Raw genomic sequence first — 56,834 nt, 5'->3', positions numbered from 1 at the left:
GCACGTCTCCGTCGGCGCGCTGCTTGGCATCGGCGTCACCACCCGCCGGGCGAAGTGGCATACGGTCATTCCGGTGCTCGCAGCGTGGGTCATCACCCTCCCGGTCTCAGCCTTGATGGCGGCAGCGTTTTTCTACCTCGTCCGCACTTTTTTCACATGATAAACAAAGCCCGCGTCCTCACACTCGCTGCTGTTGCAGCCGCCACCTCTGCCTTCGGTACGCCCACCGGTCTTAACAACATCCCCACGGCTGAAACCATTGACCACCGCACTGTGGCTGTGCAGTTCTTCACCAGCTTCGGTGGTTCGAATCAGTTTGCCACCAGCGGCCCCGGCAAGAGTTCGCAGTGGGCTGGCTTTAAGACCGGCTGGGACTTCAATCCCCTGCATCTCGAGTGGGGACTCGACAGCGTGCTGGGCACCGGCTACTCGGGCCCGTTGCTGTTTCAGACCAAGGCACGCATCCAGCCCTGGCAGGATGGTATGTTCGCTCTCGGTATTGCCGGCGTGGCGCTGACGGACACAAAGCGCTCGGGAGACCCCTTCACCTACGCGATGCTGTATCATGACTTCCACGTCGTGCGCCTGCATGCGGGCTATGGCCTGCAAACGAACGGCAACAGCTACCTCTTCGGCGTGGACCGCACTTGGAAGCTTTTTGACCGCAACCTCAACTTGAACGCTGACCTCGTGCAGTCGCGCAACCAGCACGGTCATATTGCCGCATTGGGGGCCAAGTACTTCCTCTGCAAGCACATCGTGCTGGAGGCTTGGGCGAACTTTCCGGATCGCGACCGCGTGAGCGCCATCGCCAAGATCAACTACGTCTTCACCTTCTAATTTCCCACCCACCAACCTCATGAAATCCATCCTGTCATTCGTCATCGTTGCCCTGCTGAGTTCAGCGGCCCAGGCCGAGATCGGCCTCATCACCTGCGCTGAAGCCAAGGCGCTGATCGAAAATCCAGACGCCTCCAAGCGGCCCATCGTGCTCGACACCCGTGGCGGCTACAAAGACTACTTCCGCGGCCACCTGCCCACGGCGCATCACATCAACTTCGACACGCTGCGCGGCACGAACGAAGCCGTACCCGTTCAGTATCTGCCGGATGATCTCACGCAGGCGCTGCTCATTCGCGCCGGGGCGGACAAAGACCGGCTCCACCTCATCTATGCCACAGGAGATGTGCTGCCGAATGATGAAATCCTCAGCAGCAGCATGGTCGCTTATGTGCTGGAGAAGTTCGGCGTGCAGAACATCAAAGTTGTCGATGGTGGTCTCGCGGAATGGAAGAAGCAGGGCTTTGCGCCGGTGCAGGATTACTTTGGCAATCCCAAAGGAACCCTGCCGAAAAAAGGCATCACCACCATCACGGCCAGCGTCACTGACGTGCAGGCGCATGTGGGCAGGCCGGGCCACATTCTGGTGGATGCGCGGCCGATCAATGAGTTCCGTGGCGAGGATGATGTCTGGCTGCGCAAAGGCCACATCCCCGGTGCCATCAGCTTCCACTGGGCGCGCCTGATGGAGAAGGACAACACGCACAAGTTCAAGCCCTTTGCCGAAGTGAAGGCCGAGCTCGAAAAAGCCGGCATCACCCCCGACAAAAACATCATCGCCTACTGCGGCACCTCACGTGAAGGCAGCCTGCTGCAGTTCTACTTGAAGCATGTGGCGGGTTATCCGAACGTGCGCCTGTACGAAGGTGCGTGGAAGGAATACGTCTGGCTCAATGGCAAATCACTGCCTGCCGAGACGGGGGGTGATCCAGCGGGAACGAAGTAACTTTGGGTCAGGTTGAAAACAGCGCCGTCGCCTGCGGGTGGCGGCGCTGTTTGCTTTAGGGCTTGGCGGCCCGCCGAACCTCGATCTTGATAACCTGCCGCACCCAGCGAGCGTGGCGTTTTTCCTTGGGCAGAATGATGCGCAGGGGGCCGGTGGCGGCATCAAGGGGCTTGCCGTTTTTTTGATCCGCCAGGATCACCGGGCCTTCGTTGGCAAGAGGGTCAAGCTCTGGCAGGGCATAGACGGCCTGATAGCCGTCCGAGGCGATGACGACGATGTACAAAGACAGTGCGGGTCCACGAAGCTGCTCGCCCATGGGCACGCCGGCACTTTTGAGGATCTGATAGAGGGGCACTCCGGTGTACTGCGCTTTTTCGCCCGAATGCTCCACGGCATCGACGGTTTGATGCGGCAGCAGTTCGAGATCGGCAGGCGCGAGCTTGAGTGGTTTTTCCACCTCGCCGGAAACCTCCAGCGTTTGTGCGGTGAGCTGGGTGGCGAAGAAGAGGAGCAGAAGCAGGCGCATGGAGGTGTGGGTTAGAATTTGATCTGCACGTTGGCGAACAGGGTCCGTCCGGCGAGGTAGTAGCCTTCGGTGAGGGCGTAGTTGCGGTCGCAGAGGTTGTTGGCTCCAAAGCTCAACGTGGTCTGGCCCGGGAGGCGGATGGCAACCTTGAGATTGAGCAGCGCATAAGCACCGACGCCCTGACCCGTGGTGAGCGACCAGCGGGAGCTGTTGTATTCGGCGCTTGGAATGATGCTGAGCCATTCGACCGGGCGGATATCGGCCCAGCTGAACAGGGAATGACGTGGCGTATCAATGAGCTTCACATTCGGCTGGCTGATGTTTTTGCGGTCGAGGTAGGTGTAGTTGGTGCCGAACTCGATGGCGCTGCACGGCTTGTAAGTGAAGCCAAGCTCGGTGCCGAGATTGCGTGATTTGCCCACATTTTGCAGCTGGAACACTCCTGGGGTGACGTTGTCCACACGCTGGATGGTGTTATCCACAGTCGTGGCGAAAAGGCTGGCGTGGATGGAAAGTTTTTTGGTGAGATCGCCATCGTAGCCGATGTCGTAATGGATGGCGTGCTCCGGCTGCAGGTTGGCATTGGGGATGGCAGCGCCGAGGCGGTAGGAGTAGCGGTCCTTGATGGTGGGGAAGCGGCTCTTGCGGGCGATGGTGGCATGGAAGGTGCCGTGCTCAGGCAGCTTGTAGAACAGGCCGATCTGAGGATTGAGAGCGGAGAACGTCTTGCCGCCGAGTGCCGCCCCCGTGTTGGTGTCCACGGCTTTGATGACGCTGCGGCGGTCATAGCTGGTGCCGACGGTGGTGCTGAAGCGGCTGGTGAACTGATGCGTGTCTTCGAGCCCGAGGGAATAGGTGGTGTCTTCGAAAGTGTAGAATGAAGCGCCTTGATTGTGCTCATTGTGACGGTCAAACTTGCCGTGCAGCGCGGCCTTCAACGTGTTTTTCGAACTCAGTTTTGTGCCGAGCTCCAGGCTCCCTCCGAGCGTGTAATCATTGTAGTAGCTTTGGAAGCCTGCCGGCGGGTTCTGCGTGTTGTAATTCGCGTTGTTGTAGGCGAAGAGCGAGTTGACGAACTGGTCAAAATAGAGGCGCTCTTTGATGTAGGTGTTCTCGGTGAGCTGGGTGTGGCCGATGAAGTAGATCGTCTGTTTGTCCCACTGCGGCCACTGCCAGAAACGGCGTGGCTGCTGGGCAGCAGGCAGGGTCCCGGCATAGACGGGATTTCCCTTTTCGCCGCGCTGGAAAATGTAGCCGAGGGCGTACTCGTCCGTCTTGTTCGGCATGTAACCGAGCTTGGCGCTGATGCGCCAGTCCTGACGGTAGGCATTCTCACGGTTGCCGCCGTTCTCATTGGGTGTCGGCGTAAAGTCCTTCGACATCGGGTAGCTGTGCTGGGTCAGGAAAGAGCCGCCAAGCTGAAGATACCAGTGTTCGTTGCGGAAGCCGACGTTCAAGGCGGACTGATAGCCGCCCTGCTGCATCCAGCCGCCGAGGAGATCGCCTTCGAAAGACTTCACCGGCTTGCGTGTGACGATGTTGATGGCTCCGCCAAGAGTGTTGGCGCCGTAGGTGGCGGAACTGAAGCCTTTGGAAACGCTGATGCCTGCGACGTCTGCCGTGGTGAAGCGCGCCAGATCGACATAGCCGTCATAGGGAACATAAACAGGAATACCGTCGATGAAGACAGGGGTCTGGCGCAGATCAAAGCCGCGCACATAGACACCGGATTCGTTGCGCGGCCCGTTGCTGTTGGCGACGACGCCGGGGCTGAGGCGTAGCGCGTCAGCAAGATCATTGCGCTCGAATTTGCGGATGCTGCCCGCGCTGATGCGGCTGGCCATCGTGTCCGCGCCTGTTTCCGCATCTGCAGTGATCACCACTTCTCCAAGTTCGAAAGCTTCAGGCTCTGCGGCATGCTGCGTTGAAACGAGGAGTAATGAAAGAATGAGCGGCAGAAGTATGCGCAAAGACATGATAATGTCATAAACATGACATGATAATGCCACAAGCTAAAAAACTCAGGCGCCTGATGAGAACGACTCATGTTTCCGATGAAAACTATTCTCCTATGATGGAGGCTGCAAAATCAGGGTTCCGATGTGGTGTCGTCCGGTCACGAAGTGGGCCTCCTGCTGGTTTGACTGTGCTGCTATTCAGCCGCACTTTGACAGCATCATGTCACGAGCCCAATCTCAGCAGCATCCCGTGGCGGTACGCCGCAAAGCTCTTGGCTGGTCGCAGGATGATCTGTCGCTCCGGGCAGGGGTCCCGCGCAGTTCAGTCAGCGCGATCGAGGCCGGACGGCTGACGCCCTCCGTGACGGCCGCATTGGCCGTGGCCCAGGCGCTCGAATGCAGCGTGGAGGAGCTTTTTGGTCCGGATGACAAGACTGCAGGGGCGGAGTGGTCATGGGCCTGGAAACCACAGACGGATTCGGGCCGTTACTGGGAGGCCGAGGTCGGGGGCCGCAAGTGGCTGTATCCTGTGGAGATGTTGCCAGGCAGCGCGTGGGCGCATGACGGCCTTTGCCGTGAGAAGGTGCTGCATGAGCACAGCGGCTGGGAACCCAGGCAGACGCTTGTATTGGCCGGCTGTGATCCGGCGGCGGGACTGATCGCGGCAGAGTATGCGGCGGCTTCGGGGTTTCGGCTGCTGGCTTTTCCGCGCGGCGGGGGGGCTGCTCTGGAGCTTTTGCAGCAGGGCCTGGTGCATGTGGCGGCGCTGCACCGCTCCACCGTGGAGCAGCCGGACCGCAATGCGCAGACGGTGCGCGAGAAACTCGGAGGAGGCTACCGCCTGCTCCGCAGCGCCGACTGGGAGGAGGGCGTCGCACTGCCGGCGCAGGATCACACGCGGAGCATCGCGGCCTGCGCCCGGCAGGTGCGCCACTGGGCCATGCGTGAGCCGGGATCCGCCGCACGCGAATGCCTGGACGATCTCCTGGGGCGGCCGCACGCCTCAAAGCGCATCCTGCTCAGCCACCAGGCCGTGGTGGAGGCCGTGCGCGGCGGCTGGGCGGAGGCCGGCGTGTGCGTGCGGCTCTGCGCCGAGGATGCCGGGCTGCGCTTTCTGCCCGTGCGCCATGAGTCGCTCGATCTGTGTTTCTCCGCCGCCATGGAGCGCGATCCACGCATTCAGGCGCTCGTTCGGCTGCTACGGAGCAGGGCGCACCGCAGGCTGATTGATGAATTGCCGGGCTATGACGCCAGCCACACCGGCGAAATGATCACTGTTTGACGGCTTCGGGAGCTGCAGCCGTCGGCTTCATCGAGACCAGCCGGGTGGTGACCAGCTGGTGCACCGGCATGGGCTTGCCCTCCACTTTGAGCTGGATCGAGGCGGAGAAGACGGCCAGAGAAATGGTTTTGCGTTCCAGGTCGAAGAAGACGTGGCCGTTGACCTTGGAATTGTCCCCGAAGGTCACGGAGCGCTCGGTGTCGAGATCGCGGCCGGTGCTGTCTTTGTCGGGTTTGGATTTCATGATGCCTTCGAAGGCGATCTGGGCCTGACGACGCCCTTCGCGGTCAACAACGCCGTCGAATTTCGCGTTGAGCTTCACTTGAACCGTGCCGGCCTGGGGAAAGGGCACAAGTTCGTCGGAGATCCACTTGTCACCCGGGCGTACGGGGATTTTGGGCAGGCCCATTTCCAGCGAGCGGCGATAGAGCGCGGCCAGCTGACGGGCGGTGGCGATGGAGTTCAGATCGGGTTCGATGTCTCCAGTGACCATGGAGCCTAGGTTCTTGGCATCGACGAATTCGCCCTTGTCATCATAAACGAGGGTGAAGCCTTTGCCCGCTGTCCCGCCGAGAGTTTGCTGCAGCTGGGGGCTGGAGGAGCCCGGGTTCCTCGAATCAAAGACATAGCTTTTGCCTTCAAAGGACATTTCACCCAGCAGGGCTGCGATGAGCACTTTGGCTTCCGTTCGGCCTTCGGGCGTCTTGCTGACGGCAATGGAAGTCGTTTGATGAAGTCGCATCTTCTGGTCGGTGGTTTTGCCGAGAGCCGTCAGGAAATTGGTCGTGTCGGTGTCTGATTCCTGGAGGTAGGTGACGCCGGGCTCCCAGTGCAGCTTCAGCTCCACCGGAGTATCCTGGGCGGGAGAATAAAGGGGAAGGCAGAGAAGAGATGTGGCCAGAAGCGCAGCGGTGCGGAGCATCGCCCGAGGTAAGCGAAAGACCGGGGGTTTGCAATACGGCTCTCCTCGAAGAGCTGGTGGTTTTTGGTAAGCAGAGGAAATCAATCGAGAAGTTGGCATGCTTTCCGCTTAAATCTATTTTCGCAAAAGATTGGGCCAGGAAATTTCATCTTCCCAAGGTTCTGATCGTTGCAATTCGTGAACCACACTACTAATTGCCGTTAACCATGAAAAAAGTCGAAGCGATCATCAAGCCGTTCAAACTGGAGGATGTCAAAGAAGCCCTTTCCGAAGTCGGAGTCGAAGGCATGACTGTTGTTGAGGTCAAGGGATTTGGCCGCCAAAAGGGCCACACCGAGATCTATCGTGGCAGTGAATACACCGTCGATTTCCTCCCGAAGGTGAAGATTGAGGTCGTTGTTGACGACAGCCGTGCTGACGCAGTGGTTGATGCCATCGTCAAGGCGGCAAACACGGGTAAAATCGGCGACGGCAAGGTTTTCGTCAGCGCTGTGCTTGATGCCATCCGCATTCGTACCGGCGAGCGTGGTGCTGATGCTGTGTCCAGCAGCTAGTCCCCCCAAAAAAAACAGCCAATCATACTTAGAACCCATCTCCGGCTTGCCGTTGGTGGGTTTTTTGTTGCCCTTGGTTCAGGTGGAATTGTGACAGTTTCGTCACATGGGGGTGGTCTGGTTGCCTTGACAGCCCCCATGCTGCTCGCTCTTAATGGCGGGCCCGTCCCACCGACGGGTTCTCCCCATGATTTCATTTCAAAAGATTTTCGGCAAATCGGATGTGTTTTACGATCTGCTTGAGTCCAGCGCCAGTCACGCACGGCAGAGCGTCCAGTCCCTGCACAAGCTGCTTTCAGACCCAACCGCACCTCAAAACCTCGATGCCTTCACCGCTGCACGCCGGGAGGACAAGAAGATCACCCAGCAGATCGACGAGGCGCTGTGCAAAACCTTTGTCACGGAGCTGGAGCGTGAGGACATTGAGGCGCTGGCCAATGCTCTGTACAAGATCCCCAAAACGGTCGAAAAAATCGCGGAGCGCCTGCTGATTTGCACCGAGCGGCTGGCTGGAAAGGATTTTGCCCGCCAGGTCAAACTCATGGACGCCGCCGCCGAGATCATCCTCACGATGGTGGTGGAGCTGCGCAAAAAGCTTCACCTCGAACGGGTGAAGGATTTGAACGAAAAGATTCAGCAGGTCGAAGGGGAGGCTGACAAGCTCATGATCGAATGCCTGCGCGCGCTTTACACGACTGAGAAAGACGCGGTGATGGTGATCATTTTGAAGGATCTGTACGACCTGATGGAAAAGGTGGTGGATCGCTGCCGCGATGCGGGCAACGTCGTCGCCAACATTGTTTTGAAGAACTCCTGACCGCCCGCCGCGCATGACCCTCGTTCTTACCGTGGTGCTGGTGGCGTTGATCTTTGAGTATATCAACGGGTTCCATGATACCGCCAACTCCATCGCGACGGTGGTGTCCACGAAAGTGCTCACGCCACGCATGGCGATCATCCTGGCCGCCGTGACGAATCTGGTGGGTGCCTTGTTCGGTACAGCGGTGGCAAAAACCATCTCCTCGGGGCTGGTGGATTCAGCATTCGTCACCACCCAGACCATCATTTGTGCGCTGCTGGGAGGCATCATCTGGAATTTGATCACCTGGTGGTTTGGCATGCCTTCAAGTTCGAGCCATGCCCTGGTCGGCGGGCTTACCGGGGCGACACTGGCGACAGCCAGTGGCAACTGGTCCGTGCTCATCTGGTCCAAGGCACCTGCAGCCGGGAAGCCATGGTTCGAAGGCGGTGGCCTGCTCTACAAAGTCGTGGTGCCGATGATCAGTTCACCGATCGCCGGGCTGTTGCTCGGGTTCCTGGTGATGTCGTTTCTCTATCTGCTGATCTCGACCTTGAACCATTTGTTTGGGGTTCTCAAACCCCACATGGTCAGCGGCGTTTTTGGCAAGCTGCAGATCTTCAGCGCGGGCTTCATGGGTTTCAGCCATGGCTCCAATGACGCGCAGAAAACAATGGGCATCATCGCCCTTGCCCTGCTGGCCGGAACGAAGTCCGGAGACCTGGCCCAGATACCCGACTGGCTCGGCTTTCTGCGCATCGAATCACTCGGGGAAAAGAGCGATCAGATTCCCGTGTGGATCAAGGTGGCCTGTGCTCTGACCATGGCTGCCGGCACCGCTGCCGGGGGCTGGCGCATCATCAAGACCCTCGGTCACAAGCTGGTGAAACTGCAGCCTGTGCATGGTTTTGCCGCTGAGACAACTGCCGCCACCGTGCTGCTCACAGCCGCGCATTTTGGCATGCCGGTCTCCACCACGCATGCCATCACGACCAGCATCATGGGGGTCGGTACGGCGAAGCGCTTCAATGCCATCAAGTGGAACGTGGTCACGCGGATTGTCTGGGCCTGGGTTCTCACCATTCCGGCCACCGGACTGATGGGGTATCTGCTCTTCAAGCTGTTTGGCACGCCAGTGGCGTGACCTCCTCAAAGGCGGACCTGAGTGCGGCCACCATGCGCTCGATTTCTTCAAGCGTGACACAGAGCGGCGGCATGAGCACCACGGTGTTGCCAATGGGCCGGGTGAGCAGGCCGTGTTTGCGCGCGGCCAGGCAGACCTTGGCGCCCAGGCTCAGATCGGGCGCATCGATGGTCATCGCCGCGATCATTCCGCACTGACGGTAGCCGGGAAGATCTGCCATGAGCGCGCCCAAACGGGCGATCTTGGCGGGGAGTTGATCCAGCACGCCTTCCTCACGGAAGACTTGGAGACTGGCCAGCGCCGCCGCGCAGCCCAGCTGGCTGCCGGCGAAGCTGTGACCGTAGAAGAAGGTGCGGCCTTCGTGGGGCTCGCCCAGGAAGCCGTCAAAGACACGCTCCGTGGTCAACGTCACGGCCAGGGGCAGGTAGCCACCGCTGAGCCCCTTGGCGAGGCACAGAAAATCTGGCACCACGCCTTCATGCTCACAGGCAAACATCTTCCCGGTGCGGCCAAAGCCGGTCATCACTTCGTCGAGGATCAAAAACACGTCCTGCTCGGAGCACCAGACATCCAGCTTTTTGAGCATCCCCTGCGGCCAGAGTCGCATGCCAGCGGCACCTTGGATGAGCGGTTCGATCACCACGGCGGCGATGCGGCACTGTTCGTCACCGGGCAGCGACTCCAGCACTTCAAGTGATGGGACGGTGATGACGCGGTACCCGAAGTCGTTGCCACTGCCCTTGAACAGCGGAATGCCACCCAGGCTCGCGGCGCCCAGGGTGTCGCCATGGTAGGCGCGGTCAAAGGCGATCAGGGTGTCACGCTCCGGCCGGCCGTTCTGCTTCCAGTACTGCAAGGCCATGCGCACGGCGGACTCGATGGCGGTGGAGCCGTTGTCCGTGAAAAAGGCGCGGGTGATTTTGCCGCCGGGCAGCAGATCGACGAGATCCTTGGCGAGCCGGATCGCGGGCTCATGGGTGAAGCCGAGGAAGGAAGTATGAGCCACCTTTCCGAGCTGAGTGATGATGGCGGCATTGATGGCCGGATGCGTGTGGCCATGGGCGTTCGTCCAGATCGAGGCATTGCCGTCGAGATATGAATTGCCAAACTGGTCGCGCAGGGTGCAGCCATGGCCGCTCACCAGCATCAGCGGGGTGTGCTCGGGCGCGCACCACTGGCGCATGGGTGTAAAGGGGTGCCAGAGGTGTTGCTGGTCGAGGCGTGTCAGGTCCGGAAGATGTGGCATGAGGTTTGCGTGCTTTTACATTACATTCCATTCTTCATGAACAGACGTTGTTTAATTTTTTGGTGCATTGAGTAATGAGCGGGAGGGCGGAATCCCACCGCTTTGCCTCGAGCAAGCCATCAGCCTGTGCGGGTCTGGCATTTACTTCTTCATCAGCTTCTTCACCATCTCCGCGACTTCCTTCGCTCCATTGGGCTCATACCCGGACTTCACATACGCCACCTTGCCATCCGGACCGATGACGACGGTGTGGGGGATGCCTTCGACACCAAAGTTCTGGCCGACGCGCTGATTGGCATCCAGGGCGACTTCGAATTTCCAGCCACGGGTTTCGAGGAAGGTTTTCACGGTCTCTTTATCCTCCGCCTGATTGATGCCGATGAATCGCACCTGGTTCGGATCAAAAGCCGCCATTGCATCGATCATCTGTGGCAGTGATTTGATGCAGGGGCCGCACCAGGTGGCCCAGAAGTCGAGCACGATGACTTTGCCCTTCTCCTTGCTCAGATCAAAATCCGCACCGGCGAGCAGCGGCAGCTTGAACGGCTTCGCATCCTGATTGAGCAGCGGTGAGCTTTGCCCGCCGGATTCGGGGAGCACGGGCTCGGGGGCGAACTTCAGCTTCCACTCACGCAGGGCCAGCATGGTGGCGCTCTCCGGTGGCGTGGTGGTGCGGATCACATAGATCTGCGGCAGCGGCACGCGGCAGCTGCCGAGCAGCGGGCTGGTGCCAAACACCGCATCTTCGGCAAATCGATCCACCTTCAAGCCAAGGCGTCCGCCGTTGTTCAGTTGCAGCCAGTGCGTGATGACGGGCGGCACGCCTGCTTTGTCCTGGGCCTCGAAAGCGGCGCTGACGGCGTCTGCTGGTTTGATCAACCACACGGCCGCCTTCACGCGGTCACGCGGCACCTGGATGTTTTCCATGCCGGAGCGGATGGCAAAATGATTGGCCGTGGCCGCCTCGATCACGCCACGCAGCAGATCACCGTTCGCAGCCAGCAGCGCGTGCCGTGGGGGATCCTCTTTGCGAAAGCGCGGCACCGTGAGCGCATTCTCCTTGGCTCGTGCATCCACCAGCGGCACTGCCACGCGCCCGGGCGCGATGCGTGCGCTGAAGGCATTGATCTTCACCGCACGCTCCCCATTCCCCCACAGGCTGAACGGCTCGATGATGATCCCGCTGCCGGAGCGCATTTTCGGTGTGAGCAGAATTTTGCGTGCGGAGACGCCTTTGAAAAAGACTTCGATGGAGTTCTCCGCGATGGCGATGCGCACAGGCATGGATTCGCTGGTGCGCAGGCGGAACTGCCGGTCCATCTGCTCATCGCTGGCTTCGAGGCCGAAGCACACCTCGCTGCCTATGTGGCCAAACAGAAGGTTCGTGCTTGGCGCAGCGGGATTGATGCCATCGCAGAACAAACGCATTCGCAGGGCGGAGAAGCCGTTGTTGACCAGAGTGAAGTTAATCTCATTCACCTGCATGAAGGCCGGATGCCCCCATGAGCCGCCGGTGTTGAAAGCGATCTCCGCCTTGCCATTGCGTTTCACCTGTTCAGCGTTGCCACGCACACGCTGCCAGCCTGGATCTTCGAAACCATCCAGATTCAAGGAGGCGCCTCCAAACTGAATCGCCTGGAGCTTGTCGGCGGGCAGGTGCTTCATCTCAGCCACGTCGGATTCCAGATCCACCCGTTTGGCGTCAATGGCCCGCAGCCTGCCGGGGACCACATCACCATCCTGAAGGTAAAACAACGCTTCACTGCGCATGCCGGCCGGCTGGTCTGCCACCGCACGGGTTATTTCCATCTCGCCGGTGCTGGCCATGGCAACGGCCTTGAGGGCGCCAACCGGCTTCCAGCGTGGCTGGGCCTCGCCGCCGGCAGCGAGCGTTCCGTGCAGCACGTTGTTTTTGATGGAGAGCGTGTCAAGCGTTGCCAGATCGATCTTCTTCTCAGCAGTTTCGAAGCCTTTGAAATCCAGGTGATGCAGCGTGGTGATCTTGAAATTCACCGGTGCCTCAGAAAAAGTGGTTTTGAACGTGGCCGTTTCATTGCGCACCTGCACCAGAGTGCCATTCACCCATTCACCATCCGTAAACCACATCTCCGTGAGCGGCGGTGCGGCTTGGAAAAACGGTGAGGCCTCGGGCGTCATCTCCACGGCAAGCACCTTGTCCCATGGCAGGCTGGCTTCGCTGCCATCCAGCACACGTACCGTCAGGGACGTGGCGTCGGCGCGCACCGCTTTCGCTTTGAGGTAGCGTCCGTCTGTCAGTTCGATGCGTGGCCGCACATGGGGGATGTCCGCAGGAAGTCCGCCATCCCATTCACGGATGCGCAGCGCCTCCAGCGTCAGATCGGGACCTTTGTTGAGAAGCGTCAGGCCGGTGGGGCTGGCTTCTTTAATTTCACCGGCGGCATTCGCCTGCGCCTGTTTCACAGCCTCTGCCCGGACCTGCACCGCGCCTTGCACCACGCCCAGCAGCGCTCCGAAAAGACCGCCGCCACCGGCTCTCGCGGCCGGTTTCTTTTCCTCAGTCTTCGCGTCTTTTGCTGGCTCCGCTGCGTCCACCGGCGGTTTGGTGGTCTGCGCCAGCTTTTTGCCATCGGCACCATAGATGGAGCACAGGCCGGTTTTACGATTCCAGAACAACGTCAGCGTCACGCGCCGCGTCTCGTCGCTGAGCTTTTGCACGCTTTCAAACACGCGGCCTTGCAGCACGACATCATCCGCCCAGGTCTCCACGATCACGCGCTCGTCATCGGATGCTTTGAGTTCGATTTTAAACTCAGGCCTCACCGTCGAACTCAGGGTAAACTGCATCTCCACCTGCTCAGGAGCTTCAAGCGGGAGCGTGGCGCGGTGGTTCCAGCCCACCTGCTGCAAAGCCGCACCGGGCACCATGCGCCAGAGCTTTTCTTTGGCGGGCACGCTGCCCTCCGATCCGGACTCAATCCAGCCGCTGCTGCTTGCCAGGGCGGGCAGTGGCATACCTTCAGCCTTCAGGCGCTGCACACTCACCACCGCTTCACGCAGCACCTGGATGCTGCCAAAGCGCGCGGATTTCACGCTCAAGGTCTTCGCGTCCATCCCGGTCACCGTGCCATACAGGCGGCTGCCGTCCGCGAGACGAATGCTGAAAGCTTCCTCCGTTTTGGCATCCGTCTTGTGCCGGTTCACCCGCTTCAGCACATCCATTCTGACTTTGAAATCTTCGCTGAACATGGGCGTGCGCCAGATCACATGACCGTCTTCGACGCCCACAAAGTGACCGCCGACCCACTCACCGTTCTGCCAGTGCAGCTCGGAAGCACGACTGCTGCTGCTCGCCAGCATCAGCCCGATGATGAAGTGTCTAGCGTTCATAGATCGGCAGGAAGCGGTAGTTCAAAGCCAGCGCCAGCAGCGACATGCCAGTCTCATACGCACCGATGCCAAAACTGCCGTCTGCAGCCTGGCTCTCGCTCAGCGCACGTGCGGTGGCCGTGTTCCATTTCTGCCAGGAGGCGTAGTCCCCCTGAAACAGCGCCTGCGCCATGTAGTAGCGGAAGTACTCCTTGTAGCTGCCTTCGTTGTGTTCCAGACGCTCGGTGATGTGCTTCAGCGTGGCCTTGAACTCCTCGCTGTCCTTGTGCTTTGAAACGGCGGCCACCAGCGTGGCGATCGCGCTGCGGTTCATCGACTCGCCAAATCCGCCAAAACCGCCGGCATAGGCCACGCTACCATCCTTGCCGGTGCTGCGCCTCATGTACTCCAGTGCGGTGTTGATGACTTCATCGGAGACTGCCATGCCGGCGTTGCGTGCGGCGAGCAGTCCCATCAGCACGGCGCCGGTCACCGAAGTGTCCGCGTCAGTTGAGTTCGGCATGTACCGCCATCCGCCCCAGCGGTTTGCCTTCTGTGCGGTGCCGGCACAGCGGATCGCCAGTTCCAGCGCCTGCCCGATCGTGCGCACCGGCTTGCCGCCCTCCCACAGCAGGGACTCGTCCACCGCGCCATAGGCCTCCGAAAGCGAGAGCATCGCAAAGCCGTGATGATACATGCTGTTCGGGAGGTAGCCGCTCGTCGCATCCTGACTGCGAATGATCGCACGCAGCGCCCGGCGGATGTTCGGTGCATAACGGCCAAAGTTCGGATCCTCCCCGCTCGCGAGAAAAGCCATGAGGCAGATGCCGTCGATGCCGGCCCCATCATGGCCGCCCTGCCAGCTTCCCGCATCGCTCTGCTTGGAGGCCAGCCACCCCAGGCCGCGCTCATACACGGTTTCGACTTCCTGCGGGATCGCGCCGCCAAAACGCAGGGCGGGATCCTGGGAAAAGGCATTGGCGGTGATCAGCAGGCAGCAGAGCATGAATGACCAAAATCCGCGCAGGCCGCGTTGGGCATCCGCGCCATAGGCGGCAGTCGGTGCAGTCGTCGTCATGAATGGTTCGTGGTTCGTCATGTGGGTTTCGTCACTGATCTATCATGAGCCCGCCGTTGAAAAGGATCTGGGGGCCGTTGGCCTGCCCCCTCTGCTTCTTGCGCTGTTCGTGATTGTTCTTGATGCCCTCCCAGTATTGCATCGCGTCGGGCAGGTCGCGTTCCTTGCACAGCTTCCACTGCTCCGGAGTGAGGATGGCCTGCATCTCTTTTTCCGCCACGCCCGCCAGCGGTACCAGGGCGTAGTAGTATTGCAAAAACCACTGGGCGGACATGTAGCGTTCGATGTCCGGCAGGTACTCGGCCAGCACCTGCTGGACGGCGCTTTCGAGTCGGGCGCTTTGATTGGATGAGAGCTTGCGGCGGCGGTCCAGTTCGGAGGTGCACATCGCCGCCATGGCCTTCAGCCGGTAGTCCTGCCGCTCATCAGCCACGTGCTTGAGTTTTTTCAGCTGGTCTTCAGTCAGGGTGGTTTGCAGCGCTGTTTTCCACAGTTCCGTGTTTTGCGGCTTGGTATCATTGCGGCTGTAGTTCGCGCGTGCGGTGCCTGCCAGCGTCTGCAGGAGGTTCTTGGGTGTCGCGGTCTGCACGCTCTGGCGCACGAAGTTCTCGGTAAACTGGCGCCAGGACTCCAGGCTCGTCTCCACGGCTCCCTTGGCCGCTGTGGTCAGCCTTGCCACGGCAGGTTCGGAAAGGGACAGCAGGCGTGAGGCTTCCTCGACCTGCGGCATCATCGCCGCCATGGTCTTGCTCCGCTCCGCGACAAACATCTTGTAAAGGTGCTGCGAGATCGCCGCCTCCATGTCCGGCGCCTCGGGGAAGGTGCCGTTCATGTCGGGCATGACGTTGCGCGATGAATTGTTGGTGGGGACGATCAATTCCTTCCAGTGTTTCAACTGCACATCGTCCAGAATGGCGCGCGCCATCTCCTCCTTCACTTTGCCCGCGTTCTGAAACAGCTGGGTGACATTGTAGCTCCAGTACTGCTGCCGGCGCTGGTCCATCAGCGGCTGCATCAGCTCGACCAGCAGTGGTTCAAACTGCGTGCGCTGCTCCTGGGAAAGCGCGAGCATCTTGTCCATTTCCGCCAGGCAGATGCGCGAGATCGCCAGGCTGTTGCGCTCCTCACGCCGCTTGTTTTCGGTCGTCATGCGTGTGCGCTCTTCTTCAGTCAGCAGCTTCTTGATCCCCTCTTTCCAGATGGGCAGCTTGATGGCCTGGAGGTCTTCGTTGATGCCAAAATACAGATTGCCGCGGATGCGTTTGCGCTCCGTGACCGAATAATTCCTTGCCTGCTGCAGCCAGCCCTTGCGCGCCTGTTTCAGCGATTCTTGAATCGCTTCCTTGGACAGCTGCTCAAGCGCCTTTTGCCGCTCCTTGTTCAAATTCAGCGCCATGACGATGCCGTCGATCTCTGCATCCATGGCGATCTCCATCTGCTGCTCCGCCTGTTGCTCGGAAGGCTTGATCATGTCGGCCACCTCGGCTTCCGCCTTGCTGCGTTCCTCCTTGTCGGACTTGTGCCATTGGGCGATCTGTTCTGCAGGCAGCACGCTGGCAGCTGCTGCCTCCCAGGCCTTGTCCCAGGCCTCGCCACGCGGACGATCAAAGCGGATGTAGAAGTAGTTGCGGCCCATCATGGTCTCACGGGCGTCGGGCGGCAGTGTTCGCAGCATGGCGGTGGCCCGTTTTCTTTCCGCATTGCTGAGCCGGTCCAGCAGGCTTTCCGCCGCCTTGCTCAAGGCCGTCGTCTGTGTGTCTGAAAGTTCGAGCTTCTTCTTCATCAGCTCAATTTTGGCCCGCAGATCTTCATTCATCGGTCCGCGTGATTCACGCACCCAGCGTTCAAGATAAGCGGAGATCTCCTTGTCCACCTTCTCTCGGGCCTTCACATCTGCTTCGTGCCACGTGGCATGCCGCGCATCGCCGAGTGTTGTTTTCAAAGCGGCCAGCCACGCGGCGTCTTCCTCCGGTGGCGTCCAGTCTTCGATGGGCTCGTTCGGGCCTGCCACCTCCGGCTTCCACATGCCGATGTGCCGGATCGCCGCCGAGTCAGAGGTGCGTGACAAATAAGTGCGCATCATTATCACAGCAAGCGGCTCCCAGGATTTCACCGTCGCCTCCACGGCTTTCTTGGCCCCCTCCTTCAGCTTGGTTTTTTCCTCCGGCGAAAGTTTGACCTCTCCGTCGATAGTTTTGACCACCTCCTCCATGTGGGCGGTGAGCTGCTTCTGTTTCTCCGGCATGCACGCTTGAACAAAGTCAGCCAGCACCTTCTCGACTGCTTCTGAAAGCGGCTTCTTCAGGTCGGCCCGCGAGGGCGCCTGCGCCTGCGTTCCACCGGAACTGGTGAGAACAACTGCCAGCAGCATCAGCTTGATCATTTCACCCCGCCTCCTGCTTCCAGTTTGTTGAAATACGCATCCAGTCCGGTCTTGAATTCTTCCGGCAGCTCACGTCCCGTCTTGCCAGTCGCCTGGCCCACCGGACGTGCGTTCACATTCGTTTCTGCATCTGAGCCCGGTCCCAGATCCGACAGCGCAGCTTCCGCGCTTTCCGCGCCAGCGCTGCCACCACCCCCGGGATTGCTGCCCCCACCACCGCCGCCTTTGCCCTGACGTTTAGCCTGCAGCAGCAGTTCGATGGCTTCCGTTTCCGCTGCGATCGCCGGCGCTCCCGTGTCAGGCTTGTCGAGAATGCCCGCCGCCTCATCCATCACATGCATCACTGCGTCGAGCAGCTTCAGCTCCTTGCCAAATTTTTCATTGCCTTGAGGCAGATGCAGGATGTCATCAAACGCACCGCGTGTGTTGGCTTGGATGCCAAACTGCTTTGAGGCCAGCACGGCAGACTTTTTGCCATGCTCTCCCTCCTTGAGGGCGGCCTTTGAATTTTCCAGCTCGCGTGTCTCGTCGCGCAGCTTCATTTCATCGCGCAGGGATTTCATCACCTTCAGCACGATCTCCGGCGGCAGGCTGTCGGCGCTGCAGCTGCTGCATGATTTGCACTCGCTCGCCGCCACCATTTCCTCCGCCCAGCGGTCCAGCGTGTCGGCCCAGAACTCAGCCCCGGCCATGCTGTTGCCGCTAAGATTCACCGCCGCTTGATCTCCCAGATAGGTGAGCATTTTCACCACCTGCGTGTCTTTCATCTGCCCGATGATGTTCTTGAAGTGCATGTCCGGCTTGCGGGCAAAGTACGCCTCCAGGTCGCTCTGGATCACGCGCACGGTTTCGCTCTGCGTCTTCTCGTGTTCAGCGATCGCCGCGGCATCCTTCACCGGCTTGCGCTCCAGACCGAAGGCGCTGAGCGTCTTCGTGTTCAAATCCTTCGCCACCACGAGCTGCTGGCGGGACGCCGCCTTGAGCCGCTTCACAAACGTGCTGGCCTCCAGGCTGGCCAGGATCGTTCCCAGCTCATCTGAGACACGTGCAAACTCGGCCAGCAGCAGCTTCTGTTCGTCGAGAGCATCCTGCATTTTCTTTTGTGCCTGGGATGCGGGCGGCTCCTGCGGCTTCTCCTCCGATTTCTCATCCTTCTTCTTGCCCGGTGCCGCAGCCATCTGCGTCGTGGGCAGTTTCATCGTGCTGGGCTTGGGCGGTGAAGGCTTGGCATTGGGGTCCGCCGGCTGCGGTTCGGCCTTGCTCATCGAGCCCTCCTTGTCGCTGATGCTTGGCATGTTGTCCTTCTTCTGCTCTTCCGTGGATGCCTTGCCAGGCTGCGATGCTTTGGGAAGATCGGGCCCGTTCGCAATCTGCGGAGCGCTGGGTTTGCTCTGGCCGGCTTTGCCTTCACCCGGCTTGCCTTCCTTCGAAGGCTGCTGGCTGGAATTCGAAGGCTGCTGGCTGGAATTCGAAGGCGGATTGGCTGCCGTGGACGGGCTCGGTTTGCCGCTCTGCGCATTCGAGCTCTGCTTCAGCAAATCCGCCACGCTGGGCATCCGTTTGGCCGCGATGTCCTGCAATGACTTCAGCATCGTCGCCCAGGATTCCAGCCGCTTCGCATCAAACTCATCATTCCGCGTGGCCTGCTCCACCAGACTGCGTCCGCTCTGGTTCAGCATGCCCAGCCGCGATGCATTGGCATTCTCCGCGCTGGCCTGCTGTGCGATCTTGCGGCGGTTCTCCGGTCGGTCCAGCTCCGCCGGTGTCAGCGCCCGCAGTTCCTTGTTGGTCGCATGCAGCTGCTGCTCGCGCTCATAGCTCTCGCGGGCCGCTTCGAGCCATTTGCCGAACTGCTCCGTCAGCCACAGCGCATGGTCAGACTTGTTCAGCACATGCAGCAGAAAGGCCGTGGAATAGGCCCGTTTCCGCTTCGGCAGGTAATCTTCGGCCCAGGCGCGGATCTCCAGCGTCTGCGGTGCCACACCGTCTCGATCGGCACAAAAGGTGGCCTTGGCTGCCAGTGTCTTCTTCTCGGGCTCGCCTGCCGCCGCGATCTTGTCGCCCTTCGTCTTGTCATCATTCACGCTGCGCCATTCAAGTCCCGTGCGCTGAATGCCAAAGTCATCCTGCACGTCCACATCAAAGACCACCACCTCGGAATCCAGCACCACCTGCTCCTGCGTCTCGCGCCGTGCGGCCAGCCGTGGTGCTTCGTCTTCGATCGCGTTGATCTTCAAAACCAGCGGCTCGCGCGGCGTCAGTCCGTCGCGGTCCTTCCACATCACATGCTTTTCCGCGTCTGCGGTGATGGGATGGAACGGCGTTGTCACCTTCGCTCCTGAAACCTTCTCCGCTTCGCCATCCATTTCCGCCGAGGCAAGCTCCCGCGATGCCGTGGCTTCAAGCGAAGCCTGCGCTCCTTTCAGCACGCTGACCGCACCACCGCGCACTTCCGTCATCGGCTCCGTCTGGTACTTCAAATACTCCGGCAGCCGCGTACGCACAGAAAGTGCGGTCAATTCCGGGCGCGTGCGCGGCAGCACGTTCACCGTCTTGCGCACATCGCCGAGTGACAGTGACAGTGCTGCATCCTCCTTCTGCGGCGGAAATGCCAGAGGATAGGCGCCTGCCTGCAATCCGCTCACCACCGCAGGCTGATCGCTGATCTGCGCCTTGGCAGAGGCAGGGGACCAGAGCGTGTCCTTGTTGAGCTGCACCTTCAGATCAAACGGCTCCGCATACGGCACCACGAGGCGGTTTGGCAGCGCCTCGATCTTCGCGAAAGTAAAGCGCTCCACATCACGCCATGGAGTGGCCCAGCGTGCTAGGGCATTCCACGCGGCATCCGGCACCAGGCTCAGCGCCGCCACGGCGAGCAGCGCCGTCACACCCGCCGCCCAGCCCCATTGGAAATGCTTCGCCTCCGGCACCGCATGCGTGAAGTCCTTGTCCTTCACCGCCTCCGCCGCCTGCTCCATCGCAGCCTGCACGAGGCGTTCGCTGCGTCCTGCGGAACCCGCTTCCACATGCGCCAGCTCCACGATGCCGAGCAGCTGATCTCCCAGTCGGGGAAAGGTCCGCTTCAGCAGCCGTGCCGCGTCCTCCAGACTGCGCTGGCGCCACACCCAGCGGTGCCACTTCAGCGGCAGGCCCAGCCCCAGCACCGCCGCACCGGCAGTCAGCAGACTGGCGCGCAGCCACACCGGCGTCTCCATCACACGATCGAGGGCGAAGACCAGAATGTAGGAAAACACAATCCCGAATGCCGCCGCCAGCAGGCCCTCGGTGAGCTTGACGATCCAGACGCGCTTGCGAAAATCCGCGAGCTTCGATTCGAGGATGACAGGCAGTGCTGTTTTCATAATAGGCGAATGTTATCCTGATGAAACGTCTCTGACGAGCATTTGATTGGGTGTTTAGAACGTCCCGGCGGCCTTTCTTCCGACCCAGAAAAGGCTCATCAGCAGCACCAGCAGCCCCGCCCACGCGGGATGCGACCAGATTTGCAGCCGCCGCTCCTGCACCGCCGGCTCAGGCATCGCGGAGATCGCGGCAAGGATCGCGGCGGGGTTGCTGGCATCGAGCACTTCGCCCTTGGTAAACCGCGAGATCTCACGCATCACATCCAGCCGCGCCGGCTGGCCGCGCTTCTCACGGCTGGTGCCTTGAATGGAAATCTTCGTCTCCAGCGAAGAACCGGCCTCCGCGCAACTCAGCTGCACCACGTGCTCGCCGGGTTCCACCGGACTGAAGACGCCGTTGAACAGACCCCAGGCTTCTTCACCGGCAGGCATGAGGCGCACGCTGCTCACCTTGCCGCTGGGCGCGGCGATCTGCGCGATCACCGCCCCTTCGCGCAGCGGCTCCCCGGTGAGGCTCATGACGTTCGCGTTCAGGGTCAGCACATCCCCGGTGCGCGGGCGGTCAGGCGAGTAAAACAGGCGCATCTTGTCGCCGCTGCTCATGTTGCGCTGGTAGGCCATCCAGCGCACCACCTGGCCCCAGAAGCGGTAGTGGTACTTGTCCTCCACGCCCTTGCGCCAGCGCCAGGCACCATCCGTCCCCATGAACAGAATTTTGCCCGCGCCATAGGTCTTCGTTACGATCAGCGGCACACGGCCAAACTGATTGGACTCGGTGCCATGCGTTGCCAGCACCTCGCTGCCCGCCTTCGCACGCAGGGCAGGGGCATACCATTGAAAGCCTGGCAGATTGCTCCACACCCGGGCGCTGGCCTCATCGCTGTCTTCCAGCTTGGTCAAAAGACTGCGCGTGCCTGCTTCAGTGAGGGCAAACTTGCCCGGTGACGACGAGCCCCAGCCGCGTGGCTGCGCGGCGTCCCAGATCACCGGCAGGAGATCCGCCAGCGGTGTGTCCTGCAGCGTCGCTTGAAAGCCATGGAAGCCCGGCATGAAGACGAGTCCGCCTGCCTGATCACGCACGAGCTTCTGCAGTGAAATGCATTGGGCTGCGCTGAGCTGGCCTTTTGCCAGACCCACATCGCCCAGAAACACGACATCGTATTTCGTCAGCTCTTCATCTTTCGGGAACGCCTTCAAATAACCGCGGCCATCCCCCACTTTGCCCAGCCCCGGATGTAGCAGCAGACAGCTCACGTCCACGCCCGGATCACGCTCCAGCGCATTGCGCAGGTACCGGTACTCCCAGCGCGGGAAGGATTCGATCACCAGCACACGGAGTTGCTCCTTGCGGATCGAAAGCGGCGCCTCCTGCGAGTTGTTTTCAGGATAGCGCTCGCTCGGGATCTTCGGGATCGTCAGCGTCAGCTTCACCTCGCCGGGTTTGTCCGGCTTCCAGCCGATGACGTCCCGATACCGGCTCATGGCGGGCAGCGTCACCTCTTTGGTGATGATCTCGCCGCTGGAGGACTTCATCTCCAGCATCACGACTTCATCACGCGGCAGCGAACTCTCGATGGTGAACGGAATGCGCAGCGGCTTGCCCGCCACCGCAAAAGTCGGCACATCAAAGCTGCTCAGCTCGACATCCGGCAGCCGCGTCTCCGCGCCGGTGGGCACCGCAAATACCGGCACCTCCCGCATGCGCAGCCGCGTGGTGGCCTGGGAAGGCGCGGCCCCGGTGTTCCAGTCACCATCGCTGATCAGCACCACCGCCTTGAGGTTCGGCTGCTTCTCCAGCACACCGGCCAGCGCCGCATGAATGTCCGTCCCTTCTGTTGGGGGAGTCTGTGCGGATGAAAACGGCTCGATCACCACATCCATGCGCTGCTTCAGCGGCTCCCACAGCTTCGCCTCGATCAATGGCTTGGCGATCTCTTCACGCGACTTCGGTTCCGCATTCGGCTGCGCCTTGTCGATCACATCCTTGGTCGTCATGCTGCCCGACACATCGTGCAGCACCGCCAGCGTGGGCTTCGTCTCCGGCTTGAAAGTCTCCAGCCACTCCGGCTGCAGCAGCGTGATCGCAATGCCGATGGCGATGACAAAACGCAGCAGCTCCAGCCACCCCACGACCTTCCGATAACCGCTGCGCTGCCACGCCATGAACGCAAGCCCCCCCATCGCCACAACAAACGCCACACCCACACCGAAAGCGACCGGCGTGGGATTGAAGACGAGCTGTGCAGAGGTGGGCGTCATCGAGCGGGAGAGGGTTGTGGGTCGCGCTTGGCCGGCATGCAAAGCAGGGCCTCGCCCAGGAGCGCGAGCGCCATCACGAACAAGAACGTGCGCCAAATTTCACTGGCCAGGCTCGCATCATTTTCGACCTGGTCTTCGATGACGTGATAATCTAGACCAGCGAAGAGCTCCGCGAGAGCCGCCTTGCCCAAAGCTTCGGGATGATCCTCCCGCAGCGGTCGATTCAGCGCGACGAGCTTGTCACCTTTTTCGACAACACCGGCGCGCAGCGGCTGTTCAGAACTCAGCACCGTCTGGCCCTGACGTTTCCACGCACTCAAGTCTCCGCTGCCTAGAGCAGCAGCACCAGCCTCGCGCTGTTGCGCCTTCCCGAGGCTGCGTGCGCCTTCATTCAGCGCGCGGTGCAGCATGGCAAACATCACCACCCCATCACGCGCCAGACTGGAGGAGCCGGAACCGGGCAGCGTGCCAAGAAACCACGCATTCCCATCTCCGGGAATGTCGGCACGCATGAGCAGCGGCTGATTGCCCGTGAGTCGGGCCAGCGGCGTGCCTTCACCAAGGATCTCGCAGCGGCGGCTCACTTCCACATCACCCACCGGCAGCGCCGTGCCGCTGCGGGTGTTCGCCAGCAGTCCCGCATCATTCCGCCACCATTCGACGCTGGCCGGCTTGCTCTCGCTGCTCCACGCGCCCCAATGCAAACCGCCGAAGGCCTCCGCATTGGCCGACTCAGTGGGCAGAAAAAGAATGCTGCGACCCGAGTTCAGATGATTCATGAGCTGTTTGCCGATCAAGTCATCCGCCTTCGGCAGTGCCGCATGCCAGACAATGAGCGCCACCTCCTCCCAGGCAATCTCCGCCGCACGCGCCGGAGACAGCACCGTGGCGGCATACTTGCGCGTCGGATCAGCCGCAGCTTCCAGCGCCGCCTGCAGCGGTCCCGCCTCGGCTTCATCATCACTGACGATCACCGACTGCAGCACCGCCGGTTCATCAAACACGAAATGGTACACATTGTCAGCCGGCGAGGCATCGGCGGGCAGTTCCACCCGGCCCGCGCCACGTTTCGTCGTTTTGTCGATGGGGATGGCGTGGCCCTGCAGCACCAGCTGCGAGTCCTTCATCTCCACCTTGATCGTGCTGCTCACATCATTGATCACAAACCGCAGCGGCAGCTCCATCGGTTCACGTGAGGCCGCATCTCGCGTCACGCGCAGATCCAGCAGCAGTTCGGCCTTGCCCGCCGTCTCATTGCGCACCACACGTTGCACCGAGACCGCCAGATTTTGCGCCGCCGGCTGCGCATAGCTCAGCAGATGCAGCCGCAGGCCCTTCAGCGTGGCGAAGGCGCTGCGCAGCGCCTGCCAGCGTCCGCTGCCCGCATCCCAGTCGCTCTGCCGCAGATCACTCAGCACCCACACATCCGTTCGCCCCGTTTGATTCGTGGTGATGTAATCCAGCGCGCCCTGCAGCAGCGCGGGCACATCCGCCGTCGTGTCCGTGGCTCCGGTAAGCGGCAGATCGATCAGCGACTCCGGCTTCTCCAGCAACTGCGGCTGCAGGTGCGCGTTCTCGATCAGCACCAGCTTCGAGCGCACACCCACCGTGTCACGTAAAGCCTGCGCCAGCTTCGCGATCCCCGCCGCCCGCTTGCTCGTGCCAGTGGCCAGATTCTGCTGCTCCATGCTCGCCGAGCGGTCCAGCAGCACGATCACCGTGTCCGGTACACCCCCCGTGAGGCCGAGCAATCCGCCCGCCATCGGCCGCGTGATCACAAACAAAATCGCCGCCACCGCCAGCACCCGAAACGCCAGGATCAAAATTTGCCGCAGCCTCGACAGCCCCTTGTTCATCCGCTGCGCCATCTGCAAAAACATCATCGCCGCCCACTTCACCTGCCGCCGCCGATACAGATGAATCAAATGAATGATCACCGGCAGCGCCGCGAGCGGCAGGGCAAAGAGAAGCGCTGGAGCGAGGAAGGTCATAGTCCGCCTTGATCGGTGAAGTCCTTGGCTGCGAGTTCACGGGCCGTTTGAGGTGCTTTCCAGACGCGGTAAACAAGAAAGGCGATCAGCAACAGAAGGCCGCTGTCATACAACCAGCCACGATGGAAAATGTTGTCGGCTAGCTGATCACAGATGATTGTGAATGTCATGGGGATGAATAAGGCAATCAACACCTCGCCAGAATCATCACACAAATGCCTGCGCCTGTGACGAATCCAGACGTACCAAATGAGGCAAAGAAGTGACAAAACAGCTCCTCCGAGCCAGGAAATCTCCTTCAGATGGCTCAATTTCAGGGAATAGGCAGTCTGAAATCTTAACGCCGTCATGACGATCAGCAGAGTAGACGTCACAAATTCTCCGGGCCGCATGAAACTGTAGTGCGGCTGACGTCTGAAGGTGGAAGGCGCTCTGCGTTCGCTCATCACCGTCCCCCCTTCTTCTCAACGCGCGCCAGCAGAAACTTCGCGAGCACATCATCATACTTCTCGTGCAGCTTCACGCGCTGGTAGTCCATCCCAGTGGTTCGTACAAGTTCGTCCATCTCGTGCAGGTACTGCCGCACTGCTTCGCGGTAGTTCCGGGCGATGAGGCTCGGATCAGCCAGAACGGCTTCGCCACCTTCCATGTCGATGAACCGCGCCGGGCGGTCGAAATCGAAGTCGAGCTCACGCTGGTCGAGCAGATGGAACACCGCGACGTCGTGCTTGCGAAAGCGCAGATGCTGGATGGCAGACTTCAGTTCCACCGGCGGCACGAAGAGGTCCGAAAAAATCACCACAAGCGCCCTCTGGCGGATCTTTTCAGCGGCATCATGCAGCGCCGTCAAAAGCGTCGTGCCGCCGACGGGCTGAATGCCCGCCATCTGATCAAGCACCAGCCCCAGATGCGAAGCACCGCGCTTGGCCGGAATCTCCACCGCCTTCTCCGCGAGACTCCACAGCCCCACCGCATCGCCCTGCTGCGCCGCGATGTAGCCCAGCGTGCCGGCGAGCTTGCGCGCATAGTCAAAGCGTGTGCTGCCTGCCGGGCCGTAGTTCATGCTGCCGCTGGTGTCCATCAGCAGGCAGAGACGCAGGTTCGTGTCAGCCTCAAATTCCTTGATGTAAAAGCGGTCACTTCGCCCCCACGTGCGCCAGTCGAGTCGTCGTGTGTCGTCCCCTGGGACGTACTTCCGATATTGAGCAAATTCCAGCGACGAGCCACGCACCGGACTGCGGTGCTTGCCAGACACACCGCCAAGCATCGCGTGGCGCGCGTTGAGCGGCAGCGCCATCAGTCGCGAGAGGACCGCTGGGTCAAGAAAGGAGCGAGTATCAGATGCCATACGTCTCGAATGTGAATCCTCCTCTTCCTCCTACTCTTCCTCCTCCTCCCGGAAGGATTGGGATCGGGGCGCAGTCTTCCTTCGCATCCCGTTTGTTGGAGCATTGCGTGGCGCCGATTTGACCGTGGTGCTTTCAAAGCGGGTGATGAGTGCACTCAATATCGAGACCACACTCAACAGCATGTCTTTCCCTTCCAGAATTCTCTCACTCTTACAGGCTCGCTTCGCGACGATCGCGTCCAGACACGCAGCACACTCAGTAGCGGAACCGCGAGCGTCGTCGAAAAACCGCACACGCTGTTGGGTGGCGCGGCGACCGTTGCCTTCCGCCGTGTTCAAGAGTGCGGAAAGACTGGCGCGATCGAGCTGATCAATGACCTCCGCAAGGCGTGGGGTCTTCGCTGCTTGAATCTCCGCAAACAAATCAGTGAGCCAGCCGATGAATTCGAGTTCAAGTTGATAAACTTGAAGCTTTTCATGATCGAACTGGCGGGTATCGGGCATTGGAGTGGGGGGGAGTGGAAATTGATGAAGGCCAGAAAGGGAGGAAGAGTATGAGTAAGAGGAAGAGGAGGATTGGGTGCTCACCCAGCCTTCGCCAGTTCCTCCACCAGCCTCTTCGCCACATCCCGGCTGCTCACCCCGTCGCTCTCCGCCGTAAACGTCGTCATCACACGGTGCCGCAGCACCGGCTCCGCCACCTCCATGATGTCCTCCATCCTCACCATGTAGCTGCCGTACAAAGCCGCCCGCGCCTTGGCACCCAGGATCAAATACTGCACAGCACGCGGCCCCGCCCCCCAGCTCACCAGCGGCTTCAGCCACGCGGGTGCTTCACTGCTGGCAGGCCGCGTCTTGCGCACAAGATCAACGGCAAACTCATAGATGTGATCCGGCACCGGCACACGTCGGACGAGTTCCTGAAACGCAATGACCTTCGGGCCGTGGAGAATGTGTTCGAGTTTCGGTAGGCTCGCACCCGTCGTGCTGCGCGCGATCGCGATCTCCTCATCGCGGCTCGGATAATCCACACCGATCATGAACATGAAACGGTCGAGCTGCGCTTCCGGCAGCGGATACGTGCCCTCCTGCTCGATGGGATTCTGCGTGGCGAGCACGAAGAACGGCGAGTCGAGCGTATAGGTGCGTCCTGCTACGGTGACTTTGTGCTCCTGCATCGCCTCCAGCATCGCCGCCTGCGTCTTGGCAGGCGCGCGGTTGATTTCATCGGCCAGCACGATGTTGGCAAACACCGGCCCCTTGGCGAATTCAAAGGCGCGTTTGCCGCCGGGAAGCTCCTGCAAAATATCCGTGCCGGTGATGTCCATCGGCATCAGGTCAGGCGTGAACTGAATGCGGCTGAAACTGAGCGACATCGTCTCCGCCAGCCGCGAGATCAGCAGCGTCTTGGCCAGACCCGGCACCCCCATGAGCAGCGCATGCCCCCGCGCAAAGAGGCAGATGGCAAGCTGCTCGACCACCTTCTCCTGGCCGACGATGATCTTCTTCAGCTCGTCGCAGAGCTGGACGTAAACTTTTCGAAGCTCGTCAATGGCGGCGACGTCGTCTTGCGGGAGCGGAGAGTTGGACATGGTGATTTTTTAGGAGTGCTGCTACATGCCACCAGAAAACGGGCGTTCTGACAAGGGCGGCTTGTGTAAATAAACTGTCAACGCCGCCGAAACTTGGAGTTTGTTTATCTGAGCAGCGTCTGCACGTGATGCGTCACGGCGCTGGCCAGGCCCGGGATGTTGTAGCCGCCTTCGAGAATGGAGACAAGGCGGCTCTGACAGTGGGTGCGGGCGGACTCCATCAGGAGCTTCGTCAAAGCGACGAAATCATCATCCGTCAGCCGGAACTGCCCCAGGGGATCGTCGATGCGGGAGTCAAAACCGGCCGAGATGAGGATCAGATCCGGTTTAAACTTGTCGAGGGCAGGCAGCACGCGGTCAGTAAAGGCCGCGCCGATCATGCTCATGCCCGTGCGTGCGGGGAAGGGGAGATTCAGCGTGGTTCCCAGCCCTTTGCCCCTGCCAGTCTCATTGGCATGTCCTGTAAAAGGGTAGAGCGGGCTCTGATGCGTGCTGCAAAACAGCACGCTGCCGTCTTCATAAAAGATGTCCTGCGTGCCGTTCCCGTGATGCACATCCCAGTCCACGATGGCGACTTTTCCCGCGCCATGCTTCTGCTGCGCATGACGTGCCGCGATGGCGATGTTGTTGAACAGGCAGAAGCCCATGCCCTGGGCAGGTCGTGCGTGGTGTCCGGGCGGTCGCACGGCACAGAAGGCGTTTTGGGCCTTTCCAGCAAAGACAGCATCTACGGCGTTCAAAACACCACCCACAGCCTGCACCGCCACCTCATAGGAACGTGCGCAGATGGCGGTGTCGCCTGTGCTGAGATCATCACGGCCGGATTCGACATCCTTTTTGGCCGTGGCGATGTACCCGCGATCATGACACAGGGCGAGCTCATCCAGCGTTGCCGCACGCGGTGCAATGACCTGCGTTTTTCCCACAAGACCTGCATCCGTCAGCGCCTGCGTGATCGCCACAAGGCGCTTCACGCTCTCCGGATGCCCCGGACCCGGGTCATGCTGCTGGTAGATGGGATCAAGAAGCAGAGCCGTCATGCAGAGTTTACGCTGGTTGACTGTTGTTTACGATCGCTGGCCATGGCTTGGCCAACAACCGCAAACTACCGTAAACGATCACAAGCTACTGCAAACTTCTGCTATCAGCGTTTGCCGAAGAATTCCGCCAGCTTCTGCAGGTCCTTGCCTTCAGCCGGCTTCATGGCGCTGGCGATGGCTTCTTCCTGAATGGCAATGAGCTCCTTGATGCCCTTGCGGCCGTATTGCAGCATGGAATGCAGCTGCGCTTCGGTGAAGGTGGCCTCTTCGCCGCTGCCCTGGATCTCGACGAACTCGGCGTCTTCGGTAAGGACAATGTTGCTGTCCACATCGGCGGCGGCATCTTCCTTGTAGCAGAGGTCGAGCAGCGTTTCGCCATTGACGATGCCCACGCTCACTGCCGCGATCTTCTTCTTGAGCGGCTGGCGGGTGATCTTGCCTTTTTCCAGCAAGCGGTTGAAGGCGATTGCCACAGCGATGCAGGCTCCTGTGATCGCGGCCGTGCGGGTGCCACCGTCAGCCTGCAGCACGTCACAGTCCACACAGAGAGTGCGCTGGCCGAGCTTTTCCAGATCAACAACGGCACGCAGACTGCGGCCGATCAGGCGCTGGATTTCGGTGCTGCGGCCATCAGGCCTTCCACGTGAGCTTTCGCGGTCTTTACGCTCCAGCGTGGAGTAGGGGAGCATGGAGTACTCGGCGGTCAGCCAGCCTCCTTTGACGTTTTGCACCTTCATCCAGCGCGGCACCTCTTCATTGATGCAGGCGGTGCAGATGACACGGGTGTTGCCAAAGGCGATCAGGACGGAGCCCGCAGCGTGCGGGGCGACGTCGAGGACATATTCGATTTTGCGGAGTTGGTCTGGGGTGCGGCCGTCAGTTCTGGACATGGTGCTGCTTAGCACGAAGCAGGGGTGCGCCAAAGCCTTTTTAAGGTTGTCATGAGCTGATTGAACAAACGCCGAAGACCCTCGTCCAAAGCTTTAACTTAACTGGCATTCGTTATGCTAAAGATAGATGACAGTTCAAACTTAATCTCCATGACGCGCTTCCCTCGCCCCGGCTGTTGGTTCCGTTTTACCCCCACGGATTGGAATTTCATTCGAGACACCCTGGCGCTGACCGAGCGCGGCAAGGAAGGCTTCACCGCCATGCTGGAAGATCCGGACGCCGTGCCGATCATCCTCGACAACGACAAGCTCTTCGATGCCGCCATCCTTTCCCGCAAGGCCGCCATGCTCTCGCCGGAGCTCTTCTTCTTCATCGTGGTGCGCCATTCCCTGAAGGAGTTTGGCATCAAGGAGATCGCCGTGGCAGACTACATGGCCGTCGTGTGCGCGGACTTCGGCTGCTCGCCCACGAAGGGGCCGGAGGACATCAATCACAGCATCGACAGCCTCTACAGCGTGGACTATCTGGAAGCCATCGAGAACGCCAGCCGCCATCACAAGTTCTTCCTGCACGTGCAGTGCGCAAACCAGTTTCTCGTCCTCACCTGCCTGTATCCAGACTTCCTGCATCGCCGTGCCGCACGGCGTGGCGCACCAGATGTGGACTACTATGAGCAGGTGGTGGTAAGCCACCTCGATGCCGCCCGCAAGCACGTGCTGGCGGACGAGTTTGCCATGGAGGAAACCTTTGAAAAAGTGGCGCAGTGCTTCCCGCCTGCACGCCGGGCCATGAACCACACCGTTCGCGAGTATCTGAGCCTGGGGCAGTGAGTGTGGTTCATTGGAACCCTCCCATGGGTTTTCAGACCTGCCCGGCGCATGGCATTTTCATGCGCCGATCATGACCCACAAGCGCATCAGCCGCCACCCAGCGCATAACCCACGCCTCGCACCGTGCGGATGAGCTTTTTGTCATGGTCCTTGTCGATCTTGGCGCGCAGGCGCTGGATGTACACCTCCACCAGATTGGTCTCCGGGTCCATGTTGTAGCCCCACACATGCTCATAGATCTGCATGCGGCCAAACACGCGTCCCGGGCTGCGCATCAGGTGCTCCAGCAGTTCAAACTCGCGCGTGCTCAGCTCAATGTCTGCGCCGCCGCGGCTGACTTTGCGCTCAAGCAGATTGATGCACAGATCATCCACCCGCAGCAGATGGCTGGAATCCCCCGCCTTGCGCCGCACCACGGTGTGCAGGCGCGCGGCCAGTTCCTCCACGAAGAACGGCTTCGTCATGTAATCATCCGCACCAAGATTCAAACCTTCGATTTTTTCCGGCAGCGTGGACCGCGCCGTCAGCAGGATGACCGGCACGTTGTTGCGCTTTTCCCGCAGGCCGCGCAGGATGCTCAGGCCGTCGCGCCCCGGCACCATGATGTCCAGCACCAGCGCGTCGTACGGCACCGTCGTGGCCATTTCCCACGCCTCATCACCATCGCTGATGGCGTCCACCTGAATGCCCTGCTCCTCCAGCCCCTTCTTGGCAAAGGAAAGCAGTTTGGCCTGGTCTTCGACGAGGAGAATACGCATGCGCCGGACGATGCGGTGAGTTGCCCGCTTGTCCACAGCCACCTGCGGAAATGACGGGCGGCTAAGTCCGGATGCCAGATGAAGGCCGCAGACCGGTTGCCAAAAGGGCTGGCCGGGTTGCGGCAACGAATGAAGATTGCTTCAATTCGGTGTGTTTTGTCATTCGGATTGAGTCATTCGTCGTTTTTTCTGTTATTAATCCCCCATGAAGCCTCTGCTGGCATTTCTGCATTTTTTCACGTTTGCATCTGCGGCAGAAACTCTGCCAGCACACAACATTCAGGCCGCGTCGGCGTATTCCGCTGCGCACGGCGGCCATGCGCTGCTGATCAAGCAGAACGGCAAAATCCTGCACGAATCCTACACCAACGGCCACACGAAATCTGAGCCCCACCGCATCTACAGCGGCACCAAGGCATTCTGGGGCCTCACCGCCTTCGCGGCGGAGAAGGACGGGCTCTTTTCCATGGATGAGCACGTGGCCGACACCATCACCGAATGGCAGAAGGATCCGCGCAAAAAAAACATCACCGTGCGCCAGTTGCTGGATTTCAGCCACGGCCTGGAGCCGATGTTTGGACTGCACGAAAACTCGTTCAAAGACCGCACTGCCGCCGCGCTGAAGGCTGGGGCGGTGGCGGCACCGGGCAGGTCGTTCATCTACGGCCCCGCCGCGCTGCAGGTCTTTCATGAACTGCTCGCCCGCAAGCTGCAGCGGCAGACCCCCACGCGCTACCTGGAGCGCAAGGTGCTCGGCCCTCTCGGCCTCGGCTCGCAACGCTACCTGCCGGACCAGCATGGCGCCCCGCTGCTCGCCGCCGGTTTCATGCAGACCGCCCGCCAGTGGTCAGAGCTCGGCACCTGGATGCTCAAGCACGAAGACATCCTCATGAAGCTCCAGGGCAGCAGCGCCAACGCCGCTTTTGCCTTCGGCTTCTGGAACAACCACGCCGCTGCCAGCAAAGCCGCCCGTCAGGTGGATGCCGAAGCCATGCTCGACAAAAAATGGCAGCAGCAGTCCTGGCGCAACGCCTGCCTCTCCCGCTCCGCCCCCGCCGATCTCATCGCCTGCATAGGCTCCTACGGCCAGCGGCTCTACATCGTTCCATCCATGAAACTCGTCATCGTGCGCCTCGCGAAGGATTCGAAACCAAATGATGCACAGATGCTGAGGCTGTTATTTGCTCCGAAAAGTTGAACGCCTCATTGCGCCACGGGCAAGGCTTTCGGTACCGGGGCTGAAGGCGGTGCAGTGAGGGCTCCAGGGGCTGCGGCCGGTTTCTCCTCCACCACCGGAATCGCCTTCCGCACCATCATCCTGGATACCCCATAGATGAGCGTGCTCTGCTTGGGCCGCCACTGGTAGCCGATGCCGAAGGGGATCGCGGGGACTTCGGTGCTGCGATAGTATTCGGCCAGATCGGGCTGGTAGTGCTGCTTGAAAAGGGGGATCGGACCCGGATACCAGCCGTAGGCTTTGACGTCCCAGGATTCACGCGGAAAGTCCTTCCACATGATGCCGGAATCGTCCTGCGTCATGGTGTGGCAGTGGGAGAGGAGATAGTCGCGGATGGTGTGAAACTCATCCATGTGCATGAGGTAGGAGGCGGACTTCGTGAAACCGTTCATCGCCCCGAGCCCGTCACAAAAGCGCAGGAAAGAGGCGTCCTGCTTGAGCGCCCAGCTCGCGATGTTCGTGGAGAAGTAATAGAGCGTCTGCTGTTTGCCCTGCGCACCGAGGAAGGTGATGCGTGCCCCGGAGGTTTTGGTTTGCTTGTCAGTCACGATTTTACCTGCCGCATCCAGCCAGATGTTTTCCACCTTTTGAATGTGGCAGCCACAGCGCGCCAGGAAGACGTACAGCACCGGCAGCGTGCCGGTCAGCTTGGTCGCCTGCAGATCCTTCTTCATGTCCGCTGTGATGAAGAAGCTGAAGCTCAGCGAGGCATTGAGCGTGTTGCGCAGATTGCGCAGTGACGAGCCCAGCTCCCCCTCGCTGAGTTTCGTCACATCCGGTGGCAGCCCCACGGGTTCCACTGCCGCCAGCACATAGGTGGAGGCATTCGGGAAAAACGTGTACGCATGCAGAAAATCAGGACCGCTGAAAACATAGAGCAGCGGCGAGGTATCGCTGACAGCCTCCGGCAGGCCCAGAGGCGCCCACGCACGGATCGGTCCGAGCTGCCTCTCCTCCGCATCCGCCCAGGTCGCGTCGAGTTCTTTCGCATGGGAGTTGAACTCGCCTCGCTGCGCCAGTCCGGCCAGCGATGAGCCTTCCTGCGGCATGCCTGCGAGGAAGCGCGCCTGCTCATTGGGCGTGGGTGGCTCCGCGAAGGCAGTTTGAGCCAGAACTAGCAGTAGAACGATGGTTTTCTTCATGGAGTGCGTGGAGTACGCGGCGAGATGAAATAAATGATCCAACCCAGCAAAATTAACACCATGCCGGCCAGTGTTTCATAAGGATGTTTCTTCGCCACGAACACCATCATCCACAGGCTGATGCCGAGAAACAGGATCGGCGTCACCGGGTACCCCCAGCACCGATAAGGGCGCGGCAGATCCGGCTGACGAATGCGCAGCACGATCAATCCCACCACCGTCGCAAACGAGCCGAGCTGAATGCTGAACTGCACGCAGGTGAGCACGGTTTCAAAACTCGCGGTCAGCAGCAGTGTCACGACGATCGACAGCTGCACAAACAACCCTGCCACCGGCACGCCGCGCTCATCGCTCACCGCCAGCGGCGCGAGAATCCGCAGATCCTGCCCCATCGTCTTCATCACCCGCGGCCCCACCCACGTCATCGCGCTGATGCTCGATACAAGGCCCAGGCAGATCAGCCCAGACATGATCTTTCCACCGGTCTCGCCAAAAATATGCACCGCCGCGATGTGGCCCACATCCAGCTTGCCATCCAGCTCGCTCATCGGTGCCACATGCAGAAACACCGCATTGAGCGCGAGGTACAACCCCGCGACAAGCAGCGTGCCCAGCGCGATCGCCAGCGGCACGTTCTTCTGCGGGTCGCGTATGTCTCCGACAATGTAAGTCGCGGCATTCCAGCCGGCGTAGGCATACATCACATACACCAGGCTCACCGCAAAAGGCGTGCTGCCCATCAAACCCAGATCACCGGACACGGGCAGAAAGTGTACCGGCTGCGCTTTGCCGAACCAGAATCCCGCTCCAATGAAGACGAGGATCAGCGTGACCTTCAGCCAGGTGGCCGTGTTTTGAAACTTCGCCGCCATGTGGATGCCTCCCACGTGAATCAAAGTCACGATCCACACCATGACGAGGGACCACGTTGTCGCGGGTGCATGAGGAAAGATGCCGGAGAAGTATTTGCCAAAGGCCATGGCCGCCAGCGCGATCGGGGCGGCAAAGCCCACCGTCACTGAAAGCCACCCGGAAAGAAACCCGACGGCAGGATGAAAAATCTTCGAGAGAAAGTGGTATTCGCCACCAGACCGTGGCAGTGCCGCCGCCAGCTCTCCATAGCACACGGCGCCGCAGAAGGCGCACACACCACCGACGACCCACAGCATCAGCAGCACAAAACCAGAGGGCAGGGAGCCCACCTGAAATCCCAGCGACGTGAAGACCCCGGTGCCGATCATGTTGGCCACCACCACCGCCGTGGCTGTGATCAGCGAAATGCCCTGCGTGCGTGTGGTGCTCATAGGGGGCGATGGCTACGCTCACCATGCGATGACGTCAACTCACCCTTCTGGCTGAAGCTGGGATTCAGGAGATCCGCGCCACTTAGGGTTGCCTTTTGCATGTTTGGGACGTATGATGTTCTTGTGAAGCCGAACTCACGCCATCCAATCTCTTTCGCCATCCTGGCTGAAAGCAGTGTGATCCATCCGCTTTGCCACCGACTGGCGGCAAGCCGAGTTTAAGCGGGCAGCCCCTGGTTTGGGATTGCCCGCGCACCCAGCAGGTACCAGAGCCTGCGTCATTCATCTCCAGCCCGCGTCTGCATGACGTGCAGGCTTCACTCTGGTCATCACTCCGGTGCATGCATCACGGTGTCTGGCACACCCACGATGTCGTGTGCTGCCTGTCTGCGCGCACATGCGTCAGCCGGGCGTTTCCCCAGCTCTGACACATCTCAAACACTCTTTTTTATGAAACTATTGGAACGACTTATCGACCAGGATGACAAACCCGTGCGCGTTGGCAGCGCCCTTCGCTATGAGCGGCCCACATGGCTGGTCACCTGTGTGTTCAATCGCCAGGAAATCTTCGGCAAGGTTTCCACCGAGGCCAGTTATGAAGTGGCGGCCCGGACCGAGGAAGAGGCACGGAAGTCTGTGCGCTCCTTCGTGCTTCGGACGCATCCCGAAAGCTCCATCGAGTCCCTTCAGGCCACCCGGCAATGACGGTCTGACACCGCACATCTAAAGCCGCATTCATCGTTGGAAAGGCTCCTGCCACTCTGGGCAGGAGCCGCTTCCGCCTGCCTTCGTCGCAGGCATTTCCCCATCCATGCTTTCCCCTTTTTTCTCTTCATGAACACTCTTTCGATTCATCACTATGATCACGTCACCCTGCGTCCTCTCAATGAGCTGGCGACGCTGCATGAGTTCGACATCACCATCCAGGTGGTGCCCGGATACGAGGCCGATGCTGACAGCGGCCGCATCTCGGAGGACGCCCCTCTCGGCAGGGCGGTCTTGCGCCGTACCGCAGGTGAAAAAATCGACATTCAAGTTCAGGGCCGCAATCTGGCGATGCTCATCCTCGCCGTTGAAAAACAGCACGCGTTGTCCGCCGAACCGGTCAGTGGATAATCCGCTTCCAAAGCAGGGCTTGCAGGGCGCGAAAAAAGGAATTCATTTTCCTCATGAAAACGACATCCTCAAAATTATTCAGGGGGGTGATGTTGATCGCCGCCCTGCTCGTCCCCGCCACCACATGGTGGGTGAGTTTGCGCTACTACCAGGCGCACAGGCAGGTGGCGGGCGCTCTCGCCGCAGAAAAAAATGCGCAGCAGCAGTTTGTTGGCTCAAAATCACAGCGCGAAACGCCCTCCAGGCGGCTGGATTCCAGTTCCGTCGAATTTGCTCCTGTGCAAGTCCTGCGCACCTCTTGGAATGGTCAGACCGATCCGGACAGCGTCTGGCATGATCAGCATCGTCGGGCAAACCTCATGCTGGTGAGGCATGGCCTGCCTGCGCTGGACGTGTCACGCCCCCTGCCTGACAGCCCCGCCGTGACCAAACCTCTTCGGATCGACGGCCAAAAATAAACGCAAATTCATCTTGGCCCCTGCCGTGGCGTTAACCCCCCGGGTTTCTATGGGGTGTGATCCAATCACACCCTGCCATGAAACTCGCGTCACCACCCACCCTCATTCGCTACAGCGGCCAGCCGCATGCCCTGGAGCCTTCCATGGTCGCGGCACCCGTTGTCACCGCATACGCCGAACCGGCTTCCTTCCATTTCCACACCGTCACCTGGCAGGCTGACGGTTTTGGTTTTGACGCCACCAGCGGCGAGTTTTTTACCGCCAGTCCGACGGCGCTCATTGTCATGCAGGCGCTGAGCGAGGGCATGGCGCGCCCGCAGATCCTGGAGCGTCTCACCACGCGTTTCGATGTCGCCCGCAGCACGGCGGAGCGTGATCTGGAGTCCTTCCTCGCGGAGCTCGCCCACATCGGCCTGACCCCGGAATCGAACTGAGTTCCACCCCACCACGCATCGTCCTCCCATGAATGCTTCCCCCGTCATCGCCGTCACCGGGCTTCATCGCGGTGAAAATCCCCAGCCCGGTTCCGCCGTCATTCGCAGCCTGCGCCGCGTTTACCCGGAGCTGCGCATCATCGGCCTTGTGTACGATTCACTCGAGAGCGGTCTCTTCAGCGAAGAGGACGCCCCAGACGCCGCCTTCACCATGTCCTACCCCGGTGCGGGCGAAGAGGCCTTCTGGCAGCGGCTTGATGCGGTCCGTGAGATCGAACGCTTCGATGTTTTAATTCCCTGCCTCGACGCAGAGATGGGTCCGCTGGTCGAGGCCCCCGAAAAACTTCGCGAGCGCGGTATCCGCGTCTGCCTGCCGTCCGCCGCGAGTTTCAAATGCCGCGACAAATCCAAGCTGGCCGAGCTCTGCGAGCGGACACACTGCCGCACACCGCAGACCATCGCCGTGAGTGATGTGAACTCGCTCCATCAGGCTGCGGCCTCACTCGGCGGCAATGTCTTCGTCAAAGGCCGTTTCTATGAAGCGCGGCACGCCATCACGCCTGCCGCACGCGAAGCCGCCTACTGGCACATGCTGGAGCAATGGGGTGCCCCGGTGCTCGTGCAGGAAAATGTGCTGGGAGAGGAATACAACGTCGTGGGTCTCGGCGATGGCCGTGGCCACATCCTCGGCTCCTGCTCCATCCGCAAGATGCTCCGCACCGCCATGGGCAAAGGCTTCGGCGGCATGGTGGTTCGTGATCCTCAGCTCGATGCCGTTGCGCAGTCACTCATCGCCGAACTGCGCTGGAACGGCCCGTTTGAACTCGAGTTCGTCAAATCCGAAGGCCCCAAAGGCGAATACTGCCTCATCGAAATCAATCCGCGCTTCCCCGCCTGGTGTGATTTCCCCTCCACCCTGAACTGCAATCTGCCCGCTGCTGCGCTGGAGCTCGCCCTCGGCTGGCAGCCGCGCGAGCCGCTGCGCCACGCCAGCCCCGGCAAGTTCTTCATCCGCCATGCCATCGACATGACCGGAGACATCCGCGATCTCGCCGCCCTCACCACCAGCGGTCAGTTCTTTCGCCAGCCGCGCGAAGTCATCCCGCACCCTGCCTCTTCCCTCAGTCATTAATTTCAACCTTCCACCGCATCCTCCCATGCAAACACTCCAGCCCTATTCCCCGCCGACGATCACCCGTCATCTCAGTGGCCAGAACAGCGCCGCCAGTCGCAACCGTCATGCCCATGGCCTCAACAGCAACGTCTGCGAACGCATCGACGGCGTGCCCGTGGCGGATCTCGCCGCACGCTTCGGCTCGCCTCTCTTCGTTTTCTCCGAGCGCACGCTGCGTGAGAAAATCCAGCGCGCACGTGAAGCCTTTGAAAGCCGCTATCCAAACACACGCTTCGCCTGGAGCTATAAAACCAACTACCTCAACGCCATCTGCCGCGTCTTCCACAGCGAAGGCTCCATCGCCGAAGTGGTGAGCGAGTTCGAATACGAAAAAGCCCGCCGCAATGGCGTGGCCGGAAGCGACATCATTTTCAACGGGCCGCATAAAACACGCGCCGGCCTCGAACTCGCCATCAGCGAAGGCGCGATGATCCAGGTCGATAACTGGGATGAACTCCTGCTGCTCGACTCCATCGCGAAGGAGCAAAATCGCAGTGTCGACATCGCCATCCGCTGCTGGCTTGACGCCGGCATTCAGCCCGTCTGGAGCAAGTTCGGCTTCGGTGTCGAACACGGCGAAGCCTGGCGTGCGATCCGGCGCATTGCGGAAAGCAAAGGCCGCCTTCGTCTGCAGGGACTGCACACACACATCGGCACCTACATCCTCGAACCCGGCGCCTACAAGGTCGCGGCGGAGAAGCTCATCACGCTCATGGAACGCTGCCGGGAGCGCTACGGCTGGTCCTTGCGCTACCTGAACCTCGGCGGCGGCTTCCCCTCACTCAGCACCCTGCATTACTCCTACCAGCCGGCCGAACAGGTGGTCCCTCCCATCGAAAAATACGCCGAAGCCATCGCCAGCGCGTTGAACACGCTGCCACGTGATCGCCGCCCGCGTCTCTATTTGGAAAGTGGTCGTTCTCTCGTTGATGAGGCGGGCTATCTCATCACCAGCATCGTCGCCGTGAAACAAATCGGCGCATCCGGACCGATCACGCTCGCCGGCAAGGCGGCCAAGGCGCCCGCCTACATGCCCGAATCGAATGGTGCCGCCTACGTCATTGATGCCGGCATCAACATTCTCTACAGCGGCAGCTGGTATCGCTTCAACGTGAAGCCCGCCAAAGCGCAGCGCGAGAGCGCCCAGCAGCCCGTCAAACTCTACGGCTGCCTGTGCATGAACATCGACGTCATTCGTGAGCAGGTCTCCCTCCCGGCGATGACCACCGGAGATCACCTCGTCATGCATCCTGTAGGCGCCTACAACATCACCCAGAGCATGCAGTTCATCACCTATCGCCCGGCGGTGGTCATGATCGGAATGGATGGCCGTGTCGATGTCATCCGCGAACGCGAAGACCTCGACTACGTGCAGCGCCTGGAACGCGTTCCAGAACATCTGCTCAACCCATCGCGGCCATGAACCCAGAAGCCCCATCCACCCTCCCTGCGATGGCCATTCTTGAAGAGGCCCCAGGTCATTCGCCTTCTTTGTGGAAGAGGAGCATGGTAAGAGCGGCATCTTGCGCCGGATCACTGCTCCTTCATCTTCAAATCTTCACTGCGCCGCTGCTCGAAGTCGCACGCGCTGCCAGCTCCATCTTCCTCTGTGGCAGTTGGAAAACGGGTGCGCTGCTCTGTGCCGCGCTGCTGTTCATGCCGCGTTACTTTGCCTTTGCCGTCAGCGCTTGTCTGTTTGGTGGCGTTATCGCGCAGCTCCTGCATCTGCCTGCTGCCATGCGAAAGGACGGCACGCTTCTTTACAATGTATTCTTGAGCGCTCTCGCCGTCGCATGGATCACTCGCGGTTCCGCCCTCTCGTTTTCTGCCACCTGGGTCATGCTGGCCGTCGTCACAGTTTACACGCTGCTGCTGTCTGCGGCCTTGTGGCATTGGTTTCCGCTGCGTGCCGGTCTGCCCCCGCTCAGCGTCGCCTTTGTCGTCGCCTTCGGCACCCTGCTGACCTTCTTCCCGCACTGGGCTGCCGCCACCACACTGCTAGACATGGGATTGCCTGATGAGCCTGCCCTGCCTTTCATCGTCACCGCGTTCCTGCGCAGCATGGGCACCATCTTGTTCCTGCCAAACGTGTGGGCCGGCATCGCCGTGACACTGGCGATCCTCGTCTGGTCTCGCGTCGCCATGATCAATGCCATCGCAGGTTACGCAGGCGGCATCCTCATCGTGAAGTTGCTCGAAGCCTGCGGCCTGCACTGGCTCGGCTGGTTTGCCGGTCACAACTACCTGCTCGCCGGCATGGCGCTCGGCGCGGTTTATTTCGTGCCTTCATGGAGCAGCCTCGCACTCGCCTTTGTGGCCGGTGCCGTCGCCGCATTGCACGTCGCCGCAGTGCAGCACTTTCTGCGTGGTTCCGGCTGGGAATATCTGCCCCTGCCTTATCTCCTCACCATCTGGAGCATGCTCTGCTGCCTGCGCCTGCGTGAGAAACCGGGTTCGCTGCTGCCTGCCACCGGCATCTTTGACAATCCTGAAGCCGCCGCTGCTTCACTGGCTCTCGCAAACGCTCGCTTTCCGCATCGCAATGAAACCCATGTGCTGCTCCCCACCGCTCGCGAAGTCACCGTCACCCAGGGTTTCGACGACAAGCTCAGCCATCGCGGTAACTGGAAACACGCGCTCGATTTGGAAGTGCATGACGCCGCCGACCACGCCTGCCCTCCCGGCTGCGATGATGACCTGAGCCGCTACTACACCCAGGGCCTCGAAGTGCGCGCTCCCGGCACTGGCGAAATCATCCGCGTCATCGATGGCGTGGCCGACAATGCACCCGGCGGCTGCAACTTCGCCAACAACTGGGGCAACCACCTCATCCTGCGCCTTGATTACGGCGGCACCGTGAAGCTCGCCCACTTCATGAAGAACGGCATCGTCGTCAAAACCGGCCAGCGCGTCGGTGCAGGCGATCTGCTCGGCTACTGCGGCAATTCCGGCCGCAGTCCCGTGCCGCACATTCATCTGCACAATCAAGCCACCAACGAGACCGGCGCACCCACCACACCTTTCTGTCTCACGAATTTCTTCACGCGCACCACCGAGGGGGTGCGCTGGAACTTCGCCAGTGTTCCCCAAGTGGGAGACCGCATCTCACCCGCGTCAGTCTCCACCACCGTGCTGGGCACTTTGGCCCATTTTGCCCCCGGCGTGGCCATCTATCGCGTTTGCAACGGTGGATCTGTTTCATACGAAACGATCACCACCACACTGGATGAATCCGGCCGCTACCTTTTCCGCAGTGGCAAAGAATCACTCACGGCGGTGCTTGGTTTGCACGCCCTGCAAATCACTCACAGCAGCCTCAGCGGTCATTCGCAGCTCCTGCAGTTCCTTTCGTTCGCCATGCCCACCGTGCCATTCGCTTATCAAAGCGGCATGATCTGGGAGGATAGTGTCGCTTTGCAGTCAAAGCAGCACGGCCGGGCATTGGCGGGCGTTTTCGCGCCTTATGTGGACCACCCCGCCCGGCGCGTCATCACCCGCCACTCACTGCATCCCACCACGCAGCGCCTTCACCTCGCCACCACCATCGCACATCCCACGGGTGATCTCCCACAGGAGATCGACTTCACCCTCGAACCCATTCGCGCGCTCACTCACCTCACCGCGCATTTCAAAACCCACGACATCACCTTCACACAAACCAGCTTCACTCCCACCCTGCCCAACGGCGACGCCGAATAAGTCACTCTCCTCTCACCCATGAAAACACACCTCCTCATCTTCGCCTTCGCCTGCGTCACTGCTGCAAACGCTGCCGACAAGCTCCCCGCCATCGCTGAAGCCTGGCAGAAATCTCTCACCGAGGAATCCAACAACGATTATGCCGCGGCTCTCGAAAGCGTCCTCGCCTTCAAAAGCGCCGGCGGTGAGACTTATCTGGCGGCGGTGCGCGCCGGCTGGCTCTCCTGCCTCAACAAGGACTACACCAAGGCCGTCCAGTATTACACCACCGCCGCCAAACAGGAACCACGCGCTATCACACCGCACCTCGGCATGATGAATGTGTATCAGGCACAAACCCTGCCCGAGAACGTCCTCCGCGCAGCCCGGGAAGTCCTCAAAATCGACCAGTTCCATCGTCCGACGCTGCTCATCGCTGGCGAGATTCTCTTCAATCAGCAGGACTACCGCAAAGCAGAAGTCTATTTTGAGCGCGCCTACAAGCTGATGCCCGAAGACCCCATCGCCATGAGCTGGTTTGGCTGGTCGCAGATCAATCAGGGGCATGCCCGGCTTGCTGCACCCTTGTTTGAAAAGCTCATGCAGATCAATCCGGATGGCTACTTGGTGCATGACGGATTTGCCATCACGCGTTCGGGACCTCCAGGGCCTCCTCCCGGCCAGCGTTGATGGAGGAGGACCGGCATGCACACGCCTTCCCAGATTCGCGCCCGTGGGCGGCATCTTCATGCCGCTCTTGATCAAGTGATCGAACAACGTGGCTGGAGCACGCCGAAGCGCCGGGCGCACCAGTGGCGCACACTGCGCTCCCTCGTGCAGCATGCCCACGCCCACATCCCGCTCTATCAGCGGCTGTTTGCAGCAGCAGGGTTCACCCCGGCGATGCTCGATGACTGGGAGGATCTCTCCAAGCTCCCCATTCTCACCAAGCCAGACCTGCGCACCGCCGCTCGGTCGGAATTGATCGCCCAGGACAACCAGAGTGCCATCCGCTGGCTGGCATCCTCCGGCTCCACCGGCATCCCCGCGTGCATGGCACGCACGGAGGAATCGCTGTGGCATTACATGGCCTGCAACACGGCCTTGTACTATGAATGGTGCCAGGGCGCGCCGCTCACCAATGGTCTCTATCTCGTCGACATGTCCCCGGACAGCATCGACTTCGCCACCGCCGGTCTCCTGCGCACCACCGTGCCGCATTCACGCATCCTCTCTGCTCAGGATCCCGTGGCCAAACTCACGCACGAACTCCTCGGCATCTCGCCTGAATTCATTTCCTCCTACCCATCCACGCTCCGCGCCATCGCACTTGATCTGCGTGCGCAAAAGCGCGTCATTCGCAAAACACGTCTCATCCATCTCACCTCCGAAATGTTGGATGCCCACACGCGGCATCTTCTGGGCCAGATCTTCCCGAACGCACGCCTCATCGAGACCTACACCAGCACCGAAGGCGGCCTCGTCGCCTGGCAGTGCACGCACAGCTCGCGCTGGCACATCGCTGAGACCAACGTCCTCTGTGAAATCGTCGATGAACACGGACTGCCCACCACCGGCCTTGGCCACATCGTCATCACGGATCTCACCAATACCGCCACTCCGATCCTGCGCTATCGCGGCCTCGGTGATCTGGCTCGCTGGGAGCCGGAGCCCTGTCCCTGTGGCAGCGCGGCGCGCAGTATCCGCCATCTGGAAGGCCGCAGTGCCACCATGCTCCGTTCACATGCAGGCACCTTGATTTCGCCTTATGTCGTCATCAATGCCATCGAGGATGTGCCCGGCTTGGCTCAGTATCAGATCGTGCAAAAGCAGCCCGGCATGCTCGAAGTTCGCGTGGTGGTTGATGCCGATGCATCGCGCAATCGCGTCGAAAAAAGTGTGCAAAATGCGCTGGAAGCTGCTTTGGCTGGCTCCGCTGATTTGCAAATCACTTTCGTCTCCAGGATTGCCGCCCCTCCAGGATCGCATAAAGTCCCCCTCGTGATTTCAGAACTCCCCGCCTTCGCATGAAACGCCTGATCGACCACACCCTGCGTGGTTACGGGCAGATGCTCGTGGCGAACAGCCGCATCACCGGGGTGTGTGTGCTCATCGGCTTGTTCGTGCTTTCGATCGAAGCCGCACTCATGAGCCTGGGCGGCGCGCTGCTCATCTCCGCACTCGCGCAGTGGCGTGCGCAGGATGACACCGTGCTCAAAACCGGACTCTTCAGCGTGAATGGCGCGTTGCTCGGTGCCTTGTGGTATCTTTTTCCGCAGGTGCCGCTGTGGGTGCAGGCGCTCGCCACTGCGTTCGGTTGTGCAGGCATGGCTTTTTTCTTCGTGCCCGTCGCAGAGCGTATGCATGAGAAGAAGTCGCCGTATGTCCTCTTCAGCCTGCCGTATGTTGCCGTGGCGTGGGCTGCGCTGACCGCGCTGATTTTCTTTGGCGTGCATGATGCCGAACTCACGCGCGGCTGGCGTGCTCTGCTCACCAGCCGCTTTGAAAAAGCCGAGAAACATTTCCTCAACACAGAAGTCAGCACCGACATGGCCGAGGCCTACCGCTGCGCGGGTCTTGGCTGGAGTTTGTACCGCCGCGGTGATCAAGCCGGCGCGCAAACGGCCTTCTCACGCGTGCTCTCGCTCAAAATCGGTGTCGCAGACGCCTATGACGGTCTTGGCTGGAGCCGCTTCCGTCAGGCACGCTATGACGATGCCGCGCTGGCGTTTCGGCGTGCGGTCGCGCTGGATTCTTTTTTTGCCGACTCATGGGACGGCCTCGGCTGGTGTGCCTTGCAGACCGGTCATCCGGATGAGGCGCGCCACCACTTCACCACGGCTGCACTGTGCGCTCCTTTGTTTGCGGATGCCTACACCGGAGTTGCTGCAACCCTGTCCGGAGGCACGGCTCAGGAGTACGCGAAGTCATGGGGTAGATTCCTCGGCAGTCATTTGAGCCTGTCGACGCAGTTCACCTCGACTCGTGTGCTGCTCTGCTGGCTCTGGTTCTTCATCGGCATTCTCTGGCATTCACGCACCAGCGCTCTCGTGGCTCTGTCGGCAGTCCTCATCTGCGTCGGGGGCTCGTTTTGGAAACCGGTCTTTGGGGATCCTGCCTTCGCCATGAATGTCGTCGTCCTGGCCCTGGCTCTCGGAGGCCATTACCTGCGGCTGAATGTGAAGACCGTTGCGTGGATGCTGTTCGTCACGCTCGTGGTCGCCCTGCTGTGGGACCCGCTTTCAGAAGCTCTGCTGCGTCTCGCATTGCTGCCGCTCTGCCTGCCTTTCAACGCCGCCCTTCTCGGCAGCATCGCTTTCTTTGGCTGGCTGCATCGCCGAGGTCTGCGTGATGAGCGCATCCCCATCGACTGGGCCTCCTGCACGCCTGCTCAGATACGCGTTTTCACCGCGCAAAAAGAAGTCGCCGACGCCTGCTGGGACAAGCTCAGGAAAGCAGATCCTGAGCAGCCGCAGGTGCAGACGGAGCGCTCACTTCAGCTTCCGGCCAAAGTGGACCTCAAAGTAAACGCCGAGTGAATCTGCCAGCGCCTGGGCAAACCGGCGCTGATTTTCCGGCACGTCACGCACATTGTTCCATGGGCACTCGATCTGGATGGCGCTCACCGTGCCGCCTGAGCGTGAGCCATGGGCGGCGACGTCGTACACCCCGCTGAAGTAGCCCGCCATGAAGGCCGGATTCGCTTTGGACGGACTCGGCAGGCAGCGAAAGCCATTAAACTCCAGCAAACCACCCAAACTCTGTGGTCCACGCAGCAGTTCTGCAAAGCTCTGCGGCGAGCGCTTGTCCAGATCACGGATGCTGGTGGCGGCGATCAGCGCCGCATCCGCATTCAGTTCCGCATCCGAGTGCTTGAGGATGTCTCCTTTCACCAGATAACCCAGTTCGACTCGTTGATCCAGATGGCGGTGTCCGTGAATGTCCAGCAGCAGACCCATGCCGCTCTTTTTCATCACCGTATTACAGGCCTTTTGGGCGCTGTCATGAAAGCGGTGCCACGCGGCGATGGCGGTTGGATCACCCTGCGCGGCCTCTTCAAGCTCGCGGTTCGGGTCCAGCTTGGTGCGGTGCAGGCGGGAGATGATGGCGTGAGGTTTGCCGCCATAACGCGTCTGCAGTTCTTGAATGATCATCTCGGCCAGCGGGATCGTGTTGGAATCGGTGCCCGTGACTCCATAGCGCCGCGCCAGCACGTTGTCCGGCTTCAAGGTGCCGCCGTGTGGCACTGTCAGAATGATGGGCAGCGTGCCGGATCGCACCTCGATGTAGGTTTCGAGTTCCGTAGCTTGGGCCTGCAATGCGGCGGCGAAAACAAATAGAAAAAACGGAATGCGCATGATCATTCTCAGTGAAAGACAGTTCCCTGCTGCCTGCCACGTTTTTTCTCGCTCATGATTCACCGCATTCTACTCCCGCTCCTGGTTCTCGCTTCCGCCTCCCATGCCGGCAACTGGCCCGAATGGCGCGGCCCTTCGGCCCAAGGTCACGCCAATGCCTCCGGCCTGCCGGAAACCTGGAGTGAGACGAGCAACATCGCCTGGAAGACCGAGCTTCCGGGTCGTGGTCATTCCACACCAGTCATGTCAGGCGATCAGATCTGGCTCACCACCGCCCTCGAAAAAGCGGCCACCCCCGAGGAAGCCAAGCGCCGTCTCGAATCCAACACCGGCGACCAGCCCCTCACCGTCCTCGGTTCCGTAAGCCTGCACGCCCTCTGTGTGGACCGCAGCAGCGGCAAACTCCTTCACGACATCGAACTGCTCAGCGTCAAGGACCCCCAGTGGGCCCATCAGCTCAACAGCTATGCCTCACCGTCGCCCGTTTTGGCAGAGGGCCGGCTCTATGCGCACTTCGGTTCCTTTGGCACCGTTGCCCTCGACACCCAAACCTTGAAGGTGCTGTGGAAAAACGAAGAACTGCACGTCATGCACGAAAACGGCCCGGGCTCCACCGCCGTCCTGCATGGGGACCGGTTGATTGCGCACTTCGACGGCAGCGATCAGCAGTTCATCGCCGCCTTTGACACGAAAACCGGCAAAGTCGCATGGAAGACACCCCGCAGCGGCGACATGGATCCTCGCCCCCAGCAGCGCAAAGCCTACGGCACGCCGCTGGTGGTGACGATCAATGGCAGACCGGAGGTGGTCAGCTCCGCCGCCAACAACATCTACGGCTACGATCCTCAGACCGGCAAAGAGCTGTGGAAGATTCACTATGGCGATCTCGGCTTCTCCATGTCCACCGTGCCGGTGGCGGATGACCAGCAGATTTATTTCAGCACGGCCTTCGGCAAATCGGCGATGATCGCCCTCAAATACGCCGGCTTGCCACAGCTGGAGGTCGCGTGGCGCAATAACAAGAACGCTCCCAAAATGTGCTCGCCCGTACTGCACAACGGTCTGCTGTTTTACGTCGATGACGGTGGCATCGTCAGCTGCGTGGACACGAAAACCGGCGAGGCTTTCTATCGCGAGCGCATCGGCGGCAAGTTCAGCGCCTCGCCGATGATCGCAGATGGCAAACTCTACTTCTGCAGCCGCGAAGGTGTCGTGACGATCATCAATGCCGCCAAGGAGTTCAAAATCCTCGCCCAGAACACCCTCGACGGCCCCATCATGGCCAGCCCCATCGCCGATGGCAGCGCCCTGTTCATCCGCACGGACAAGGCGCTCTACAAGATCGGGAAGTGAGGCGTAATTGCGGTGCTTGCGCTGCGGCTGGTGATGAATAAGCTTTCCGTATGACGACGATTGCCGAAATTGAAGACTCGATCCGTGCACTGCCGGCATCCGGTTTCAGAGAACTGTTCGACTGGATGAATGAACGCCAGTTGGAGGTGCTTGAGGAAGACGGCTATGAGTCGCCAGAGCTCGAAGCCGCAATGCTCAAGGCATTGGACAGCCCACGCCATCCGCTGGATGAAGCCTTTCTTGATTCAATCCGAAAAGGCAGACCTTCCAATAAAGCCGTCATGGAATCTGCACCATGCCGGGTCTGACAATTCAACGCACTGAAGATGCGTCACTTGATATACGTCTTCAGTCGGATTGGTATGACGTGCATGCTGGTGCAGACATCTCCGAAAGGTATCTGTTATCTTTGGTTGAAACACTCAATGACCTGGCCGCGCAGCCCGACCTCGGCCGTATCCGCAAATTCCGCAATCGACGTCTGGCGCGGCTGAGGTCCTTCCAGCTTCAAGGCTCATTTCACAAGCACCTCGTCTTCTACCGTGTGGAAGACGACACCCTGGTTGTCTTCCGCGTGCTGCAAGGCATGCGTGACCTGCCCCGGCGATTGCTGGAACCGCCGGGGACCGAGTGAGGCGGGTTACTTCAGCGCAGCACGCAGCACGGGCTCGAAAATCTCCGCCTGGCGCAGGAAACCCAGGTCGGTGCCGTGGGAGGCGTCGTTGGAGCCTTCAGCATCGGTGCCGTAGAGGGCATCGCCACCGATGTAGTGCAGGTTGGCGACTTTCTCCTTCTTGAGTTGCTCGTAGGCGGCTTTCAGCGCGGCGTGGTTGTCGTCGTGGAATTTGGCTTTTTCAGGGGTGATCCAGGAATTGGTGAAGCGGCGGTCTTCGACGAGGATGATCGGCGTGGTGGCATGCTTGGATCGCAGTTGCTTCACCAGCGGCACGCATTTGGCCGTGACGTCGGCGGGGCCCATGTTGGGCAGGCAGTCGATGACGATCACGGCAGGATCGAGTTCATTGATGAGATCGCCAACGGCGGCGTCCATGCGGCCATTGCCGGAGAAGCCGATGTTGATGACCGGACGCTCCAGGTGGCGGCCCAGGATGGCGGTGTGCACCATGCCGGGGCGTGAAGCATTCGCGCCATGCGTGATGGAGGTGCCATAGAAAACGATGGGCTTCTCACGTGGTTTCAATCCTTCAAACTTCGCGCCCGCAGGCACGCCAATCTCCAGTTTTTCAATGCCGTTGTAGAGCGGCAGGTAGGCGGCGAATTCGTGCTCGCCAGGTGCCAGACCGCTGATCATCACAGCTTCGACATGCTGACTGGCTGGTTTCGTGCAGGTGACCCATTTCCACTGGCCCTTTTCATCACGTGCATACAGATCGAGTCCGCTCACGCCGGTGGCAGGCATGGCGGGCAACGCCAGATTTGCCTTGAGGAGATCGTAGCGGCAGTAAATGGCTTTCGCGTCTGTCTTGAAGCGCACCATCATGCCCGCGCTGTCGCGGCTGAGCCCCCAAACAGCAGGGGTGACGGTCTTTTCAGCCTTGGCCGGAAGACGATCAAACCAGCGCTTCCGCTCCTGATCTCCCCAGCCACGGCCTTCGACGCCCCAGGTGGTGACATCCTTCCACTGGGCATCGGCGGGAACGGTGGGGCCTTTGGGTTTGACTGCAGGCGCAGGTGCTTTGGGGGCGACAGTTTGGGCGAACAGCGAAGTGCCGACAAAGAGGGCAAGAAAAATGGCTGGTTTCATGAGGCGCATCAGTACGTCGTGCGGCGGCACGTTCTCACGTCAATTCCTTGGAACCAGCAGCCTCAGCCCCTGGCGTTTCAGCCGCGTACTTTGGCGAGGGCCTTTTTGGTGGCCTCGTAGGCGGTCTTTTCCCAGGCCGGGAGGGAGGCGCGGGCGGTGGGGTTTTTCAGCGGAGGGACCGGACCCGGCGCCATCGCGAGACTGGTGGCGATCGCCTTGCCGCTGCGCGCATGGGTCAGGAAACCGACGCTCACGCTCTGCTGCGTGAAGTCGGGGGTGGCCCAGACGCGGATGACGGCCTTGAGATGATTGGCGGCGGCAAATTTTTTGACCTCGCTGCGCTGGTTCGCAATGTTCAGGCTCTTTGGGGTCTGCTTCATCTCGGCAAAGGGCACATAGCTGAAGGCACGGCTGTCATCCAACGCACGCTCCACTCCGCGACGCACCGCCTGATGCACGCGCAGTTCCTCGGGCGTTTCAGATTTGAACTGGGTCAGCGGACGATCGCCCGGATGACTTCCCGTGGGCCCGATGCCGATGGCACCTGCGCGCACATGGTGAAGACGGCTGAGATTGCCTCCCGTGCATGAGGCCAGTGCGGCTGCCATGAGCAGGCTGGCGAGGAAGAGGGTGACGCGTGAAGAGATGAAAGACATGCTGCGTTATGCCACGAAGCCCTCGCTTTGTCATGCGCTAACGGTCCAGCTCAAGGCGTCATCCAGCACGAAGCGGCGTGCTTATCGGGCGAGCAAAAACTCCTTCGCGTTCACCAGACTCCAGGTGATGTCCTCCAGCGCGAGTCGCCGGTCTTTGGCGGAGGCCAGGAGGGCTTCCATGACTTTGGCTTCGTCGGCGGTGGGCGCACGCGTCAGGATGGCCCAGTAGAGATCGCGGGTGACGGCGCCGTTGTCAGGGTTCTTGAGCAGCGAGCCAAGTCGGTTGTATTTCTGCGAGACGACGTTGCTGACGATGGGGCCGCTGATGAACTGGAAAATCTGGCCGATGGAGGTGTCCGCAGCGCGTTCGCATTCGCAGGCCAGTTCGCGTTTAGGGCGGCCAAACTGGGCGAGGAAGGCCTCGGGAGACGTGGGATTGGGACTGCCACGGCCATTGTCGGGGCCGGGAATCTGGCTGGCACGCGTGCCGCGGCCCCAGCCATTGAAATCCGGCGTGACGCGCAGCGCAGCGTAGAGCGAATCAATCAGCTGCTCGGCGCTGAGGCGGCGGGGCAGGTGATGCGAATAGTTGATGAGATCGGCGGCGTTCGTCTCGTTCGGCGTGCTGTCCAGCTGGTAGGTGCGGCTCAGCATGATGGTGCGAATGAGGTGCCTCAGATCAAAGCCGCTGCGGATGAAATCCTGCGCAAGTTCTTCGAGAAGCTGCGGATGGCTGGCCGGATTGGTGAGGCGCATGTCATCCACGGGATCGACCAGACCACGACCCATGAGGTGATACCAGATGCGGTTGGCCTGTGCTTTGGCAAACAGAGGATGCTGCGCGCTGGTGAGCCAGTTCGCGGCGGCCTGCAGTTCGTCCTCCTTCTCGGCGAGCTTCGGCATGTCCGCACCGAGGAACCGGGCCTTGGCCTTGTCACCGGTGCGCGGGTTTTCGATGTTCAGCTTGGAGTTGAGAAAGACCACCTGCTCCCCGTTGAACTCATGCTTGTCGTTTTTATCACGCGGTTTGATGTCGCCGATGATCTTGTAGTCCACCTGCGCGAAGACGGCCGACCAGTTGTAGTAGTCGTCCTGCGTCCAGCGGTCAAAGGGGTGGTTGTGGCACTGCGCGCACTGGAGGCGGGTGCCGAGAAACACCTGCGCCGCCGTGGTGGCACGCAGCTCCGGGGTGCGGTTGGCGCGGTAGAAATTCGTCTCGGGCTCGTGGTAGGTGCTGCCGCGTGAGGCCAGCATGGCGCGCACCATTTCATTGATGGGGCGGTTTCGCGTGATGCCATCACGAATCCAGTCGTGAAAGGCCTGCACACCGGTTTTGTCCAGCGTGCGGGATTCAACCTTGAGGACATCGGACCATTTCAGCGTCCAGTAATCGGCAAACTCAGGCCGCACCATCAGGCGGTCGATCAGGCGCGCACGTTTGTCGCGGTGTGTGTCGGCCTCAAAGGCGCGCGCTTCATCCGCAGGCGGGATCATGCCGCAGAGATCGAGCCAGGCACGGCGCACGAAGACCTCATCACTGCACACCGCACTGGGGTTCATGCGCAGCGTCTTGAGCTTGTTGAAGACGTGCGAGTCGATGTAGTTGTCGCGGCGCGGCTTGCTCCACACAAACGCCGGGTTCGCTTTCACAAACGTCAGCCGCACAGGCACCGATTGATTCAGGAAGCGCACCAGCACGCCCGGTTCGCCAAACTGCAGGCGCTTCACCAGCCCGCTCTTGCTCACATCCACGAGCCCGTTTTGCAGCGGTTCATAGATCGCACGATCAGTGATGTCGCGCTGCGTGCCATCGGCAAAAGTCGCCTGCACGGTGATCTGCACCTTGTCCTGCGGCTCGTCCAAAACGAGCTCAGTCGGCGTGACGGTGAGCTTGGTCACTTTGGGGGCCGTGCTGTCATCGCGCGGCAGACCGGCGGCGATCCAGTTCCTCAGCACCTGATATTCCCAGGCCTTCGGATCAAGCTTCTTGCCGCCTTCATGGGCGATCTGATTCGCCCCTTTAACCAGGATGAGGCTGCGCTCCGGCGCGAAGACATCCACACGGCGGCCGGAGGCGTCCCGGGCGAGCGCTTTGAAATCGAGATCAGGATCCTGCCCGCGCAGCGAAAGTTTGAAGCCGCCTTTGCCCGTCGCATTGCCGTGGCAGGTGCCCAGGTTGCAGCCGGCTTTGGAAATGGCGGCCATCACGTCATTGCGAAAGGACACAGTTTCGGCGGCAAACGCCGACGACAAAGCGACGGCGCTGAGCGCACAAACCAAGCTGGGGACGGAGCAATTCACAGGGCCGCAAATAACGGCTCAGCAGCAGGTTCTCTTCCAATCAAGCAGGGCAAAACGCCTGCTTCATTTCTCAAAACGGAATGTCGTCGTCTTCCATACCATCGGTGATCGGGCCTTCACCGAAGTCATCGTTCTGCTGTGCAGGAGCGGGACGCTGGGCCGGGCGCTGCTGCTGCTGGGGTGCCGGGCGCTGGGCCGGACGGGATTGCTGAGGGCGATTGTAACCGCCTCCGCCTCCACCACCACCGCCTGAATATCCCCCGCCTCCTCCGCCACCGGAGTAGCCGCCTTCGTCATCGCCACCACCGCCGGCTGGAGCGCGGTCGCCACCAGGGCTGCCGAGGAATTGCATCTGCTCGCCCACCACGCGCATGCGGGTGCGCTTCTGCCCGGTTTGCTTGTCTTCCCAGGAATCCATCTGCAGGCGGCCTTCGATGAAGACCGGGCGGCCTTTCTTCAAATACTTGCCGGCCAGCTCGGCCATCTTGGCCCAGAGGACGACGTCCACAAAAGTGACTTCCTCCACCTTCTCACCACTGTCGGAGGTGTACACGCGGTTCACGGCGAGCCCGATGTCGCACACCGCGCTGCCTTTGGGCGTGTAGCGCACTTCGGGGTCGCGGGTCAGATTGCCGATGAGCATGACTTTGTTGTAGGAGGCCATAATGGGGCATCTTTGCCGTTCCCCGTGCCCGAGGGCAACAATTTTCATTCGGTGGGCGCAAACCCGTGCCATGCTGGACGCCGATGCAGGAACTTATCGACGGCTTCATCCTCCACCTGGCGACCGAGCGGGGTCTGTCCACGAATTATCAGCTCCTGGTGCGCCGGGTGCTGGAGGCGTTTGCTTCATGGTTCAAGGCCACGCACGACTCCGCCAGCGCGGCTGCCGTCACGACGGAGCACGTGAGCGGTTTTCTGGCCCAGAGAAAAAAAGACGGCATCGCGGCGTCCTCGGCACGGGTCGAACTCATCGCCGTCAAAATCTTCTTCCGCTGGCTCACCGCGCGCAAACACATCTCCGCCGACCCGGCCGATCCCATTCTGCCTCCCCGCCAGGAAAAGCACCTACCGGACTCCCTGAACGAGCAGGACGTGCGCAAGTTCGTCGAGTCTGTAAACGGCACGGCCCCTCTGGACCGGCGTGATCGGGCCATCCTGGAGCTGTTCTACGCCAGCGGCGTGCGGTTGTCGGAGCTGGCCGATGCACGGCTGGAAAACCTCAGCCTCGAAGAGGGCTGGATTCGCGTCACGGGGAAGGGTTCCAAGACCCGTCTCTCACCCGTGGGCGGTGCCGCACGTGAGGCGATCGCAGCCTACGTGGAGCATGCTCGCCCTGAGCTGGTGGGCCCCAAATCCCAGAGCCACATCTTCATCTCTCGCAACGGCACAAAACTGACCACCGCACGCATCCAGCAGATCGTGAAGGAACGCGCCGCCCTCTGCGGCATGGATCCCGCCCGCGTGCATCCGCATCTGCTGCGCCACAGCTTTGCCACCCACCTGCTGAACAACGGCGCCGACCTGCGCGTGATCCAGGAGATGCTCGGCCATGCCGACATCTCCACCACGCAGATTTACACCCATGTGGATCAGGCGCGGCTCAAGGACGTGCACCGGCGCTTTCACCCGCGGGCGTGAGCCGCCACGTCCCCCATGCGGGCATAGACTTCGCGTCCGGCCTGGCTGTGCTCGATCAAATCGGCCGAAAACTGGATTTTACCCGGCTCAAAAATCGTGATGAAGCAGGAGCCGCCAAAGCGGAAGTAGCCTTTTTCAGCGCCTTTTTCGATCGGGGCACCCGGCGCATAAGTTTGCACAATGGAGCCCACGCAGGTGGCGCCGACTTCCAGCAGCAGCACGTCCCCGAGGCCAGACGTACGCAGCACCGTGATCTCCCGCTTGTTTTCCCAGTGGATGCTGGCCCGGCTGCGCAGGGCGATAGGACTCACCGAATACAGCGGGCCATTGATCAGTCGGGCGGCTCCGGGAGTGCCGGCGCAGGGAAAATGAAAGCGGTGGTAGTCCACCGGGCACAGGCGGGAAATCAGCATGTTGCCGTGCGCGAAACGCTCGGAGAGCGCGGCATCCCGCAGCAGGGCAGGGAGGTCAAAGCGGGTGCCTTTGACAAAAAAATCAGTGCCATTCGCGATGTCGGGCAGCACGAAATGGCGTCCGTCCGCAGGGAAGGTGATGACATCGTCACCCGGGGCGATGGGCCGTGCCTGCGGCTTGAGCTTGCGGTAAAAAAATTCGTTGAAGGTGCGGAAGGACTCCGGGGCATCGGCGAATTCGCCAACGTCCAATCCGTAGGTGGCCAGGAAAGGGGCGATTTTTGCCCGGCTGGCCGGGGCGTCCATGCGGCTGCCGTACCAGCGGGAAAAAGCCGCCCGTTTCACCAGCGCATGCAGCGGCAGGGCGCCCAGTGGGCTTTCGTAGGTGAAGCGCAGAAAACCCTCCCCATACACGGCCTCCGTTTCGAGTTGGCCGGAGAGGCGATTGTAAAAAATGATGGGTTCGGCTGGCATGGGACTTGTTCACATAATGCCATGCCAAGAAAACGCCACACGAACAAAACTGGCGACAAACACGATTCGAGGCATAGTCGCGGCCCCTTCCAGCCTGAAAAGTATGACCGAACCCGAAGCCAGCACCGACAATCAGCCCTCTAAACCAAGCGGCCTGGTTGACCTTTCCGATTTGAAACTGATGCCCGCGTGGGTCGGCGAATTCGGCAAAGAAGACAAAATCAAACAACGCTATGCCGATGCGGAAGACCGTCCGCAGCGCGGGGGTCGTGACGACCGCCGTGGCGGTGGTGGATTTGGCGGTCGTGATGATCGCCGTGGCCCTCCTCCGCGTCGTGATGGTCCTGGCGGCGCTGGCCCCCGTCCAGCCGGTGCAGGTGGCGGATTCCGCCCCCGTGGCGAAGGCGGCCCGCCGCGTCGTGACGGTGATGATCGCCGTGGTCCTCCTCGTCGTTTTGGCGATCGTGATCGCGCAGGCCCGCCACAGCGTGAGTGGGTCGAGATCCCGAAGGATGTGCAGGTCATCATCTTTCCAGAAGACAAGGCGGTGGATGCACTCGCCGCACACGTGCGCCAGACGGGTCACGCATTCAGCATGTTTGATGCCGCACGCCTCGTGCTCGCAGGCGGCGACCGCTTCATGGTGCGCTTCCGCTGCGCCGAAGAGCGTCCCACAGGCTTCTACCATGTGCCTGCGGACGGCAGCCTCTTCCTCTCCCGTGATGAAGCGCTCAATCATGTGCTGCGCAGCGCCGCACTGGATGAGTTTTACCGTGTGGAAGAGATCGAACTCGAAGCGCCAAAGGGCGAGTTTGCCTCCGTGGCCGTCTGCGGCATGAGCGGCGAGCTAATCGCCCCGCCGAGCCATCACAGCTATCAAACCGGTGTCATCAGGCTGCACCGTGAGCGCTTCTCGAACATGCCGCTCGAAGATTTCAAGCGCCGCATCCGCGTGGAGTCCAATCCGGAGCTCGTGGCGAAGTGGAAGGAAAACATGAGCAAGGGCCGCCGCTGGGTCTGCCTCAAGGGCGAAGTGCCCGAGGGCGGAGAGCCGCTCTCACTCAGCTCCCGTGCCGACATGGAGGCGCATTTCCGCCGCACCTTTGGCAACGACGCCGTCATCGAAGTCCGTGACGCCACCGTGCCGGGCAACATCGACAAGCAGAAGCTGGCTCATATTTTCTTCATCATGATGCGCCAGTCTGTGGATGCGGCGCGCAAGCACCTCTTTGAAATCTCGCAAAAGCTCGGCGCTGGCCTCGAACGCCGCGGCTTGAAATTGTTCAAGCGTCGTGCGGGCAAGCAGTTCGTCTGCCGCGTGAAGCCCCGCGCCATCGAGCCCGGCATGGTCTTCTCAGACCGCCTCGCTCAGGTCGTGGAAAAGCTCAAGGCCAGCAACGGCCTGCCCATGCAGAAGCTGGTGGAGTCGATCGTACCCTCCCCGGAAGCCCCCGCAGGCACCGCCCCGGATGCGCCAAAGCATCCTACGGAGGAGCAGGTTGCCGTCATCAAGGACATCCGCTGGCTCGCGAACGAAGGTTACGTCATCGAATACAGCGACGGCATGGTCTTCCTTGGTGTGCAGGGTGAACCGGCCGCTGCAAAGAAAGAAGCTCCCGCTGCCAAGGCATCTGCCAAAGCCGCTGCTCCTGCCGCAGAAGCTGCCGCAGAAACGACTGCTGAAGCAGAGCATGAAGCGTCTGAACCTGAGCTGACGGAAGCCCCCGTGGAAGAGTCCATGGCGGAAGCCGAACTCGCAGAGCAGGCTGAAGCTGCCCTGGCTGGCGCTCCAGAGGCAGCACCGGCTGTAGAATCTCCAGCCCAGGAAACCCCCAAACCGGCTGAACCAGAACTGACAGAAGCCCCGGTCGAAGAGTCCATGGCGGAAGCAGAGCTGGCAGAGCAGGCTGAAGCCGCCCTGGCAGAATCCTCGGTGGAAGAGCCTGCCAAGGAAGAAGGCGCCGCCTGATTCCTCCCATCGGTCAAAGATCACGCATGCTTGTAGGATGGGCGTGGCGACAGCCCGCCCGTCCATGAGCGTGTGGAGAAGCTGTGTAGCTCGGCACCTTCCAGCACCTCAAACACGCCCCAGCCTAGAGCATTTTAAATAAAAATGTGGCCTCATCTGGGTTGAAAAATCCAAAGCTATCGCGAGGGCGACAGCAAAGTGGTCCGCACAGTCCCCTGTGCGGCGCTCCGCCACACCCATCAAATCCGCGTCACCGCCGCCGCC

Annotated in this window: 49 protein-coding genes (1 of these 49 running past the window's edge); 24 read left to right on the top strand and 25 right to left on the bottom strand. The window is 60.8% G+C overall.

Features of this window, described 5'->3' with window-relative positions; genetic code table 11:
* The 3 genes in view from ACILSL_RS01890 to ACILSL_RS01880 are tightly spaced (at most 19 nt apart) and all read left to right on the top strand, a layout consistent with a single transcriptional unit that may run on beyond the window.
* On the top strand, positions 1-160 hold the 3' portion of the coding sequence (locus ACILSL_RS01890) for an anion permease (RefSeq protein ID WP_395730299.1). 794 nt of this gene lie to the left of the window's left edge; the window shows 160 of its 954 coding nt (coding positions 795-954); its start codon lies beyond the left edge, outside the window; it ends in the stop codon at positions 158-160.
* The gene (locus ACILSL_RS01885) at positions 157-840 is read left to right on the top strand and encodes a hypothetical protein (protein WP_395730298.1); all 684 of its coding nucleotides are present in this window, start codon (positions 157-159) and stop codon (positions 838-840) included. The genes ACILSL_RS01890 and ACILSL_RS01885 overlap by 4 nt, the downstream gene beginning before the upstream one ends.
* 19 nt (positions 841-859) lie before the next feature.
* Positions 860-1,786, top strand: coding sequence for a sulfurtransferase (locus tag ACILSL_RS01880; protein ID WP_395730297.1), 927 nt, complete (start codon positions 860-862; stop codon positions 1,784-1,786).
* A gap of 55 nt (positions 1,787-1,841) precedes the next feature.
* Here ACILSL_RS01880 and ACILSL_RS01875 read toward each other — a convergent pair whose 3' ends face one another.
* Together ACILSL_RS01875 and ACILSL_RS01870 are read right to left on the bottom strand one after the other, a co-directional pair.
* Positions 1,842-2,312 (bottom strand): molybdopterin-dependent oxidoreductase, encoded by a 471-nt coding sequence (locus tag ACILSL_RS01875; protein ID WP_395730296.1) that lies wholly within the window; start codon positions 2,310-2,312, stop codon positions 1,842-1,844.
* Positions 2,313-2,323: 11 nt separating this feature from the next.
* Positions 2,324-4,288: a TonB-dependent receptor plug domain-containing protein gene (locus ACILSL_RS01870; RefSeq protein ID WP_395730295.1), complete on the bottom strand. Its 1,965-nt coding sequence runs from the start codon at positions 4,286-4,288 to the stop codon at positions 2,324-2,326.
* Between the two features lie 202 nt (positions 4,289-4,490).
* Between ACILSL_RS01870 and ACILSL_RS01865 the strand changes: the two genes are divergently transcribed.
* Complete coding sequence (locus ACILSL_RS01865) at positions 4,491-5,552, top strand: substrate-binding domain-containing protein (RefSeq protein WP_395730294.1); 1,062 nt, start codon at positions 4,491-4,493, stop codon at positions 5,550-5,552.
* Here the strand turns inward: ACILSL_RS01865 and ACILSL_RS01860 are convergent.
* Positions 5,542-6,474 carry a hypothetical protein gene (locus ACILSL_RS01860; protein WP_395730293.1) on the bottom strand — a complete coding sequence of 311 codons (933 nt, stop codon included), beginning with the start codon at positions 6,472-6,474 and terminating at the stop codon, positions 5,542-5,544. The genes ACILSL_RS01865 and ACILSL_RS01860 overlap by 11 nt on opposite strands.
* 206 nt (positions 6,475-6,680) lie before the next feature.
* Here ACILSL_RS01860 and ACILSL_RS01855 point away from each other — a divergent pair, with 206 nt between their 5' ends.
* The 3 genes from ACILSL_RS01855 to ACILSL_RS01845 all read left to right on the top strand — a co-directional run bounded on the left by ACILSL_RS01855 (position 6,681) and on the right by ACILSL_RS01845 (position 8,971).
* The gene (locus tag ACILSL_RS01855) at positions 6,681-7,028 is read left to right on the top strand and encodes a P-II family nitrogen regulator (RefSeq protein ID WP_184344828.1); all 348 of its coding nucleotides are present in this window, start codon (positions 6,681-6,683) and stop codon (positions 7,026-7,028) included.
* Between the two features lie 187 nt (positions 7,029-7,215).
* Complete coding sequence (locus ACILSL_RS01850) at positions 7,216-7,845, top strand: DUF47 domain-containing protein (protein WP_395730292.1); 630 nt, start codon at positions 7,216-7,218, stop codon at positions 7,843-7,845.
* 13 nt (positions 7,846-7,858) lie between these two features.
* On the top strand, positions 7,859-8,971 hold the full coding sequence (locus ACILSL_RS01845; protein WP_395730291.1) for an anion permease: 1,113 nt from the start codon (positions 7,859-7,861) through the stop codon (positions 8,969-8,971).
* Here ACILSL_RS01845 and bioA read toward each other — a convergent pair.
* The 13 genes from bioA to rph form a co-directional block, all read right to left on the bottom strand.
* A complete protein-coding gene (gene bioA, locus ACILSL_RS01840; protein ID WP_395730290.1) occupies positions 8,943-10,217 on the bottom strand; it encodes an adenosylmethionine--8-amino-7-oxononanoate transaminase in 1,275 nt (424 codons plus the stop codon). The two genes, ACILSL_RS01845 and bioA, sit on opposite strands and share 29 nt — an antisense overlap.
* A gap of 141 nt (positions 10,218-10,358) precedes the next feature.
* Positions 10,359-13,586: a TlpA family protein disulfide reductase gene (locus tag ACILSL_RS01835; protein WP_395730289.1), complete on the bottom strand. Its 3,228-nt coding sequence runs from the start codon at positions 13,584-13,586 to the stop codon at positions 10,359-10,361.
* Positions 13,576-14,664 (bottom strand): squalene--hopene cyclase, encoded by a 1,089-nt coding sequence (locus ACILSL_RS01830; protein ID WP_395730288.1) that lies wholly within the window; start codon positions 14,662-14,664, stop codon positions 13,576-13,578. The genes ACILSL_RS01835 and ACILSL_RS01830 overlap by 11 nt, the downstream gene beginning before the upstream one ends.
* Before the next feature lie 10 nt (positions 14,665-14,674).
* On the bottom strand, positions 14,675-17,026 hold the full coding sequence (locus ACILSL_RS01825) for a hypothetical protein (protein WP_395730287.1): 2,352 nt from the start codon (positions 17,024-17,026) through the stop codon (positions 14,675-14,677).
* A complete protein-coding gene (locus tag ACILSL_RS01820; protein WP_395730286.1) occupies positions 17,023-20,388 on the bottom strand; it encodes a hypothetical protein in 3,366 nt (1,121 codons plus the stop codon). The genes ACILSL_RS01825 and ACILSL_RS01820 overlap by 4 nt, the downstream gene beginning before the upstream one ends.
* A gap of 54 nt (positions 20,389-20,442) precedes the next feature.
* Positions 20,443-22,647 carry a hypothetical protein gene (locus ACILSL_RS01815; RefSeq protein ID WP_395730285.1) on the bottom strand — a complete coding sequence of 735 codons (2,205 nt, stop codon included), beginning with the start codon at positions 22,645-22,647 and terminating at the stop codon, positions 20,443-20,445.
* Positions 22,644-24,638, bottom strand: coding sequence for a BatA domain-containing protein (locus ACILSL_RS01810; RefSeq protein ID WP_395730284.1), 1,995 nt, complete (start codon positions 24,636-24,638; stop codon positions 22,644-22,646). The genes ACILSL_RS01815 and ACILSL_RS01810 overlap by 4 nt, the downstream gene beginning before the upstream one ends.
* Complete coding sequence (locus ACILSL_RS01805) at positions 24,635-25,084, bottom strand: hypothetical protein (protein WP_395730283.1); 450 nt, start codon at positions 25,082-25,084, stop codon at positions 24,635-24,637. The genes ACILSL_RS01810 and ACILSL_RS01805 overlap by 4 nt, the downstream gene beginning before the upstream one ends.
* The gene (locus ACILSL_RS01800) at positions 25,084-25,986 is read right to left on the bottom strand and encodes a DUF58 domain-containing protein (protein WP_395730282.1); all 903 of its coding nucleotides are present in this window, start codon (positions 25,984-25,986) and stop codon (positions 25,084-25,086) included. The genes ACILSL_RS01805 and ACILSL_RS01800 overlap by 1 nt, the downstream gene beginning before the upstream one ends.
* A 30-nt stretch (positions 25,987-26,016) precedes the next feature.
* Positions 26,017-26,490 (bottom strand): four helix bundle protein, encoded by a 474-nt coding sequence (locus ACILSL_RS01795; RefSeq protein ID WP_395730281.1) that lies wholly within the window; start codon positions 26,488-26,490, stop codon positions 26,017-26,019.
* Between the two features lie 80 nt (positions 26,491-26,570).
* Complete coding sequence (locus ACILSL_RS01790; RefSeq protein WP_395730280.1) at positions 26,571-27,578, bottom strand: AAA family ATPase; 1,008 nt, start codon at positions 27,576-27,578, stop codon at positions 26,571-26,573.
* Between the two features lie 104 nt (positions 27,579-27,682).
* A complete protein-coding gene (locus ACILSL_RS01785; protein ID WP_395730279.1) occupies positions 27,683-28,618 on the bottom strand; it encodes a histone deacetylase in 936 nt (311 codons plus the stop codon).
* Positions 28,619-28,722: 104 nt separating this feature from the next.
* Positions 28,723-29,508: a ribonuclease PH gene (gene rph, locus ACILSL_RS01780; protein WP_395730278.1), complete on the bottom strand. Its 786-nt coding sequence runs from the start codon at positions 29,506-29,508 to the stop codon at positions 28,723-28,725.
* Between the two features lie 150 nt (positions 29,509-29,658).
* On the opposite strand from rph, the gene ACILSL_RS01775 reads away from it, so the two are divergent.
* Entirely contained in the window at positions 29,659-30,339 is a 681-nt protein-coding gene (locus tag ACILSL_RS01775; RefSeq protein ID WP_395730277.1) for a hypothetical protein, read from the top strand.
* Positions 30,340-30,425: 86 nt separating this feature from the next.
* On the opposite strand, the gene ACILSL_RS01770 is transcribed toward ACILSL_RS01775, so the two are convergent.
* Positions 30,426-31,097 carry a response regulator transcription factor gene (locus ACILSL_RS01770; RefSeq protein ID WP_300931349.1) on the bottom strand — a complete coding sequence of 224 codons (672 nt, stop codon included), beginning with the start codon at positions 31,095-31,097 and terminating at the stop codon, positions 30,426-30,428.
* 205 nt (positions 31,098-31,302) lie between these two features.
* On the opposite strand from ACILSL_RS01770, the gene ACILSL_RS01765 reads away from it, so the two are divergent.
* Positions 31,303-32,295, top strand: coding sequence for a serine hydrolase domain-containing protein (locus ACILSL_RS01765; protein WP_395730276.1), 993 nt, complete (start codon positions 31,303-31,305; stop codon positions 32,293-32,295).
* A 5-nt stretch (positions 32,296-32,300) separates the two neighbouring features.
* Here the strand turns inward: ACILSL_RS01765 and ACILSL_RS01760 are convergent, their stop codons facing one another.
* Together ACILSL_RS01760 and ACILSL_RS01755 are read right to left on the bottom strand one after the other, a co-directional pair.
* Positions 32,301-33,476, bottom strand: a complete 1,176-nt coding sequence (locus tag ACILSL_RS01760) for a hypothetical protein (RefSeq protein WP_395730275.1) — start codon at positions 33,474-33,476, stop codon at positions 32,301-32,303.
* Positions 33,473-34,780 (bottom strand): APC family permease, encoded by a 1,308-nt coding sequence (locus tag ACILSL_RS01755; RefSeq protein WP_395730274.1) that lies wholly within the window; start codon positions 34,778-34,780, stop codon positions 33,473-33,475. The genes ACILSL_RS01760 and ACILSL_RS01755 overlap by 4 nt, the downstream gene beginning before the upstream one ends.
* Before the next feature lie 450 nt (positions 34,781-35,230).
* On the opposite strand from ACILSL_RS01755, the gene ACILSL_RS01750 reads away from it, so the two are divergent.
* From ACILSL_RS01750 to ACILSL_RS01705, 10 genes are all read left to right on the top strand, one after another.
* Complete coding sequence (locus ACILSL_RS01750; RefSeq protein ID WP_395730273.1) at positions 35,231-35,485, top strand: hypothetical protein; 255 nt, start codon at positions 35,231-35,233, stop codon at positions 35,483-35,485.
* Between the two features lie 129 nt (positions 35,486-35,614).
* The gene (locus ACILSL_RS01745; RefSeq protein ID WP_395730272.1) at positions 35,615-35,896 is read left to right on the top strand and encodes a GreA/GreB family elongation factor; all 282 of its coding nucleotides are present in this window, start codon (positions 35,615-35,617) and stop codon (positions 35,894-35,896) included.
* 89 nt (positions 35,897-35,985) lie between these two features.
* Positions 35,986-36,354: a hypothetical protein gene (locus tag ACILSL_RS01740; RefSeq protein ID WP_395730271.1), complete on the top strand. Its 369-nt coding sequence runs from the start codon at positions 35,986-35,988 to the stop codon at positions 36,352-36,354.
* Between the two features lie 77 nt (positions 36,355-36,431).
* On the top strand, positions 36,432-36,788 hold the full coding sequence (locus tag ACILSL_RS01735; RefSeq protein ID WP_395730270.1) for a PqqD family protein: 357 nt from the start codon (positions 36,432-36,434) through the stop codon (positions 36,786-36,788).
* A gap of 28 nt (positions 36,789-36,816) precedes the next feature.
* Entirely contained in the window at positions 36,817-37,920 is a 1,104-nt protein-coding gene (locus tag ACILSL_RS01730) for a biotin carboxylase (RefSeq protein ID WP_395730269.1), read from the top strand.
* A gap of 25 nt (positions 37,921-37,945) precedes the next feature.
* A complete protein-coding gene (locus ACILSL_RS01725) occupies positions 37,946-39,385 on the top strand; it encodes a diaminopimelate decarboxylase (protein WP_395730268.1) in 1,440 nt (479 codons plus the stop codon).
* Positions 39,382-41,661 carry an urea transporter gene (locus tag ACILSL_RS01720; RefSeq protein WP_395730267.1) on the top strand — a complete coding sequence of 760 codons (2,280 nt, stop codon included), beginning with the start codon at positions 39,382-39,384 and terminating at the stop codon, positions 41,659-41,661. The genes ACILSL_RS01725 and ACILSL_RS01720 overlap by 4 nt, the downstream gene beginning before the upstream one ends.
* A gap of 18 nt (positions 41,662-41,679) precedes the next feature.
* Complete coding sequence (locus ACILSL_RS01715) at positions 41,680-42,330, top strand: tetratricopeptide repeat protein (RefSeq protein ID WP_395730266.1); 651 nt, start codon at positions 41,680-41,682, stop codon at positions 42,328-42,330.
* Positions 42,331-42,345: 15 nt separating this feature from the next.
* Complete coding sequence (locus ACILSL_RS01710) at positions 42,346-43,671, top strand: phenylacetate--CoA ligase family protein (protein WP_395730265.1); 1,326 nt, start codon at positions 42,346-42,348, stop codon at positions 43,669-43,671.
* Complete coding sequence (locus ACILSL_RS01705) at positions 43,668-45,179, top strand: urea transporter (RefSeq protein WP_395730264.1); 1,512 nt, start codon at positions 43,668-43,670, stop codon at positions 45,177-45,179. The genes ACILSL_RS01710 and ACILSL_RS01705 overlap by 4 nt, the downstream gene beginning before the upstream one ends.
* On the opposite strand, the gene ACILSL_RS01700 is transcribed toward ACILSL_RS01705, so the two are convergent.
* Positions 45,132-45,998 (bottom strand): hypothetical protein, encoded by an 867-nt coding sequence (locus ACILSL_RS01700; RefSeq protein WP_395730263.1) that lies wholly within the window; start codon positions 45,996-45,998, stop codon positions 45,132-45,134. The two genes, ACILSL_RS01705 and ACILSL_RS01700, sit on opposite strands and share 48 nt — an antisense overlap.
* A 54-nt stretch (positions 45,999-46,052) precedes the next feature.
* Between ACILSL_RS01700 and ACILSL_RS01695 the strand changes: the two genes are divergently transcribed.
* The 3 genes from ACILSL_RS01695 to ACILSL_RS01685 are packed head-to-tail and all read left to right on the top strand — an operon-like array spanning position 46,053 to position 47,985.
* Complete coding sequence (locus ACILSL_RS01695) at positions 46,053-47,351, top strand: PQQ-binding-like beta-propeller repeat protein (protein WP_395730262.1); 1,299 nt, start codon at positions 46,053-46,055, stop codon at positions 47,349-47,351.
* Between the two features lie 50 nt (positions 47,352-47,401).
* Entirely contained in the window at positions 47,402-47,659 is a 258-nt protein-coding gene (locus ACILSL_RS01690) for a hypothetical protein (RefSeq protein WP_395730261.1), read from the top strand.
* Positions 47,647-47,985 (top strand): type II toxin-antitoxin system RelE/ParE family toxin, encoded by a 339-nt coding sequence (locus ACILSL_RS01685; protein WP_395730260.1) that lies wholly within the window; start codon positions 47,647-47,649, stop codon positions 47,983-47,985. Before ACILSL_RS01690 ends, ACILSL_RS01685 begins: the two co-directional genes overlap by 13 nt.
* Positions 47,986-47,991: 6 nt before the next feature.
* On the opposite strand, the gene ACILSL_RS01680 is transcribed toward ACILSL_RS01685, so the two are convergent.
* The 4 genes from ACILSL_RS01680 to ACILSL_RS01665 form a co-directional block, all read right to left on the bottom strand.
* A complete protein-coding gene (locus tag ACILSL_RS01680; RefSeq protein WP_395730259.1) occupies positions 47,992-49,116 on the bottom strand; it encodes an SGNH/GDSL hydrolase family protein in 1,125 nt (374 codons plus the stop codon).
* A 77-nt stretch (positions 49,117-49,193) separates the two neighbouring features.
* Positions 49,194-49,772 carry a hypothetical protein gene (locus tag ACILSL_RS01675; protein ID WP_395730258.1) on the bottom strand — a complete coding sequence of 193 codons (579 nt, stop codon included), beginning with the start codon at positions 49,770-49,772 and terminating at the stop codon, positions 49,194-49,196.
* Between the two features lie 81 nt (positions 49,773-49,853).
* Positions 49,854-52,073, bottom strand: a complete 2,220-nt coding sequence (locus tag ACILSL_RS01670; protein WP_395730257.1) for a DUF1549 and DUF1553 domain-containing protein — start codon at positions 52,071-52,073, stop codon at positions 49,854-49,856.
* Between the two features lie 70 nt (positions 52,074-52,143).
* Positions 52,144-52,737 (bottom strand): single-stranded DNA-binding protein, encoded by a 594-nt coding sequence (locus tag ACILSL_RS01665; protein WP_395730256.1) that lies wholly within the window; start codon positions 52,735-52,737, stop codon positions 52,144-52,146.
* Positions 52,738-52,820: 83 nt separating this feature from the next.
* On the opposite strand from ACILSL_RS01665, the gene ACILSL_RS01660 reads away from it, so the two are divergent.
* Entirely contained in the window at positions 52,821-53,714 is an 894-nt protein-coding gene (locus ACILSL_RS01660) for a tyrosine recombinase (protein WP_395730255.1), read from the top strand.
* Here the strand turns inward: ACILSL_RS01660 and ACILSL_RS01655 are convergent.
* Positions 53,699-54,601: a phosphatidylserine decarboxylase gene (locus ACILSL_RS01655; protein WP_395730254.1), complete on the bottom strand. Its 903-nt coding sequence runs from the start codon at positions 54,599-54,601 to the stop codon at positions 53,699-53,701. The genes ACILSL_RS01660 and ACILSL_RS01655 overlap by 16 nt on opposite strands.
* Positions 54,602-54,704: 103 nt before the next feature.
* Here ACILSL_RS01655 and ACILSL_RS01650 point away from each other — a divergent pair, with 103 nt between their 5' ends.
* A complete protein-coding gene (locus ACILSL_RS01650; protein WP_395730253.1) occupies positions 54,705-56,570 on the top strand; it encodes a hypothetical protein in 1,866 nt (621 codons plus the stop codon).
* Positions 56,571-56,834: the final 264 nt, after the last annotated feature.

The sequence above is a fragment of the Prosthecobacter sp. genome (genome assembly GCF_044222345.1).
Classification (GTDB): Bacteria; Verrucomicrobiota; Verrucomicrobiia; order Verrucomicrobiales; family Verrucomicrobiaceae; genus Prosthecobacter.
The sequence above is the reverse complement of the archived record's forward strand: the minus strand, read 5'-3'. Positions and strand labels throughout refer to the sequence as shown.

What these genes read in the sequence shown, in the direction of transcription:
- ACILSL_RS01710 (WP_395730265.1), top strand. Translation starts at nt 42,346, where the DNA reads ATGCACACGCCTTCCCAGATTCGCGCCCGTGGGCGGCATCTTCATGCC.
- rph (WP_395730278.1), bottom strand. Translation starts at nt 29,508, where the DNA reads ATGTCCAGAACTGACGGCCGCACCCCAGACCAACTCCGCAAAATCGAA.
- ACILSL_RS01715 (WP_395730266.1), top strand. Translation starts at nt 41,680, where the DNA reads ATGAAAACACACCTCCTCATCTTCGCCTTCGCCTGCGTCACTGCTGCA.
- ACILSL_RS01785 (WP_395730279.1), bottom strand. Translation starts at nt 28,618, where the DNA reads ATGACGGCTCTGCTTCTTGATCCCATCTACCAGCAGCATGACCCGGGT.
- ACILSL_RS01760 (WP_395730275.1), bottom strand. Translation starts at nt 33,476, where the DNA reads ATGAAGAAAACCATCGTTCTACTGCTAGTTCTGGCTCAAACTGCCTTC.
- ACILSL_RS01745 (WP_395730272.1), top strand. Translation starts at nt 35,615, where the DNA reads ATGAACACTCTTTCGATTCATCACTATGATCACGTCACCCTGCGTCCT.
- ACILSL_RS01700 (WP_395730263.1), bottom strand. Translation starts at nt 45,998, where the DNA reads ATGCGCATTCCGTTTTTTCTATTTGTTTTCGCCGCCGCATTGCAGGCC.
- ACILSL_RS01690 (WP_395730261.1), top strand. Translation starts at nt 47,402, where the DNA reads ATGACGACGATTGCCGAAATTGAAGACTCGATCCGTGCACTGCCGGCA.
- ACILSL_RS01820 (WP_395730286.1), bottom strand. Translation starts at nt 20,388, where the DNA reads ATGAAAACAGCACTGCCTGTCATCCTCGAATCGAAGCTCGCGGATTTT.
- ACILSL_RS01730 (WP_395730269.1), top strand. Translation starts at nt 36,817, where the DNA reads ATGAATGCTTCCCCCGTCATCGCCGTCACCGGGCTTCATCGCGGTGAA.
- ACILSL_RS01675 (WP_395730258.1), bottom strand. Translation starts at nt 49,772, where the DNA reads ATGTCTTTCATCTCTTCACGCGTCACCCTCTTCCTCGCCAGCCTGCTC.
- ACILSL_RS01830 (WP_395730288.1), bottom strand. Translation starts at nt 14,664, where the DNA reads ATGACGAACCACGAACCATTCATGACGACGACTGCACCGACTGCCGCC.
- ACILSL_RS01850 (WP_395730292.1), top strand. Translation starts at nt 7,216, where the DNA reads ATGATTTCATTTCAAAAGATTTTCGGCAAATCGGATGTGTTTTACGAT.
- ACILSL_RS01870 (WP_395730295.1), bottom strand. Translation starts at nt 4,288, where the DNA reads ATGTCTTTGCGCATACTTCTGCCGCTCATTCTTTCATTACTCCTCGTT.
- ACILSL_RS01765 (WP_395730276.1), top strand. Translation starts at nt 31,303, where the DNA reads ATGAAGCCTCTGCTGGCATTTCTGCATTTTTTCACGTTTGCATCTGCG.
- ACILSL_RS01865 (WP_395730294.1), top strand. Translation starts at nt 4,491, where the DNA reads ATGTCACGAGCCCAATCTCAGCAGCATCCCGTGGCGGTACGCCGCAAA.
- ACILSL_RS01725 (WP_395730268.1), top strand. Translation starts at nt 37,946, where the DNA reads ATGCAAACACTCCAGCCCTATTCCCCGCCGACGATCACCCGTCATCTC.
- ACILSL_RS01790 (WP_395730280.1), bottom strand. Translation starts at nt 27,578, where the DNA reads ATGTCCAACTCTCCGCTCCCGCAAGACGACGTCGCCGCCATTGACGAG.
- ACILSL_RS01815 (WP_395730285.1), bottom strand. Translation starts at nt 22,647, where the DNA reads ATGACGCCCACCTCTGCACAGCTCGTCTTCAATCCCACGCCGGTCGCT.
- ACILSL_RS01885 (WP_395730298.1), top strand. Translation starts at nt 157, where the DNA reads ATGATAAACAAAGCCCGCGTCCTCACACTCGCTGCTGTTGCAGCCGCC.
- ACILSL_RS01800 (WP_395730282.1), bottom strand. Translation starts at nt 25,986, where the DNA reads ATGGCATCTGATACTCGCTCCTTTCTTGACCCAGCGGTCCTCTCGCGA.
- ACILSL_RS01750 (WP_395730273.1), top strand. Translation starts at nt 35,231, where the DNA reads ATGAAACTATTGGAACGACTTATCGACCAGGATGACAAACCCGTGCGC.
- ACILSL_RS01810 (WP_395730284.1), bottom strand. Translation starts at nt 24,638, where the DNA reads ATGACCTTCCTCGCTCCAGCGCTTCTCTTTGCCCTGCCGCTCGCGGCG.
- ACILSL_RS01740 (WP_395730271.1), top strand. Translation starts at nt 35,986, where the DNA reads ATGTTGATCGCCGCCCTGCTCGTCCCCGCCACCACATGGTGGGTGAGT.
- ACILSL_RS01825 (WP_395730287.1), bottom strand. Translation starts at nt 17,026, where the DNA reads ATGATCAAGCTGATGCTGCTGGCAGTTGTTCTCACCAGTTCCGGTGGA.
- bioA (WP_395730290.1), bottom strand. Translation starts at nt 10,217, where the DNA reads ATGCCACATCTTCCGGACCTGACACGCCTCGACCAGCAACACCTCTGG.
- ACILSL_RS01695 (WP_395730262.1), top strand. Translation starts at nt 46,053, where the DNA reads ATGATTCACCGCATTCTACTCCCGCTCCTGGTTCTCGCTTCCGCCTCC.
- ACILSL_RS01720 (WP_395730267.1), top strand. Translation starts at nt 39,382, where the DNA reads ATGAACCCAGAAGCCCCATCCACCCTCCCTGCGATGGCCATTCTTGAA.
- ACILSL_RS01880 (WP_395730297.1), top strand. Translation starts at nt 860, where the DNA reads ATGAAATCCATCCTGTCATTCGTCATCGTTGCCCTGCTGAGTTCAGCG.
- ACILSL_RS01770 (WP_300931349.1), bottom strand. Translation starts at nt 31,097, where the DNA reads ATGCGTATTCTCCTCGTCGAAGACCAGGCCAAACTGCTTTCCTTTGCC.
- ACILSL_RS01775 (WP_395730277.1), top strand. Translation starts at nt 29,659, where the DNA reads ATGACGCGCTTCCCTCGCCCCGGCTGTTGGTTCCGTTTTACCCCCACG.
- ACILSL_RS01680 (WP_395730259.1), bottom strand. Translation starts at nt 49,116, where the DNA reads ATGAAACCAGCCATTTTTCTTGCCCTCTTTGTCGGCACTTCGCTGTTC.
- ACILSL_RS01660 (WP_395730255.1), top strand. Translation starts at nt 52,821, where the DNA reads ATGCAGGAACTTATCGACGGCTTCATCCTCCACCTGGCGACCGAGCGG.
- ACILSL_RS01845 (WP_395730291.1), top strand. Translation starts at nt 7,859, where the DNA reads ATGACCCTCGTTCTTACCGTGGTGCTGGTGGCGTTGATCTTTGAGTAT.
- ACILSL_RS01855 (WP_184344828.1), top strand. Translation starts at nt 6,681, where the DNA reads ATGAAAAAAGTCGAAGCGATCATCAAGCCGTTCAAACTGGAGGATGTC.
- ACILSL_RS01860 (WP_395730293.1), bottom strand. Translation starts at nt 6,474, where the DNA reads ATGCTCCGCACCGCTGCGCTTCTGGCCACATCTCTTCTCTGCCTTCCC.
- ACILSL_RS01650 (WP_395730253.1), top strand. Translation starts at nt 54,705, where the DNA reads ATGACCGAACCCGAAGCCAGCACCGACAATCAGCCCTCTAAACCAAGC.
- ACILSL_RS01665 (WP_395730256.1), bottom strand. Translation starts at nt 52,737, where the DNA reads ATGGCCTCCTACAACAAAGTCATGCTCATCGGCAATCTGACCCGCGAC.
- ACILSL_RS01795 (WP_395730281.1), bottom strand. Translation starts at nt 26,490, where the DNA reads ATGCCCGATACCCGCCAGTTCGATCATGAAAAGCTTCAAGTTTATCAA.
- ACILSL_RS01835 (WP_395730289.1), bottom strand. Translation starts at nt 13,586, where the DNA reads ATGAACGCTAGACACTTCATCATCGGGCTGATGCTGGCGAGCAGCAGC.
- ACILSL_RS01685 (WP_395730260.1), top strand. Translation starts at nt 47,647, where the DNA reads ATGCCGGGTCTGACAATTCAACGCACTGAAGATGCGTCACTTGATATA.
- ACILSL_RS01755 (WP_395730274.1), bottom strand. Translation starts at nt 34,780, where the DNA reads ATGAGCACCACACGCACGCAGGGCATTTCGCTGATCACAGCCACGGCG.
- ACILSL_RS01655 (WP_395730254.1), bottom strand. Translation starts at nt 54,601, where the DNA reads ATGCCAGCCGAACCCATCATTTTTTACAATCGCCTCTCCGGCCAACTC.
- ACILSL_RS01875 (WP_395730296.1), bottom strand. Translation starts at nt 2,312, where the DNA reads ATGCGCCTGCTTCTGCTCCTCTTCTTCGCCACCCAGCTCACCGCACAA.
- ACILSL_RS01805 (WP_395730283.1), bottom strand. Translation starts at nt 25,084, where the DNA reads ATGAGCGAACGCAGAGCGCCTTCCACCTTCAGACGTCAGCCGCACTAC.
- ACILSL_RS01705 (WP_395730264.1), top strand. Translation starts at nt 43,668, where the DNA reads ATGAAACGCCTGATCGACCACACCCTGCGTGGTTACGGGCAGATGCTC.
- ACILSL_RS01735 (WP_395730270.1), top strand. Translation starts at nt 36,432, where the DNA reads ATGAAACTCGCGTCACCACCCACCCTCATTCGCTACAGCGGCCAGCCG.